This is a genomic window from Klebsiella sp. KE9456 (assembly GCF_043832615.1).
Classification (GTDB): Bacteria; Pseudomonadota; Gammaproteobacteria; order Enterobacterales; family Enterobacteriaceae; genus Klebsiella; species Klebsiella indica.
Map to the genome: position 1 here is coordinate 57,672 of NZ_JBDYQK010000006.1, position 57,671 is coordinate 115,342.

46 protein-coding genes (2 of these 46 cut by a window edge) are annotated in these 57,671 nt (G+C 53.0%); 30 read left to right on the top strand and 16 right to left on the bottom strand.

Going from position 1 to position 57,671, the window contains the following annotated elements; all coding sequences use genetic code 11:
• From serS to ABK821_RS07795, 4 genes are all read left to right on the top strand, one after another.
• Positions 1 to 282, top strand: the end of a protein-coding gene (gene serS / locus ABK821_RS07780; protein ID WP_142501579.1) for a serine--tRNA ligase. Its footprint begins 1,011 nt before the window's first position; 282 of the gene's 1,293 nt are visible here — the last part of the coding sequence; the start codon falls outside the window, past its left edge; the stop codon is at positions 280 to 282.
• 198 nt (positions 283 to 480) lie between these two features.
• Positions 481 to 2,919 carry a dimethylsulfoxide reductase subunit A gene (dmsA, locus tag ABK821_RS07785; RefSeq protein ID WP_343178255.1) on the top strand — a complete coding sequence of 813 codons (2,439 nt, stop codon included), beginning with the start codon at positions 481 to 483 and terminating at the stop codon, positions 2,917 to 2,919.
• Positions 2,920 to 2,929: 10 nt separating this feature from the next.
• Entirely contained in the window at positions 2,930 to 3,547 is a 618-nt protein-coding gene (locus tag ABK821_RS07790) for a DMSO/selenate family reductase complex B subunit (protein WP_138360451.1), read from the top strand.
• Between the two features lies 1 nt (position 3,548).
• Positions 3,549 to 4,412: a dimethyl sulfoxide reductase anchor subunit family protein gene (locus tag ABK821_RS07795; RefSeq protein ID WP_138360452.1), complete on the top strand. Its 864-nt coding sequence runs from the start codon at positions 3,549 to 3,551 to the stop codon at positions 4,410 to 4,412.
• Here the strand turns inward: ABK821_RS07795 and ABK821_RS07800 are convergent.
• Positions 4,370 to 4,675 carry a hypothetical protein gene (locus ABK821_RS07800; protein ID WP_138360453.1) on the bottom strand — a complete coding sequence of 102 codons (306 nt, stop codon included), beginning with the start codon at positions 4,673 to 4,675 and terminating at the stop codon, positions 4,370 to 4,372. The genes ABK821_RS07795 and ABK821_RS07800 overlap by 43 nt on opposite strands.
• 11 nt (positions 4,676 to 4,686) lie before the next feature.
• Between ABK821_RS07800 and ABK821_RS07805 the strand changes: the two genes are divergently transcribed.
• Positions 4,687 to 5,835 (top strand): MFS transporter, encoded by a 1,149-nt coding sequence (locus ABK821_RS07805; RefSeq protein ID WP_343178256.1) that lies wholly within the window; start codon positions 4,687 to 4,689, stop codon positions 5,833 to 5,835.
• A 36-nt stretch (positions 5,836 to 5,871) separates the two neighbouring features.
• Here ABK821_RS07805 and ABK821_RS07810 read toward each other — a convergent pair whose 3' ends face one another.
• From ABK821_RS07810 to ABK821_RS07830, 5 genes are read right to left on the bottom strand one after another with little or no spacing between them, the layout of a single operon-like run.
• A complete protein-coding gene (locus ABK821_RS07810; RefSeq protein WP_138360455.1) occupies positions 5,872 to 6,312 on the bottom strand; it encodes a PTS sugar transporter subunit IIA in 441 nt (146 codons plus the stop codon).
• Between the two features lie 54 nt (positions 6,313 to 6,366).
• The gene (locus ABK821_RS07815; protein ID WP_138360456.1) at positions 6,367 to 7,278 is read right to left on the bottom strand and encodes a transketolase family protein; all 912 of its coding nucleotides are present in this window, start codon (positions 7,276 to 7,278) and stop codon (positions 6,367 to 6,369) included.
• Complete coding sequence (locus tag ABK821_RS07820; RefSeq protein WP_138360457.1) at positions 7,278 to 8,075, bottom strand: transketolase; 798 nt, start codon at positions 8,073 to 8,075, stop codon at positions 7,278 to 7,280. The genes ABK821_RS07815 and ABK821_RS07820 overlap by 1 nt, the downstream gene beginning before the upstream one ends.
• 12 nt (positions 8,076 to 8,087) lie before the next feature.
• Positions 8,088 to 9,353 (bottom strand): PTS ascorbate transporter subunit IIC, encoded by a 1,266-nt coding sequence (locus ABK821_RS07825; protein WP_138360458.1) that lies wholly within the window; start codon positions 9,351 to 9,353, stop codon positions 8,088 to 8,090.
• A gap of 17 nt (positions 9,354 to 9,370) precedes the next feature.
• Positions 9,371 to 9,646 carry a PTS sugar transporter subunit IIB gene (locus ABK821_RS07830; RefSeq protein ID WP_138360459.1) on the bottom strand — a complete coding sequence of 92 codons (276 nt, stop codon included), beginning with the start codon at positions 9,644 to 9,646 and terminating at the stop codon, positions 9,371 to 9,373.
• Positions 9,647 to 9,768: 122 nt separating this feature from the next.
• On the opposite strand from ABK821_RS07830, the gene ABK821_RS07835 reads away from it, so the two are divergent.
• Complete coding sequence (locus ABK821_RS07835; protein ID WP_138360460.1) at positions 9,769 to 10,617, top strand: MurR/RpiR family transcriptional regulator; 849 nt, start codon at positions 9,769 to 9,771, stop codon at positions 10,615 to 10,617.
• 95 nt (positions 10,618 to 10,712) lie between these two features.
• Here ABK821_RS07835 and pflA read toward each other — a convergent pair whose 3' ends face one another.
• The 4 genes from pflA to ycaO all read right to left on the bottom strand — a co-directional run bounded on the left by pflA (position 10,713) and on the right by ycaO (position 17,106).
• Positions 10,713 to 11,453: a pyruvate formate lyase 1-activating protein gene (gene pflA, locus ABK821_RS07840; protein ID WP_138360461.1), complete on the bottom strand. Its 741-nt coding sequence runs from the start codon at positions 11,451 to 11,453 to the stop codon at positions 10,713 to 10,715.
• A 315-nt stretch (positions 11,454 to 11,768) separates the two neighbouring features.
• Positions 11,769 to 14,051 carry a formate C-acetyltransferase gene (gene pflB, locus ABK821_RS07845; protein ID WP_138360462.1) on the bottom strand — a complete coding sequence of 761 codons (2,283 nt, stop codon included), beginning with the start codon at positions 14,049 to 14,051 and terminating at the stop codon, positions 11,769 to 11,771.
• A gap of 51 nt (positions 14,052 to 14,102) precedes the next feature.
• Positions 14,103 to 14,960, bottom strand: coding sequence for a formate transporter FocA (focA, locus tag ABK821_RS07850; protein ID WP_138360463.1), 858 nt, complete (start codon positions 14,958 to 14,960; stop codon positions 14,103 to 14,105).
• Between the two features lie 385 nt (positions 14,961 to 15,345).
• Complete coding sequence (gene ycaO / locus ABK821_RS07855; protein WP_138360464.1) at positions 15,346 to 17,106, bottom strand: 30S ribosomal protein S12 methylthiotransferase accessory factor YcaO; 1,761 nt, start codon at positions 17,104 to 17,106, stop codon at positions 15,346 to 15,348.
• 115 nt (positions 17,107 to 17,221) lie between these two features.
• Here ycaO and ABK821_RS07860 point away from each other — a divergent pair, with 115 nt between their 5' ends.
• From ABK821_RS07860 to ABK821_RS07920, 13 genes are all read left to right on the top strand, one after another.
• The gene (locus ABK821_RS07860; protein ID WP_138360465.1) at positions 17,222 to 17,914 is read left to right on the top strand and encodes a DUF421 domain-containing protein; all 693 of its coding nucleotides are present in this window, start codon (positions 17,222 to 17,224) and stop codon (positions 17,912 to 17,914) included.
• Positions 17,915 to 18,100: 186 nt separating this feature from the next.
• Positions 18,101 to 19,189 (top strand): 3-phosphoserine/phosphohydroxythreonine transaminase, encoded by a 1,089-nt coding sequence (gene serC, locus ABK821_RS07865; protein WP_142501573.1) that lies wholly within the window; start codon positions 18,101 to 18,103, stop codon positions 19,187 to 19,189.
• 73 nt (positions 19,190 to 19,262) lie between these two features.
• Positions 19,263 to 20,546 (top strand): 3-phosphoshikimate 1-carboxyvinyltransferase, encoded by a 1,284-nt coding sequence (gene aroA, locus ABK821_RS07870; protein WP_343178257.1) that lies wholly within the window; start codon positions 19,263 to 19,265, stop codon positions 20,544 to 20,546.
• A gap of 333 nt (positions 20,547 to 20,879) precedes the next feature.
• Positions 20,880 to 21,563 (top strand): (d)CMP kinase, encoded by a 684-nt coding sequence (cmk, locus tag ABK821_RS07875; RefSeq protein WP_343178258.1) that lies wholly within the window; start codon positions 20,880 to 20,882, stop codon positions 21,561 to 21,563.
• Positions 21,564 to 21,674: 111 nt separating this feature from the next.
• A complete protein-coding gene (rpsA, locus tag ABK821_RS07880; protein ID WP_138360469.1) occupies positions 21,675 to 23,348 on the top strand; it encodes a 30S ribosomal protein S1 in 1,674 nt (557 codons plus the stop codon).
• Between the two features lie 150 nt (positions 23,349 to 23,498).
• On the top strand, positions 23,499 to 23,786 hold the full coding sequence (ihfB, locus tag ABK821_RS07885; protein WP_002898165.1) for an integration host factor subunit beta: 288 nt from the start codon (positions 23,499 to 23,501) through the stop codon (positions 23,784 to 23,786).
• A 205-nt stretch (positions 23,787 to 23,991) separates the two neighbouring features.
• Complete coding sequence (locus tag ABK821_RS07890) at positions 23,992 to 26,247, top strand: ComEC family protein (RefSeq protein WP_343178259.1); 2,256 nt, start codon at positions 23,992 to 23,994, stop codon at positions 26,245 to 26,247.
• Between the two features lie 45 nt (positions 26,248 to 26,292).
• Positions 26,293 to 28,041, top strand: coding sequence for a lipid A ABC transporter ATP-binding protein/permease MsbA (gene msbA / locus ABK821_RS07895; RefSeq protein WP_138360471.1), 1,749 nt, complete (start codon positions 26,293 to 26,295; stop codon positions 28,039 to 28,041).
• A complete protein-coding gene (lpxK, locus tag ABK821_RS07900; RefSeq protein ID WP_138360472.1) occupies positions 28,038 to 29,018 on the top strand; it encodes a tetraacyldisaccharide 4'-kinase in 981 nt (326 codons plus the stop codon). The genes msbA and lpxK overlap by 4 nt, the downstream gene beginning before the upstream one ends.
• A 42-nt stretch (positions 29,019 to 29,060) precedes the next feature.
• Positions 29,061 to 30,290, top strand: a complete 1,230-nt coding sequence (locus ABK821_RS07905) for a winged helix-turn-helix domain-containing protein (protein WP_343178260.1) — start codon at positions 29,061 to 29,063, stop codon at positions 30,288 to 30,290.
• 52 nt (positions 30,291 to 30,342) lie between these two features.
• Complete coding sequence (gene ycaR, locus ABK821_RS07910) at positions 30,343 to 30,525, top strand: protein YcaR (protein ID WP_138360474.1); 183 nt, start codon at positions 30,343 to 30,345, stop codon at positions 30,523 to 30,525.
• Entirely contained in the window at positions 30,522 to 31,268 is a 747-nt protein-coding gene (kdsB, locus tag ABK821_RS07915) for a 3-deoxy-manno-octulosonate cytidylyltransferase (protein WP_138360475.1), read from the top strand. The genes ycaR and kdsB overlap by 4 nt, the downstream gene beginning before the upstream one ends.
• 140 nt (positions 31,269 to 31,408) lie before the next feature.
• Positions 31,409 to 32,302: a YcbJ family phosphotransferase gene (locus ABK821_RS07920; RefSeq protein WP_138360476.1), complete on the top strand. Its 894-nt coding sequence runs from the start codon at positions 31,409 to 31,411 to the stop codon at positions 32,300 to 32,302.
• Here the strand turns inward: ABK821_RS07920 and elyC are convergent.
• A complete protein-coding gene (elyC, locus tag ABK821_RS07925; RefSeq protein ID WP_138360477.1) occupies positions 32,279 to 33,058 on the bottom strand; it encodes an envelope biogenesis factor ElyC in 780 nt (259 codons plus the stop codon). The two genes, ABK821_RS07920 and elyC, sit on opposite strands and share 24 nt — an antisense overlap.
• Before the next feature lie 121 nt (positions 33,059 to 33,179).
• On the opposite strand from elyC, the gene cmoM reads away from it, so the two are divergent.
• The 7 genes from cmoM to ABK821_RS07960 all read left to right on the top strand — a co-directional run bounded on the left by cmoM (position 33,180) and on the right by ABK821_RS07960 (position 44,000).
• The gene (cmoM, locus tag ABK821_RS07930) at positions 33,180 to 33,959 is read left to right on the top strand and encodes a tRNA uridine 5-oxyacetic acid(34) methyltransferase CmoM (protein WP_138360478.1); all 780 of its coding nucleotides are present in this window, start codon (positions 33,180 to 33,182) and stop codon (positions 33,957 to 33,959) included.
• A 3-nt stretch (positions 33,960 to 33,962) separates the two neighbouring features.
• Positions 33,963 to 35,285, top strand: coding sequence for a chromosome partition protein MukF (mukF, locus tag ABK821_RS07935; protein WP_138360479.1), 1,323 nt, complete (start codon positions 33,963 to 33,965; stop codon positions 35,283 to 35,285).
• A complete protein-coding gene (gene mukE, locus ABK821_RS07940; RefSeq protein WP_138360480.1) occupies positions 35,266 to 35,970 on the top strand; it encodes a chromosome partition protein MukE in 705 nt (234 codons plus the stop codon). Before mukF ends, mukE begins: the two co-directional genes overlap by 20 nt.
• A complete protein-coding gene (gene mukB / locus ABK821_RS07945; protein WP_308564321.1) occupies positions 35,970 to 40,418 on the top strand; it encodes a chromosome partition protein MukB in 4,449 nt (1,482 codons plus the stop codon). Before mukE ends, mukB begins: the two co-directional genes overlap by 1 nt.
• Before the next feature lie 184 nt (positions 40,419 to 40,602).
• On the top strand, positions 40,603 to 42,393 hold the full coding sequence (gene ldtD / locus ABK821_RS07950; RefSeq protein ID WP_138360482.1) for a L,D-transpeptidase: 1,791 nt from the start codon (positions 40,603 to 40,605) through the stop codon (positions 42,391 to 42,393).
• A gap of 394 nt (positions 42,394 to 42,787) precedes the next feature.
• A complete protein-coding gene (locus ABK821_RS07955) occupies positions 42,788 to 43,339 on the top strand; it encodes a YcbK family protein (protein WP_138360483.1) in 552 nt (183 codons plus the stop codon).
• 13 nt (positions 43,340 to 43,352) lie between these two features.
• Positions 43,353 to 44,000, top strand: coding sequence for an MBL fold metallo-hydrolase (locus tag ABK821_RS07960; protein WP_138360484.1), 648 nt, complete (start codon positions 43,353 to 43,355; stop codon positions 43,998 to 44,000).
• A 71-nt stretch (positions 44,001 to 44,071) separates the two neighbouring features.
• Here the strand turns inward: ABK821_RS07960 and ABK821_RS07965 are convergent, their stop codons facing one another.
• The 4 genes from ABK821_RS07965 to pncB all read right to left on the bottom strand — a co-directional run bounded on the left by ABK821_RS07965 (position 44,072) and on the right by pncB (position 50,130).
• A complete protein-coding gene (locus ABK821_RS07965) occupies positions 44,072 to 45,262 on the bottom strand; it encodes an amino acid aminotransferase (protein WP_138360485.1) in 1,191 nt (396 codons plus the stop codon).
• A 187-nt stretch (positions 45,263 to 45,449) separates the two neighbouring features.
• Positions 45,450 to 46,535 (bottom strand): porin, encoded by a 1,086-nt coding sequence (locus tag ABK821_RS07970; protein WP_138360486.1) that lies wholly within the window; start codon positions 46,533 to 46,535, stop codon positions 45,450 to 45,452.
• Between the two features lie 589 nt (positions 46,536 to 47,124).
• Positions 47,125 to 48,525, bottom strand: coding sequence for an asparagine--tRNA ligase (gene asnS, locus ABK821_RS07975; protein WP_138360487.1), 1,401 nt, complete (start codon positions 48,523 to 48,525; stop codon positions 47,125 to 47,127).
• 402 nt (positions 48,526 to 48,927) lie between these two features.
• Positions 48,928 to 50,130 carry a nicotinate phosphoribosyltransferase gene (gene pncB / locus ABK821_RS07980; RefSeq protein ID WP_343178261.1) on the bottom strand — a complete coding sequence of 401 codons (1,203 nt, stop codon included), beginning with the start codon at positions 50,128 to 50,130 and terminating at the stop codon, positions 48,928 to 48,930.
• Between the two features lie 329 nt (positions 50,131 to 50,459).
• Between pncB and pepN the strand changes: the two genes are divergently transcribed.
• The 3 genes from pepN to zapC all read left to right on the top strand — a co-directional run bounded on the left by pepN (position 50,460) and on the right by zapC (position 55,027).
• Complete coding sequence (gene pepN / locus ABK821_RS07985) at positions 50,460 to 53,075, top strand: aminopeptidase N (protein ID WP_343178262.1); 2,616 nt, start codon at positions 50,460 to 50,462, stop codon at positions 53,073 to 53,075.
• A 231-nt stretch (positions 53,076 to 53,306) separates the two neighbouring features.
• The gene (pyrD, locus tag ABK821_RS07990; RefSeq protein WP_138360490.1) at positions 53,307 to 54,317 is read left to right on the top strand and encodes a quinone-dependent dihydroorotate dehydrogenase; all 1,011 of its coding nucleotides are present in this window, start codon (positions 53,307 to 53,309) and stop codon (positions 54,315 to 54,317) included.
• A gap of 167 nt (positions 54,318 to 54,484) precedes the next feature.
• Entirely contained in the window at positions 54,485 to 55,027 is a 543-nt protein-coding gene (zapC, locus tag ABK821_RS07995; protein WP_343178263.1) for a cell division protein ZapC, read from the top strand.
• On the opposite strand, the gene ABK821_RS08000 is transcribed toward zapC, so the two are convergent.
• Entirely contained in the window at positions 55,024 to 56,133 is a 1,110-nt protein-coding gene (locus ABK821_RS08000) for a YcbX family protein (RefSeq protein ID WP_343178264.1), read from the bottom strand. The genes zapC and ABK821_RS08000 overlap by 4 nt on opposite strands.
• A gap of 98 nt (positions 56,134 to 56,231) precedes the next feature.
• Here ABK821_RS08000 and rlmKL point away from each other — a divergent pair, with 98 nt between their 5' ends.
• Positions 56,232 to 57,671 carry the 5' portion of a bifunctional 23S rRNA (guanine(2069)-N(7))-methyltransferase RlmK/23S rRNA (guanine(2445)-N(2))-methyltransferase RlmL gene (gene rlmKL / locus ABK821_RS08005; RefSeq protein WP_343178265.1) on the top strand. Its footprint extends 666 nt past the window's final position, so 1,440 of the gene's 2,106 nt are visible here — the first part of the coding sequence; its start codon is at positions 56,232 to 56,234; the stop codon falls past the right edge of the window.

Below are 57,671 nucleotides of genomic sequence, written 5' to 3' on the forward strand. Positions count from 1 at the left end.
TGCAAGACCTACGATCTGGAAGTGTGGGTACCGGCGCAGAACACCTATCGCGAGATCTCTTCTTGCTCCAACGTCTGGGATTTCCAGGCGCGTCGGATGCAGGCGCGTTGCCGCAGCAAATCAGACAAGAAAACGCGTCTGGTGCACACGCTCAACGGGTCTGGCCTGGCGGTCGGGCGTACGCTGGTTGCGCTGATGGAGAACTACCAGCAGGCCGATGGCCGCATTGAGATCCCTGAAATCCTGCGTCCGTATATGCGTGGCCTTGAATTTATCGGCTAATTTTTCGACTCTCTTCTCAAAAGCGCCTCCGGGCGCTTTTTTTTATCCCCTTCTTGATATCAGGCAATAATCAACGTAGTGAATACGCAGATACTCCCTTTGGATTAACCAGCATAAATAACCAATAAAGTCTGATTTCGTTATATATAAAACTATATAACGATTTTAAGTTAATTGTGAGCAATAAAGTGAGTATCTATGAAAACCAAAACCCCCGATGCTTTACTGGCTACCGAGGTGAGTCGGCGTGGTTTGATGAAAACCACGGCGATTGGCGGACTGGCGATGGCCAGCAGCGCATTTACCTTACCCTTCACACGTATTGCCCATGCTGCAGAGAACCCAAATTCCGCTAGCGAAAAGATTATCTGGAGTGCCTGTACGGTTAACTGTGGTAGCCGTTGTCCGCTGCGTATGCATGTGGTTGATGGTGAGATTAAATATGTAGAAACCGATAATACCGGTGACGATAACTATGACGGTATGCATCAGGTTCGCGCCTGTCTGCGTGGGCGCTCAATGCGTCGGCGCGTCTATAATCCAGATCGCCTGAAATATCCGATGAAGCGCGTTGGCAAGCGCGGTGAGGGTAAGTTTGAGCGTATTAGCTGGGAAGAGGCATTTGATACTATCACCAGTAATATGCAGCGTCTGATCAAAGACTACGGTAACGAATCCATCTACCTGAATTATGGTACCGGCACTCTCGGCGGTACGCTCACGCGCTCCTGGCCACCAGGAAAAACCCTGATTGCACGCCTGATGAACTGCTGTGGTGGTTATCTCAATCATTACGGCGACTATTCCACCGCGCAAATCGCCGCAGGGCTGAACTATACCTATGGCGGTTGGGCTGATGGTAATAGCCCGTCGGACATCGAAAACAGCAAGCTGGTGGTGCTGTTTGGCAACAACCCCGGGGAAACCCGAATGAGCGGTGGCGGGGTGACCTACTACCTGGAACAGGCGCGGCAAAAATCCAATGCCAGAATGATTATTATCGATCCGCGCTATACGGACACCGGCGCCGGACGGGAAGACGAATGGATCCCGATTCGTCCGGGGACGGATGCGGCGCTGGTCTCCGCGCTGGCGTGGGTAATGATTAATGAGAACCTTGTTGACCAGCCTTTCCTGGATAAATATTGCGTAGGCTATGATGAGAAAACGCTGCCGCAAGGTGCGCCAGCCAACGGCCACTATAAAGCTTATATCCTTGGTCAGGGTAAAGATGGTATCGCAAAGACACCGGAATGGGCATCGGTGATTACCGGAATTCCGCAGGCGCGTATTGTGCAACTGGCGCGTGAGATCGCCAGCGCTAAGCCTGCCTTTATTTCCCAGGGCTGGGGGCCGCAGCGCCATTCCAACGGTGAACTGGTTTCCCGCGCCATTTCAATGCTGGCGATTTTAACCGGCAACGTTGGCGTCAACGGCGGGAACACCGGCGCGCGCGAAGGTTCTTACGATCTACCGTTTGAGCGTATGCCGACGCTGGATAATCCGGTTGCAACCAGTATCTCAATGTTTATGTGGACCGATGCGATTGAGCGCGGGACGGAAATGACCGCGCTGCGCGATGGCGTGCGAGGCAAAGATAAGCTCGACGTACCCATCAAAATGGTCTGGAACTATGCCGGTAACTGCCTGATTAACCAGCACTCAGAAATCAACCGTACCCATGACATCCTGCAGGACGATAAGAAGTGCGAGATGATCGTGGTCATTGATTGTCATATGACCGCGTCGGCGAAATATGCCGATATTCTGCTGCCGGATTGTACGGCCTCCGAGCAGATGGATTTTGCGCTGGATGCCTCCTGCGGCAATATGTCTTACGTGATTTTTGCCGACCAGGCCATTAAGCCCCGTTTTGAGTGCAAAACCATTTATGAGATGACAACGGCGCTGGCGAAACGTATGGGCGTTGAGCAACGGTTCACCGAAGGGCGTACCCAGGAAGAGTGGCTGCGCCACCTTTATGAGCAGTCACGTAAAGCGATTCCCGGACTATTGCCGTTTGATGAATTCCGCAAACAGGGCATGTTCAAACAGCGTGATCCGCAGGGGCATCATGTCGCCTACAAGGCTTTCCGCGAAGATCCAGCAGCCAATCCGTTAACCACGCCATCAGGGAAAATTGAAATTTACTCTGCGCAACTGGCGGAAATCGCGGCAACCTGGGAGCTAAAAGCCGGGGATGTGATCGATCCGCTGCCGATTTACAGTCCTGGATTTGAAAACTACAACGATCCGCAGGCTAAAAAATATCCGCTTCAGCTAACCGGGTTTCACTATAAGGCTCGCACGCACTCGACCTACGGCAACGTTGAGGTGCTGAAGGCTGCCTGCCGCCAGGAGATGTGGATTAACCCGCTTGATGCAAATACGCGTGGCATCGCGAATGGCGATCGGATTCGTATCTTTAACGATCGCGGTGAAGTGCATATCGAAGCCAAAGTGACACCGCGAATGATGCCTGGCGTTGTCGCTCTGGGGGAAGGGGCCTGGTATAACCCGAACGCAGGTCGCGTGGATCAGGCGGGCTGCATTAACGTGCTGACCACTCAACGCCCGTCACCGCTGGCGAAAGGCAATCCATCGCATACTAATCTCGTCCAGGTTGAAAAGCTGTAAGGAGTGACCGATGACAACACAATATGGATTTTTTATTGATTCCGCCCGTTGCACCGGTTGTAAAACCTGCGAACTGGCTTGTAAAGACTACAAAAACCTGACGCCGGAGGTGAGCTTCCGCCGTATCTATGAATACGCTGGCGGCGACTGGCAGGAGGATAATGGCGTCTGGCGGCAAAACGTGTTTGCCTACTACCTCTCTATCGCCTGTAACCATTGTGAAGATCCGGCCTGCGTTAAGGTCTGTCCAAGTGGCGCGATGCATAAACGCGAAGATGGCTTTGTTGTCGTAAATGAAGATGTTTGTATCGGTTGTCGCTATTGCCATATGGCCTGCCCGTACGGCGCCCCGCAATACAATGCGACGAAAGGGCATATGACCAAGTGTGATGGCTGCTATGAACGCGTAGCCGACGGCAAAAAACCGATTTGTGTGGAATCTTGTCCGTTACGCGCGCTTGATTTCGGTCCTGTTGAAGCGTTGCGTAAAAAATACGGTCAGCTGGCAGCCGTTGCGCCGCTGCCATCCGCGCACTTCACGAAACCGAGTATTGTGATTAAACCCAACGCCAACAGTCGCCCGTGTGGAGATACCACCGGCTATCTGGCCAACCCGAAGGAGGTGTGAGATGGGCAGTGGATGGCATGAATGGCCTTTAATGATTTTCACGGTCTTTGGTCAATGCGTGGTGGGCGGATTTATTGTACTGGCCCTGGCGTTAATCAAAGGGGATTTATCGGGCGAACAGCAGCAGCGTGTTGTAGGGAGCATGTTCGGCCTGTGGGTGCTGATGGGCGTGGGCTTTATTGCCTCGACCTTGCATCTGGGGTCGCCGATGCGGGCGTTCAACTCGTTAAACCGCATTGGCGCCTCGTCGCTTAGCAATGAAATCGCTGTCGGGGCGCTGTTCTTTGCGATTGGCGGTATTGGCTGGCTGCTGGCGGTGGTCAATAAGCTGCCGTCAGGCGTGCGTAATCTCTGGCTGCTCCTGACGATGGTGCTGGGGGTTATCTTCGTCTGGATGATGGTGCGCGTTTATAACACCATCGATACGGTGCCTACCTGGTACACGGTATGGACGCCGTTTAGCTTTTTCCTGACGATGTTTATTGGTGGTCCGTTGTTGGGATACCTGCTGCTGCGTTTTGCGGGGGTTGACGGTTGGGCGATGCGTCTGTTGCCCGCCATTTCGCTGCTGGCGTTGGTGGCGAGCGTCATCGTGGTGCTGATGCAGGGCAGCGAGCTGGCGACAATCCATAGTTCCATTCAGCAGGCTTCGGCGCTGGTGCCGGATTACGGCTCGCTGATGGCCTGGCGCGTTGTTGCGCTGGTGCTGGCGCTGGTATGCTGGATCGCCCCGCAGCTTAAGGGCGATCGGCCGGCATTACCGCTGCTGGGCCTGGCATTTGTCCTGGTTCTGGTCGGTGAAATGATTGGCCGCGGCGTCTTCTATGGCCTGCATATGACAGTCGGAATGGCAATCGCCAGCTGATCGCTATTTATCGCGCCAGAAAAGTGTATTCTGGCGCGATAAAAAATGCGGTTGATTGATGAAATATTTCTACTGATATTGCCACCTTCTTTTTTCAATAAATTAATAAAAACAATGGAATAATATAAATAACCATTCAGTTGCTCATTCGCTGGATAAAAAACTTCAATCGTGTGCCCGTAAACCGCATCACACCTGATTTTTGCCGGATTGACAATGTTTGCAGCAGTGGCATGATGCGCACGCAATCTGAACTCCATCACGGTTTATATCCATGTCCATCTACACCCGGCCAGTGCAAATGTTGCTCTGTGGCCTCCTTTTGTTGACCCTGGCGATAGCGGTTTTAAATACGCTCGTCCCGCTTTGGCTTGCCCATGAAAATATGCCGACCTGGCAGGTCGGGATGGTAGGGTCTTCTTATTTTACTGGTAATCTGACGGGAACCTTGCTGGCCGGATGGGTAATTAAGCATCTGGGTTTTAACCGTAGTTATTATCTGGCATCGATTATTTTTGCTGTCGGCTGTGTCGGCCTTGGTATCACTATTGGTTTCTGGAGCTGGTTTAGCTGGCGTTTTGTCGCAGGGGTAGGCTGCGCGATGATTTGGGTAGTGGTTGAGAGCGCGCTGGTCTGTAGCGGCACTTCGCGGAGCCGTGGTCGTCTGCTGGCGGCATATATGATGATTTATTATGTCGGCACCGTGCTGGGCCAGCTAATGGTAAGCAAGTTGCCGACGAATTTGATGAGCGTTCTGCCGTGGGTGACGGCGCTGACCCTGGCGGGTATTCTGCCGTTACTGTTTGCTCGTCTGGTTAATGAGAGCGATGAGCCGCAGAAAGCTGTCCGTATCTGGCCGATGTTAAGGCTACGCCAGGCTCGCCACGGCGTGAATGGCTGTATTATTTCCGGCATTGTCCTCGGCTCTCTGTACGGGCTGATGCCGCTGTGGCTGAACCATCAGGGCGTTAGCGATTCCGGGATTGGTTTCTGGATGGCGGTGATGGTCAGTGCGGGTATTGTTGGGCAGTGGCCGATTGGTCGGCTGGCCGATCGCTACGGGCGTCTGCTGGTTCTTCGGGTCCAGGTGTTTGTGGTGATTTTGGGATGCCTTGCGATGTTGAGCCCGACATCAATGGCACCGGCGCTGTTTGTACTTGGCGCCTCCGGGTTCACGCTTTACCCGGTCGCGATGGCCTGGGCCTGTGAAAAAGTAGAGCGTCACCAGCTGGTGGCGATGAATCAGGCGCTGTTAATGAGCTATACCGTGGGCAGTCTGCTTGGGCCGACGCTGACCGCCATGCTGATGCAGAATTTCTCTGATAATTTGTTGTTTATCATGATCGCCAGCGTGTCATTCATTTATCTGCTGACGCTGCTGCGCAAAGCAGGGCACCATCCTGGGCCGGTGGCTCACGCCTGATTTTGTAATAGAATAGCGGGAGGACTTGTCCTTCCGCTATAGCTGAGAAGCTATAAGCTCGGCAAACTGGGTTTTATTTTTCACCGTCGTGAATCGTTGTAGCCTGTCTCCCTCATCCAGCCAGCAGACTAAGCGCTGGATTGTCTGAATATGTTGTTCACTGTTTGCTGCTGCCAGCACAACGATCAGCCGAATATCCGGATGCCCGGGAAACTCAACGTATTCACGACAGCAAAGTAGTGAAAGCACGCTGTTTTTGCTCAATACCCCATTCTCCGGCCGCGCGTGCGGTAGCGCAAACATCGGGCTCAGTATGTACCAGGGGCCGTCCTGTTCCGTGGCATGGATGATGGCCTGAACATATTCTGTTGTGATTTTCTTTTGCTGTTCCAGAGGGCGGCAGGCGAGCTGAATGGCACTGCGCCAGTTCAGACGGTGACGGGTGAACTGGCAGGCGGAAAATAATGTCTTTTCCATAAAAACTCCCTTTACTCGGGAGCCGGCCGTCAAAGCGACCGGCTCGCGCAGCGGTTAGTGAAGGGCGTTGTATAGCGCGTCGCCCGATATGCCATATTTCGTTTTTAGTTGTCTGCTGTTACCTGATTCAGTAAACGTATCCTGTGTCCCCAGGCGCGTCAGACGGGCAGGATGAGCCGTTTGCGCCAGGGTTTCGGCGATCAATCCGCCAAGGCCGCCGTTAATGGTATGATTTTCCAGCGTAGCGATAAGTGGGCACTCTTCGACCAGCCGATAAAACTCTTGCTGATTAAAGGGTTTGAGCTTAGCAACATGGATAAGTTTGCCTTTTTTACCGCTGGCGATCAGCTTTTCATAGCCATCGGTTGCCTGTTCCAGCACCGTTCCTTCAAACAGAATCGCAAAATCATTGCCGCTGTCTGCGATGGCGGCAATATCGCTGACCTGCGGAATGATACTTTTATCGCGAACCGGCATCGGCTCCCGGGCGACGCGGATGTACACCGGCCCCTTTATTTTCGTAGCCTGCTCGAAGGCACCGGCAATCTCTTCTGCATCTGCTGGCGTCAGGATCGTTAACCCAGGTAGTACGCGGGTCAGGGCTAAATCTTCCAGAGCATGATGGGAGGCGCCGTCCGGGCCATCATCCATACCCGGGTGACTGCCAACAAGCTTAATGTTGGCTTTGGCGTAGCAGGCCTGCCTTAACTGGGTCCAGGCGGTGCCGGTTACGAACATCGCAAAGTTAACATAGAAGGGGATAAAACCCTCCAGCGCCTGACCGACAGCGAAGCTCATGGCGGAACCTTCCGCAATGCCCATTTCGAAAAAGGCTTCCGGATAGATGGCCTGAAACTGGTCAGTGCGGGTTGAGCTGGCCAGGTCGCTGTCAATCACCACGACGGGATAGCCTTTTTCTTTCAGGGCAATCAGGGCATTACCGATCTCATCACGGGGTGCTTTCATCACTGTAACTCCTCCATGGCCTGTTGATATTGTTCTTTACTCGGGGTTTTTGAGTGCCAGTCGCCGTTGTTTTCCATATAGCTGATGCCAGCGCCTTTCGTGGTGTGCGCGACAATGGCAACAGGCTTACCTTTCAGGTGCCGGGACAACATCAGGGTATCGGCGACCTGATGCATATCGTTGCCGTTGTGAAGTTCAAGCACATGCCAGCCAAAGCTGCGAATTTTATCCGCTAGTGGTTCGAGATTAACCACGGCATTAACCGGATCATGGGAAGAGAAGCCGTTGTAATCGATAATGGCGACCAGATTATCCATTTTCATATGTCCGGCTTGCTGTAAGGTTTCCCAGATTTGCCCTTCATGCATTTCACCGTCGCCAATAATGGCAAATACCCGATGGGGATCGTCACGCCGCTTTTTGGCGGCCGCCATGCCGAATGCAATGGATAGTCCCTGGCCCAGCAAACCGGTGGTGGCATCGACTTCCGGCAGGGATTTAATGCTGGGGTGCCCTTGCAGGCGTGAGTTGATTTGGCGGAACGTATTAAATTCGCTGCGATCGATCCTGCCTTTTTGATACAGCATGGCGTACTGCGCGGCGACGGCGTGGCCTTTACTCATTACCACGCGTGAGCGAGGGGAGGTGCTCAGATCAACCTCCTGGTAGTAGAGCCAGGTAAGGATGTCGATTATTGACAACGCTCCGCCCGGATGGCCAATCCCGGATTCATAGATCATAGTGACTATCTCGCGCCGGGCGGCAAGCGCGTGGGACTTCAGTTCATCAATGTTCATGTTCTTTCCTTCTTATGGCAGCATTTTACCGATGTAGTACACGACCAGGCCCAGAGCGACGAAGTCGGTTTCCGGGAAGCTGGTGCCTGACAGACCGACGGACTCCATAATTGGGTAAATCAGCGCGGGGCCGATGCCGATCAGGATCCCGGTGATGAAGCTCCCGGCAATTGCGCCTTTCCAGCCGCCAGAGGCGTTACCAAAAATCGCAGCGGTCGCGCCGATAAAGAAGTAGGGGATCGCCACCGGGATAATGACGGTTTGTCCGAGAATCGCCAGAAAGCCCATAACGACCAGTCCGCCGACAAATGACGAGATAAATCCCAGTACCGTGGCAGTAGGGGCGTAGGGGAAGACTACCGGGCAGTCGAGGGCGGGTTTGGCGTTGGGAATAAATTTTTCCGAAATGCCGAGGAAGGCCGGAACAATTTCGGACAGCAGCAGTCTCACGCCGGTAATAATGATGTACAGCGACGCGGTGAAGGTCAGCGACTGGAAGAGGGGGTAAACCAGCCAGTGCATGCCTCCTGCCGCTGCGGTAACCGCCGCTTTTCCGGCTGCAAACGCGGCAATGTAGTAGAAAATACTGACCGAGATCGATACCGAGACGATGTAATCTTTAAAGATCCCCAGCCAGCCGGGAAGGTTCAGTTTTTCGGTGGATTGCTTAGGATCGCCAACTTTTGACCCAATCCAGCCTGATGCGGCATAGGCCAGCGTGACGTAGTGTCCCATCGCAATCTCGTCGTTGCCGGTAATTTTGCGCATCCATGGTTGCGCAATTGCCGGATAAAGGCAGGCAGCGAGACCCAGCAAAACCGAGCCGACAATGATGGTGGTCATATCGCTATAGCCCAGCGCCTTCAGCGTGACGGTAAGTAGGGCAGAGAGATAAAGGTTATGTTGCCCGGTAAGAAAAATGTATTTAAAGGGGGTGACGCGGGCAAAGAACAGATTCCAGCCAAAGCCGATCACCATAATCAGCGAGACACACATTGCGAATTTGGTTTGTGCCAGTCCGGTTAACGCCTCCGCCAGTGGCATCACGCCCTTCAGGCCAAATCCATCGCTGAATAACGTTTGGAAATTACCCAGAGAGGTCACCGCCAGACCTGCGCCTCCGGCAAAAACCAGGAAGCCGACAATGGTTTTGAAGGTGCCAGAAAGGACTTTTTCAATCGGCTTACGTTGAATTAACAGGCCGATTAATGCAATAAAGCCAACTAAAAGTGGGGTTACACCCAGAATGTCGAATACAATAAATCTGAGGAAATCCATATTGCCTCCGGGAGAGGTTAGTTGCTTTGAACGATGTCAGTGAGCGCAGATTCCATTTCTTCGCTGTTCATCAGATCGGTGATGCCGACCGCCCTGAATCCGGCGGCTTCGACTTCCTCGGTGAGATCGCGCATAGTGATGACGAAATCAATATCTTGCCAGGTGCGCAGACCTGAGAGGACATCGTGTTCCAGTTCGATATCCCAGCCGTGTTTGTCGATAATTTTTTGCGCTTTTATTTTGAGCATTAAGGAACTGCCCATACCGGTACGGCAGACGATGAGACCTTTCATTCGATGTTCTCCTGTTTGTAAAAATAATTATTTTTATTTGTTTATGTGAGATAATAATTATTATCCTTGCGGTGAAATGAAAGATGTGACTGTGTTTGCATTTTGAGCAAATAAGGCAAAATATGAGCCAGATAGACACTAATTTGTTGATAAACATAAGAAACGGAGCTTCTGAACTAAGCCCGATCCTGGAAAAAGTTGGCCGTTTCATTACGGAAAATCCTGACTTTGTGATGCGACACACGATCTCAGAACTTGCCGATTCCATTGATACCAGTGAGGGGAGCATTACCCGTTTTTGTCGGGCCTTTGGTTTTAAAGGTTTCTCGGATTTCCGAACCGCGCTGGCGATGGAGCAGGGCGCCGCGCGTTCGGACGACAGCGGTAATGAAGAGATAGCTCCAGTGCTGGCAAGCATCCGCGACAGTAATGCCATTGTTGATAATCAGGAGTTGAAAGCGGCGGCGGACTGGCTTAATAGCCTGAACAGTATTGCGATTTATGCGGTAGGTACCGCAGTGCCGGTGGCGTTATTCCTGCAGATGAATTTAATCAACATGGGGAAGGCGGCCAGTTTTGTCGATCGCTCCTATCCGGCCGCCATGCCGTTGTTAACAGATAATCAAAAAACCGGCATTATCGTCGTGCATAGCGAGCAGGCATCGGCGGATATGATGCAGGCTTTGTCCATGGCAAAGCAGCAGGGGGTGAAAATATTGTCGCTGACGCGCGGGACGTTTGCGCCATTGGCGCGTTTGTCCGACTGGAACCTTCAGGCGGCGGTTGCGTTGCAAGGGGAAGGGGAATCCGGATTTGCTGAAATTGCGGGGGCGATGATGGTGGCTGATCGGATTCTTAACGCGCTGGAAGAACAGGATGAACGCTATGCTGAATATCGTAAAGCGCATCAGAAGCGGATTTTCTCGATTGAGAGCGTGGCGAATAAGTTGTCGGAATACTTTATGTCCTGATCTCCATCCCCTGGAAAATACGCATTCCTGGCCACACAGGGTATATCGGGAATGCCGTGCAGGGCATTGTCCCGCCCTATTGCGGGACACACAGCCTAGTACATGACTTTATGACCATAAAGTTCGAGAATCCCCTTTACGCGCTCCATGGTCTCTTTTTTCGGCGGATGGACGCCATCCAGCTTGTACTCTTCACCCATCGCCACCCATTTATGTTTGCCCAATTCGTGATAGGGCAGTAGTTCGATCTTTTCAACGTTACCCATATCGCGGGTAAATTCGCCGAGGCGATGAGCAGAGTCGTCATCGTCAGACCAGCCCGGCACCACAACGTAGCGAATCCAGGTTTTAATTCCCTTTGCGGAGATGTATCTGGCAAACTCCAGCGTGCGATGGTTGGATACGCCGACCAGATTCTGATGGATTTCGTCATTCATTTGTTTGAGATCGAGCATCACCAGGTCAGTGACTTCCAGCAGTTCATCGATCACCGGATCGTAACGGCGCACAAAGCCATTGGTGTCGAGACAGGTATGAATACCTTCTTTCTTACAGGCGCGGAACCAGTCGCGAACAAATTCAGCCTGCAGAATGGCCTCACCGCCGGATGCCGTCACGCCGCCGCCGGACGCGTTCATAAAATGGCGATAGGTGACGACCTCTTTCATTAGTTCTTCAACGGTTATCTCTCTGCCTGCGTGGGTATCCCAGGTGTCACGATTATGGCAATAGAGACAACGCATCAGACAGCCTTGAAAGAAAGTAATGAAGCGGATCCCCGGGCCATCGACGGTGCCACAGGATTCAAAGGAGTGAATACGGCCAATTGTTGACATTGCGGTGATATCTCCAGATTCGGCCCGTCCGGGGCCGTGTTAGTGCACAGTTATTAACTGTGTCGAGTCTGTTTTGGCAGTCATCCATTGAGTATAGATAGCTGCCGAAAGAGACTTAGGTGTTAAAAAGGCCCCACTTACGTGGAGCCTTTATTGTACGCTTTTTACCGTGCGATTTCAGTCAATACCCTTCGTCTTTCACGTTGAATCTTTGTTGGCTGCGTTCAGTTACCCGAATCACTTACTGGCGTAAGCTCTTCGGGATTCGTTCACTTGCCGCCGTGATGCAACCCGAAATCCATTGGGTAACACCAATTACATGGTCTGAGTGAAGGTACGGGTGATAACGTCCTGCTGCTGTTCTTTTGTCAGAGAGTTAAAACGTACTGCGTAGCCAGATACGCGGATGGTCAACTGCGGATATTTTTCCGGGTTTTCCATTGCGTCGAGCAGCATTTCACGGTTCATAACGTTGACGTTCAGATGCTGACCGCCTTCGATGGACGCTTCATGGTGGAAGTAACCATCCATCAGGCCCGCGAGGTTGGTTTTACGCACTTCATCGTCTTTACCCAGTGCGTTCGGCACGATAGAGAAGGTGTAAGAGATACCATCTTTCGCGTAAGCAAACGGCAGTTTTGCAACGGAGGTCAGAGAGGCAACGGCACCTTTCTGGTCACGACCGTGCATTGGGTTAGCACCCGGTCCGAACGGCGCGCCAGCGCGACGACCATCCGGGGTGTTACCGGTTTTCTTACCATACACAACGTTAGAGGTGATGGTCAGAACAGACTGAGTCGGGATAGCGCCGCGGTAAGTGGTCAGTTTCTGAATTTTCTTCATGAAACGTTCCACCAGGTCAACCGCCATGTCATCAACGCGAGAGTCGTTGTTACCAAACTGCGGGTATTCGCCTTCGATTTCGAAGTCGACAGCCAGGCCGTCTTCGTCACGAATCGGTTTCACTTTCGCATATTTGATGGCGGACAGGGAGTCAGCAGCAACGGACAGACCTGCGATACCACACGCCATGGTGCGGATAACGTCACGGTCGTGCAGCGCCATCAGAGAGGCTTCGTAGCTGTATTTGTCGTGCATGTAGTGGATAACGTTCAGCGCGGTGACATACTGTTTCGCCAGCCAGTCCATGAAGTGATCCATACGCTCCATCACTTCGTCGAAGTTCAGAACGTCGCCTTTGATGGGGGCAGATTTCGGACCAACCTGCATTTTCAGTTTTTCATCAACGCCGCCGTTGATGGCGTACAGCATGGTTTTCGCCAGGTTAGCACGCGCACCGAAGAACTGCATTTGTTTACCAACGATCATCGGGCTTACGCAGCAAGCGATCGCGTAGTCGTCGTTGTTGAAGTCCGGACGCATCAGGTCATCGTTCTCATACTGCAGAGATGAGGTATCGATGGATACTTTAGCGGCGAATTTCTTGAAGTTCAGCGGCAGTTTTTCGGACCACAGAATGGTGATGTTCGGCTCCGGAGACGGCCCCATGGTGTACAGGGTGTTCAGGAAGCGGAAGCTGTTTTTGGTGACCAGAGTACGGCCGTCAACGCCCATACCGCCGATGGATTCAGTTGCCCAGATCGGGTCGCCGGAGAACAGTTCATCGTATTCCGGAGTACGCAGGAAACGCACCATACGCAGTTTCATGACCAGGTGGTCAATCATTTCCTGTGCTTCTTGCTCGGTAATTTTACCGGCTTTCAGGTCACGTTCGATGAAGATATCCAGGAAGCTGGAGGTACGGCCGAAGGACATGGCCGCGCCGTTCTGAGATTTAACGGCAGCCAGGTAGCCGAAGTAAGTCCACTGAATTGCTTCCTGAGCGTTGGTAGCCGGACCAGAGATATCGCAGCCATATTTAGCCGCCATCTCTTTAATCTGACCCAGAGCGCGGTGCTGTTCAGCGATTTCTTCACGCAGACGGATAGTCGCTTCCAGGTTTACGCCATTCTCCAGATCGGACTGCAGAGAGGTAAACTGCGCGAATTTGTCTTTCGCCAGGTAGTCGATACCGTACAGCGCAACGCGACGGTAGTCGCCGATGATACGGCCGCGGCCATAGGCATCCGGCAGACCGGTGAGAACACCGGATTTACGGCAACGCAGGATGTCCGGCGTATAAACATCGAACACGCCCTGGTTGTGTGTTTTACGGTATTCAGTGAAGATTTTTTTCAGCATCGGGTCCAGTTCGCGATTGTACGCTTTGCAGGAACCTTCAACCATTTTGATACCGCCAAACGGGATAATCGCACGTTTCAGCGGTGCTTCAGTCTGCAGACCAACGATTTTCTCAAGCGCCTTATTAATGTAGCCAGCGTCATGAGCAGTGATGGTGGAAGCAACGGAGGTGTCAAAGTCAACAGGCGCGTGAGTGCGGTTTTCCTGTTTAACGCCTTCCATTACGCTGTCCCATAGCTTGGTGGTCGCGTCAGTTGCGCCAGCCAGGAAGGACTCATCACCTTCGTACGGGGTATAGTTTTTCTGGATGAAGTCGCGGACGTTGACTTCGTTCTGCCAGTCACCTTTCGCAAAACCTTCCCAGGCTGTGGCTAACTTTTCATTAAGCTCGGACATGTAACACCTACCTTCTTAAGTGGATTTTTTATTTACTGCCTGAAACAACCTTTAGTGATGGTTATCGCCACGCAGGTAAATCACCCAGTATGTCAACCCAACCAGTAAACCACCGCCGATGATGTTCCCGATAGTTACCGGAATCAGGTTATCAGTGATGAAATTCATGACGGTCAGGTGAGAGAAATTTTCCGGGGTTGAACCAACAGCGGTCCAGAACTCCGGACTCGCAAAGTCGCGAGTGATGATGCCCATCGGGATCATAAACATGTTCGCGATACTATGCTCAAATCCGCTGGCAACAAACATTGCCACCGGTAAAACCATAATCATGGCTTTATCCATCAGGCTGCGGCCAGAGTAACTCATCCATACTGCAAGGCAGACCATCAGGTTTGCCAGGATACCCAGGCATACGGCTTCAATAAAAGTATGGTGCATTTTGTGGTCGGCGGTTTGCAAGACGTTAAGTCCCCACTGACCGTTGGCAACCATATATTCGCCTGAAAGCCACATTAGCAACACAAAGAGTAAGCAGCCAATCAGGTTACCAACATAGACATTGAGCCAGTTTTTCGCCAGTTGACCCCACGTAATTCTCCCGTTGGCTTTCGCGACAACGATAAGTACGGTTGAGGTGAACAGGTCGGCACCGCAAATAACGCAAAGAATCAAACCCAGTGAGAAGCAGATACCCCCAATCAGTTTGGCAACACCAAAAGGCATCCCGGCAGTGCCGGTTGTTGCTGTAATATAGAAAACAAAAGCGATAGAGATGAAGACACCTGCGGTGATAGCCAGATAAAACGTCTTTATCGGATGTTTTGTCGCTTTATAGACACCTGCTTCTTCGGCGACTTTCGCCATTGCGGCAGGAAGTAAAAGATCAAAAGGGTTGTCAGCTTTCACACTAACTCTCTCTTTATGTAAGTTGGCGGTGAGATACTAACAAAGCATTATAGAAGGGAATTTGATATAGATCATATCCGGCCGGAACTATAGGCCTTTTTAGTGTGTGGAATAGGCTGTAAATGATATTAACTTATTGTTTTTTAATTAAAAAATAAATTTTAAAATTTACAAATAATGTTGATTTTTTTCATTTTGCTCCCGTTTTTCGGTTAATTAAAATGGGGTATTTTTATTAAAATTAACAATATTTGCGTGTTGTTTTATTATTTCTCACCACTAATTAACTTTATTGATACAAATAATGCAAAGCAGGTGGGAAAAGTTAAAAAAAAGGGGCGTCGCCGCCCCCACAAGGCATGTTTTCTGGGCTGCAAATGAATGCTTATTTACTCCAGAAGGTAGTTTTTGCGCGCTGTAGCTTTTCATAGGCCTTCAGCAATGACTGATGAGCCGGGAAAGCCCGCAGATCGCCGTCAATGGCCTGTAAGCCATAGAATGGCGCTTCACCGCTGAGCGCGGCGCTGGCGGCCTCAACCGTTTCGGCGCCGTACATGCGGACAAAAGCGTTCAGGTATTGCAGCGGCTGGCGCTCCTCTTCCAGGCTCAGCAGCAGTAAGGTTTGCAGGCAGCGGTAGTAGTTGGAGCGTTCGGCGCTAAAGATTGAGGCGTTGAATTCCATGGTCCACTCGGTCCAGATCAATGCCTGTTCAATATCGCCGCCCGCCAGCGCCAGCATCGCTTTCAGTTCACCGATGCGCAGCGTATACCAGCCGTTGTCTTTACCGGTCGCCAGGCCCAGCAGTTCACGTACGCGGGTGAAATCATCAAGGCCTTCGTCATCTATCTGTTCAATAAGCGCCAGATAATCTTCTTTTTCCCACTCGCTTCCCGGCAGGGAAAGAAGGGTTTCTCGCAGATGCGCGCCCATATTGTTATTTGCCAGCCAGAGATCTTCCGCCGGGTAGATATCGGACATACCCGGGACGATGATCCGGCAGGCGTAGACGCCCAGATGTTCGTAATCGGCGATATAAACGTCTTTATCTTCTTCCTTAAAGATAGCCATCAGGGTGGCGAACTCTTCATCCGTGGTGCCGGAGAAGCTCCAGTCCACAAACGGGTAGTCGGCATCCTGCTTAAACATATCCCACGAGATCAGGCCGCTGGAATCGATAAAGTGGGTTTCAAGGTTCGCATGTTCAGCCACTTCTTCATCATCGAAGGTGGGAGGCGTGAAGACATCGAGATCTTTCAGGCTGCGGCCCTGCAGCAATTCGGTGACGGTACGTTCAAGCGCCACGCCGAAATCAGGATGCGCGCCGAAGGAGGCGAAGCAGGTGCCGTTAGTTGGGTTAAACAGCACTACGCAGATCACCGGATATTTACCGCCCAGCGAACCGTCGTAGGCGAAAATCGGGAAGCCTTCCGCCTCCAGCTTATTGATCGATTCTACAACGCCCGGATAGCGCGCCATCACTTCTGCCGGAATCTCCGGCAGGCTGATGCTTTCGGCGATAATACGGTTTTTAATATGGCGCTCAAATACTTCTGACAGGCCCTGAACGCGGGCTTCGTTGCGGGTATTGCCCGCGGACATCCCGTTAGAGACGTACAGGTTGCCAACGATATTCATCGGAATGTAGACCGTCTCGCCATCGGACTGACGGGTGAACGGCAGACCGCAGACGCCGCGATCGTCATTACCTGACTGCAAATCGACCAGCATGCTGGCGGTTAACTGATCGTCAGGATCGTAGAACGCGCGCAGGCGGGCATCCAGCAGCCCTTCCGGCACGGCGTCATCATTGGTTAACGGGAACCATTTTTCATTCGGGTAGTGAACAAAAGGGCCGTTGGCGATAGTGTCGCCCAGCCAGAAATCGGCAAAGAAGTAGTTAGTGGAGAGACGCTCAAAGTATTCTCCGAGCGCTGAAGCCAGCGCGGCTTTTTTGGTCGCGCCTTTGCCGTTAGTGAAACACAGGGCGCACTCTTTATCGCGGATATGCACTGACCAGACGTGCGGCACCGGGTTGAGCCATGAGGCCTCTTCAATATCAAATCCGAGGTCGAGCAACTTCTGCTGGAAGCGAGCGATGGAATCTTCCAGGGCGGCATCTTTGCCGGGAATAAATGTTTGAGTCATGGCAGTCACTTTTATCGTACGGAAAGCGCGCAATGATACGGGTTTTAGATGGCAGGTGCCATCTCCATCGTCTGGCTATGCTTAAGATGACTTAACAACTGCTCAGGCGGTAACCATGAAGACATTTGACTGGCATCGTATGGCGCTTGATAAAGTGCCTGTAGACTTTCTGGCCGAGGTGGCGTTACGCAGCCTTTATACCTTCGTACTGGTATTTATTTTCCTGAAAATAACCGGGCGGCGCGGCGTTCGCCAGATGTCGCTGTTTGAAGTATTGATCATTCTGACTCTTGGATCAGCGGCGGGTGACGTCGCGTTCTACGACGATGTCCCCATGCTACCGGTGTTGGTGGTTTTTATTACCCTCGCAATATTGTACCGATTGATTATGTGGCTGATGGGCCATAGCGAAACGCTGGAAGATTTACTCGAAGGTAAGCCAATTGTGATCGTCGAAAACGGCGAGCTGGCATGGGAAAAACTGCGGGCAGAAAACATGACCGAGTTTGAGTTTTTTATGGAACTGCGGATTAGCGGGGTTGAACAACTGGGACAGGTCAGATTGGCCATTCTGGAAACCAACGGCCAAATTAGCCTTTATTATTATGCCGATGAGGATGTTAAGGCCGGGCTTTCCATTCTACCTTCACGTTTTAACGAACGTTTTACCACCATTCCCCGAAATGACGAGTATGCCTGTGTTCGCTGTAGCGCGATTCTTAGTCTGCGGGCCGGTGATAAACAATTATGTCCACGCTGCGCAAATGCAGAATGGTCAAAGGTCAGTCGCGCAAAAAGAGTTACCTGACAGCAATTATGTCGGTTTTATGACGTCGGGCTGGCAGATTCTTTTGTCCGGAGGCGGCTGCATTTCTCTGCGTCTCAGTTTTAGCCATTGCGGTGTGTGTCACTGAATGATAAAACCGATAGCCACAGGAATAACTTATGCCCGCGACGGTTCGCGGGTAAATAACATAGCAAGTGGTGAGGGGAAATGGCTCAGGTCTATAACTTCAGTTCAGGCCCGGCAATGCTGCCGGCGGAAGTACTCAAACAGGCTCAGCAAGAACTGTGTGACTGGAACGGTTTGGGAACTTCGGTGATGGAAATTAGCCACCGTAGTAAAGAGTTCATTAAGGTGGCGGAAGAAGCGGAACAGGATTTTCGCTCCCTGCTTAATATCCCTTCCAACTACAAAGTATTATTCTGCCACGGGGGAGGGCGCGGGCAGTTTGCTGGCGTTCCGCTGAACCTGTTGGGCGATAAAACCGCTGCAGATTATGTTGATGCCGGTTACTGGGCGGCCAGCGCGGTAAAAGAAGCGCGTAAATACTGCAATCCGAACGTGATTGACGCTAAAACTACGGTTGACGGTCTGCGCGCGGTTAAGCCGATGAGTGAATGGCAACTGACGCCGGGAGCCGCGTATCTGCATTACTGCCCGAATGAAACCATCGACGGTATTGCTATTGATGAAACCCCGAATTTTGGCAACGATGTGATTGTCACGGCGGATTTCTCGTCGACTATTTTGTCGCGGCAAATTGACGTTAGCCGCTATGGCGTGATCTACGCGGGCGCGCAGAAAAACATTGGTCCCGCAGGTTTGACGCTGGTTATCGTGCGCGACGATCTGCTGGGTAAAGCTAACGTAGCCTGTCCGTCGATTCTCGACTATTCCATTCTGGCTGAGAATGATTCGATGTTTAACACGCCGCCGACATTTGCCTGGTATCTGTCTGGTCTGGTGTTTAAATGGCTGAAAGAGCAGGGCGGTGTTGCCGCAATGGATAAAATCAACCAACAGAAAGCCGACTTACTGTATGGCGTGATTGATAACAGTGATTTCTATCGCAATGAGGTCGCCGCCGGAAACCGCTCGCGCATGAACATACCGTTCCAGTTGGCGGACGGCGCTCTTGACAAATTGTTCCTCGAAGAGTCTTTCGCCGCTGGTTTGCATGCGCTGAAAGGCCACCGCGTCGTGGGCGGCATGCGCGCCTCCATCTACAACGCAATGCCGCTGGCGGGCGTGAAGGCACTGACTGACTTTATGCTGGACTTCGAACGCCGTCACGGTTGATCGCTGCCCCGTTTTTCATCCCCCGCAGCCGGTCTGCGGGGTTTTTATTCTGTTTGTTTGAGAGTTGAGTTTAATGGAATCCCTGACGTTACAACCCATTGCACGCGTAGATGGCACGATTAACCTGCCCGGGTCCAAAAGTGTTTCTAACCGTGCCCTGTTGCTGGCGGCATTAGCGGGAGGCACGACGGTGCTGACTAATTTGCTGGACAGCGACGACGTCCGCCACATGCTGAATGCCCTTAGCGCTCTGGGAGTTCATTACAATTTGTCATCCGATCGCACTCGCTGCGAAGTCACCGGTAACGGCGGCCCCTTGCAGGCGGGGAAAGCATTAGAACTGTTTCTCGGCAATGCCGGAACCGCGATGCGTCCGCTGGCGGCGGCACTATGTCTTGGGAACAATGATATTGTGTTAACCGGCGAGCCGCGGATGAAAGAGCGACCGATTGGTCACCTGGTTGATGCGCTGCGTCAGGGGGGGGCGAAAATTGATTATCTGGAACAGGAAAATTATCCGCCTTTGCGCCTGCGCGGCGGTTTCAACGGCGGCCAGGTTGAAGTCGACGGTAGCGTTTCCAGCCAGTTTCTCACCGCGCTGTTGATGACCGCGCCGCTGGCGCCGCAGGATACGACAATCGCAATTAAAGGCGACCTGGTGTCAAAACCGTATATCGACATCACGCTGAACCTGATGAAAACATTCGGCGTTGAGGTTGAGAACCAGAATTATCAGCGTTTTGTGGTGCAAGGCGCACAGCAGTATCGTTCACCGGGTCAATATCTGGTGGAAGGCGACGCGTCATCTGCTTCTTATTTCCTTGCCGCAGGCGCCATTAAAGGCGGAACGGTGAAAGTGACGGGGATTGGCCGTAACAGTATGCAGGGCGATATTCGCTTTGCCGATGTGCTGGAGAAAATGGGCGCAACCGTTATCTGGGGCGATGATTTTATTGCCTGCACGCGTGGCGAACTGAACGCTGTCGATATGGATATGAACCATATTCCGGATGCGGCGATGACGATTGCGACCGCCGCGCTGTTTGCCAAAGGCACTACCACGCTGCGCAATATCTACAACTGGCGCGTCAAAGAAACCGATCGTTTGTTTGCGATGGCGACGGAACTGCGTAAAGTGGGCGCGGAAGTGGAAGAAGGGGAGGATTACATCCGTATCACTCCGCCGACGAAATTGCAGTTTGCTGAAATCGGCACCTATAACGACCACCGTATGGCGATGTGCTTCTCGCTGGTGGCGCTTTCCGACACGCCGGTAACTATCCTCGACCCGAAGTGTACGGCGAAAACTTTCCCTGATTACTTCGAGCAACTGGCGCGAATCAGTACGCTGGCCTGATTGCGCTGAATTATTTTTTATGAACTTCAGCGACCAGATAAGTCTGGAGTAAAGCGGTACCGCTCACCAGCCCGTCAGCGCAATAGCGGGGCAATGGGGGACAAGCACGAAAGGTCCCCCATGCCATCTTTGCGGGCGCATAATTGCTGAGAAAAGTAAAACTTCGTCGCCTTTCCGGCTGATGTTCTGTCAGCCGCTATAATTGAGTCATTATTCCGCGCTGGATTTCCTGTTGTCCGTAATTTGCAAGCAATGCTCACTTTCCGTCGTATAGATGCGTATAATGCGCTGCGTTTATTTATAGAGTTACGCGCCTTGCTGAAGGAGAAAAAGATGACGGCAACTGTTCCGGTAATCACCATTGATGGGCCTGGCGGTGCGGGCAAAGGCACGTTGTGTAAGGCAATGGCGGAAACGCTGGGCTGGCATTTGCTGGATTCAGGGGCGATTTATCGCGTCCTTGCCCTCGCTGCGCTGCATCATCATGTTGATATCGAATCTGAAGACGCGCTGGTGCCGCTGGCTGCGCACCTGGATGTTCGCTTTATTTCCACTGACGGCAGCCTGGAAGTCATCCTTGAAGGTGAAGACGTTAGCGCTGAGATTCGCACGCAGGAAGTGGCGAATACCGCCTCAAAAGTGGCGGCTTTCCCTCGGGTGCGAGAGGCATTGTTGCGTCGGCAACGTGCTTTCCGTGACTTGCCCGGCCTGATTGCCGATGGACGCGATATGGGAACCGTCGTATTTCCGGATGCGCCGGTGAAAATTTTCCTTGATGCTTCCGCGCAAGAACGTGCGCGCCGCCGTATGCTTCAGTTGCAGGAAAAGGGCATTAGTGTTAACTTTGATCGCCTTTTATCCGAGATAAAAGAGCGTGATGACCGCGATCGTAATCGCGCAGTCGCCCCGCTTGTCCCGGCTGCTGATGCGTTAGTTCTTGATTCGACGGAACTAAACATCGAGCAAGTGATTGAAAAAGCGCTACAATATGCGCGCGAAAAACTGGCGCTCGCTTAAGTGCGACCGATTTAGCAGTACCCCCGCTGCAATGGATTGACGGCGGGTATGTGAAACAACCCCATCCGGCACGGAGCCAGGTGGACGTTAATATTAACCTGAAGATTAAACATGACTGAATCTTTTGCTCAACTGTTTGAAGAATCCTTAAAAGAAATCGAAACCCGTCCGGGTTCCATCGTTCGTGGTGTTGTTGTTGCTATCGACAAAGACGTAGTGCTGGTTGACGCCGGTCTGAAATCTGAGTCCGCCATTCCGGCAGAGCAGTTCAAAAACGCCCAGGGCGAGCTGGAAATCCAGGTGGGTGACGAAGTTGACGTTGCTCTCGATGCAGTAGAAGACGGCTTCGGTGAAACCCTGCTGTCCCGTGAAAAAGCTAAACGTCACGAAGCCTGGATCACGCTGGAAAAAGCTTACGAAGATGCTGAAACTGTGGTCGGTGTTATCAACGGCAAAGTTAAAGGTGGCTTCACTGTTGAGCTGAATGGTATTCGTGCGTTCCTGCCAGGTTCTCTGGTAGACGTTCGTCCGGTGCGCGATACGCTGCACCTGGAAGGCAAAGAGCTTGAATTCAAAGTCATCAAGCTGGACCAGAAACGTAACAACGTTGTTGTTTCCCGTCGTGCCGTTATCGAATCGGAAAACAGCGCAGAGCGCGATCAGCTGCTGGAAAACCTGCAGGAAGGCATGGAAGTTAAAGGTATCGTTAAGAACCTCACTGACTACGGTGCATTCGTTGATCTGGGCGGCGTTGATGGCCTGTTGCACATCACTGATATGGCGTGGAAACGCGTTAAGCATCCGAGCGAAATCGTAAACGTTGGCGACGAAATCACTGTTAAAGTGCTGAAGTTCGATCGCGAACGTACTCGTGTATCTCTGGGCCTGAAACAGCTGGGCGAAGATCCGTGGGTCGCTATCGCTAAACGTTATCCGGAAGGGACCAAACTGACCGGTCGCGTGACCAACCTGACCGACTACGGCTGCTTCGTTGAAATCGAAGAAGGCGTTGAAGGCCTGGTTCACGTTTCCGAAATGGACTGGACCAACAAAAACATCCACCCGTCCAAAGTTGTTAACGTTGGCGATGTAGTGGAAGTTATGGTTCTGGATATCGACGAAGAACGTCGTCGTATCTCCCTCGGCCTGAAACAGTGCAAAAACAACCCGTGGCAGCAGTTCGCGGAAACCCACAACAAGGGCGACCGTGTTGAAGGTAAAATCAAGTCTATCACTGACTTCGGTATCTTCATCGGCCTGGACGGCGGCATCGATGGCCTGGTTCACCTGTCTGACATCTCCTGGAACGTTGCAGGCGAAGAAGCCGTTCGTGAATACAAAAAAGGCGACGAAATCGCAGCAGTTGTTCTGCAGGTTGACGCAGAGCGTGAGCGTATCTCTCTGGGCGTTAAACAGCTCGCAGAAGATCCGTTCAACAACTGGGTTGCGCTGAACAAGAAAGGTGCAATCGTTAACGGTAAAGTGACTGCAGTTGACGCTAAAGGCGCAACCGTAGAACTGGCTGATGGCGTTGAAGGCTACCTGCGCGCTTCTGAAGCTTCCCGTGACCGTGTTGAAGATGCCACTCTGGTTCTGAGCGTAGGCGACAACGTTGAAGCTAAATTCACTGGCGTTGATCGTAAAAACCGTGCAATCAGCCTGTCTGTTCGTGCTAAAGATGAAGCTGATGAGAAAGATGCAATCGCAACTGTTAACAAACAGGAAGATGCAAACTTCTCCAACAACGCAATGGCTGAAGCTTTCAAAGCAGCTAAAGGCGAGTAATCTGAGTCTTTCGGGTTACAACAACCTGAATTATGACGAGTTTACTTGACAGATTACGGGATTCGTCCTGTAATCAATGACAAAGGGCGGCTACGGCCGCCCTTGTTTAAGCTGTTAGCTAATTTTGCCTGAAAGGAAACCGGAGGAATAATGACCAAGTCAGAATTGATAGAAAGACTTGCCAGCCAGCAATCCCATATTCCTGCGAAAGCAGTGGAAGATGCTGTTAAAGAAATGCTGGAGCATATGGCCTCAACGCTGGCTCAGGGTGAGCGCATTGAAATCCGCGGTTTCGGCAGCTTCTCTTTGCACTATCGAGCACCCCGCACCGGGCGTAACCCAAAAACTGGCGACAAAGTTGAACTGGAAGGTAAATACGTTCCACATTTTAAGCCAGGCAAAGAATTACGCGACCGCGCCAATATTTATGAAGGGTAAGTTTCGCTGAGCAGCGACAACATACTTAGACGTTAAAAAAGCACCTGCGGGTGCTTTTTTTGTGCCTTTATGATTCACCTCGCAAAATGTCGTTCGCTTTTCGGTAACGGCGTCAATTCTCCGGATAACGCGATACAGATTATCTTCCTCCTGAGAGACGCGCGCCTCTATTTACAGTAACACTTCCGCTAACGGGGAGGTGTTAATGCGTTTACCACAACTTGCTGGCTGTGTGATTATCGGCATCCTGCCGCTACTCTGGATGCCTGCCTTACCGGAAAAATCTCTCATCTGGGGGATCTTTGTTCTTGCTTTACTTATTGCACAATATCGCTGTAAAGCGACGAAATATGCGGTGCTAATAACGCTATTTTGGCTCTGGGGAATTCTTAGCGCCCGACAGATCCTGTGGTCCACGGAGGCGTTAACCGGCGGAAACAGGCAGGTTGAAATTGAGCTGACTGCAACAGACGGGCAGACAACTCATCAGGGCAAGATTATACGGCTGGATGGACGGCGATTGTTTCCCGCGCCAGGAGTAAGCCTTTATGGCAACGCTTTACCGGAACCGCCCTGCGCAGGTCAGGTATGGGCAATGCGGCTACGCATGCGTCCGGTTCATGGGCAGCTTAACGACGGCGGGTTCGATAGCCAACGCTATGCACTGGCACAGCATCGGCCGTTAACCGGACGATTTCTCTCCGCTGAAGTACGCGACAAGCGCTGTAGTTTGCGGGCACGCTATCTTGCATCGTTAAAACGGCGGCTAACTGCGCTACCGTGGCAATCGGTAATGTTGGGCCTGGGTATGGGGGAACGTCTGGCCGTGCCCCGCGAGATTAACGCCCTGATGCAGGAAACCGGTACATCGCACCTGATGGCGATTTCCGGCTTACATATCGCATTAGGGGCTTCTCTGGGCTGGCTGCTGCTCAGAGGTGCACAATTCTTTTTTCCGTGCCGCTGGCTTGGCTGGCGAGCACCGTTACTGACCGGTCTGGCATGCGCTTTATTTTACGCCTGGTTAACCGGCATGCAGCCTCCCGCCCTGCGCACCAGCATCGCATTAGCCGTTGGCTGCGCGCTACGCCTGTCAGGAAAACGCTGGTCGCCATGGCAAATATGGGGCTGCTGTCTTGGCGCAATTCTGTTTGCCGATCCGCTGGCGGTTTTATCCGAGAGCCTTTGGCTATCGGCATTTGCTGTTGCCGCGCTTATCTTCTGGTATCAACTGGCGCCGATGCCGCATTGCGCAAGGCACTGGCTATTGCGCCAAAGTCTCGGATTAGGCCATTTGCAGGTCGGATTAATGTTTCTGCTTGCCCCTGTACAGATTATGCTCTTTCACGGCATCAGTTTGACTTCCGTGATTGCCAACCTTATTGCTGTACCCCTTGTGACCTTTGTCGTCGTGCCGTTGATTCTGGCGGCAATGCTATTACATCTTTGCGGGCCGTTGATCATTGAGATGGCGATATGGCATTTAGCCGACCATATTCTTGCCGCGCTATTCTGGTCATTACGCCAATTACCACCCGGCTGGCTGAGTCTGGATGCGCGTTGGCTGGGGATAAGCATACTGCCGTGGCTGGCGTTGATCGCATGGCGTTTTCAGGTCTGGCGTACATTGCCGGCACTCTGTTTGAGTTGTCTGGTCCTGTTAAGCCGGCCTTTCTGGCGCAGTATTCCGGCGGATGAATGGCGCGTTACAATGCTGGATGTGGGACAGGGGCTGGCTATGGTTATTGAACGGCAGGGTGCGGCGCTGCTCTATGATACCGGGCTTGCCTGGCCGGGCGGCGACAGCGGCCAACAGATTATTCTTCCCTGGCTGCGCTGGCATCATTTGCAACTGGAGGGGATCGTTCTCAGCCACGAGCACCTCGATCACCGCGGTGGACTCAATTCTGTACTAAAAGCATGGCCCAATATCTGGGTGCGCAGCCCGTTAGGTTGGGAAGGCCATTTAGCGTGTCAGCGCGGTGAGAGCTGGCAGTGGCGAGGATTAACTATCCGCGTTATCTGGCCGCTGCCTGGTACGACAACCCAGGGAAATGATCGCTCCTGCGTGGTACGAATTGATGACGGTAAGCACAGTATTCTGCTGACCGGAGATATTGAAGCGCCTGCGGAGCAGGCAATGATGAGCCGCTACTGGCAACATCTTGCGTCTACACTCATTCAGGTTCCGCATCATGGCAGTAATACGTCGTCGGGAGCGGGCTTGTTGCGTCGCGTTGGCGGGAAGGCGGCGCTTGCTTCCGTTTCGCGCTATAACGCATGGCGTATGCCATCAGCGAAAGTGATTCAGCGTTACCAGAATCAAGGTTATCAATGGTTTGACACTGCGCATCAAGGGCAAATCACGGTCGTTTTTTCTTTAACCGACTGGCATATCTATAGCTTACGGGATCAAGTTTTACCGCGTTGGTATCATCAGTGGTTTGGCGGGAAGACGTAGAACGGGTAGAATATGCGGCTATTTCAACACAAGCTGGTTTATTGAATGCAGAACGATCAAGATCTTTCCACGTGGCAGACCTTCCGCCGACTCTGGCCGATTATAGCGCCGTTTAAGCTCGGGCTAATCGTTGCGGCGGTAGCGTTAGTGCTTAACGCGGCTAGTGATACCTTCATGCTATCGCTTCTTAAACCGTTATTGGATGATGGTTTTGGTAAAACAGAGCGCTCAGTGCTGATATGGATGCCGCTGGTGGTCATCGGGTTAATGGTTCTGCGCGGCATTACCAGCTACGTTTCGAGTTACTGTATCTCGTGGGTTTCCGGTAAAGTCGTGATGACGATGCGCCGCCGCTTATTTAGTCATATGATGGGAATGCCGGTCGCCTTCTTTGACAAACAGTCCACAGGTACGCTGTTATCACGTATTACCTATGACTCTGAGCAGGTTGCATCCTCCTCATCCAGCGCGCTGATCACCGTCGTGCGTGAAGGCGCATCGATTATTGGCCTGTTCGCGATGATGTTCTATTACAGTTGGCAACTGTCGGTGATTCTGATCGTCCTGGCGCCGATTGTCTCGATCGCTATTCGTGTGGTATCGAAGCGTTTTCGTAATATTAGCAAGAATATGCAGAATACTATGGGGCAGGTGACCACCAGCGCGGAGCAAATGCTGAAAGGGCATAAAGAAGTGCTGATGTTTGGCGGGCAGGCGGTCGAAACTAAACGTTTTGATAAGGTCAGCAACAAAATGCGCCTGCAGGGAATGAAAATGGTGTCAGCATCTTCAATCTCCGATCCGATTATTCAGCTGATCGCCTCTTTGGCCCTGGCTTTTGTTCTCTATGCGGCGAGCTTCCCGAGCGTAATGGAGACGTTGACCGCCGGGACGATCACCGTTGTCTTCTCCTCGATGATTGCGCTGATGCGTCCGTTGAAATCGTTGACCAACGTTAACGCTCAGTTCCAGCGCGGGATGGCTGCTTGTCAGACGCTGTTCGCTATACTTGACTCTGAACAAGAGAAAGACGAAGGCACGCTGGTGATTGATCGTGCGAAGGGCAACCTCGAATTTAAAAACGTCACCTTCAAATACCCGGGGCGCGAAGTCGCTGCGCTGCGCAACATCGATCTGACTATCCCGGAAGGGAAAACCGTGGCGCTGGTTGGCCGTTCGGGCTCAGGTAAGTCGACTATCGCCAGCCTTATTACGCGTTTCTATGATGTTAATGACGGCCAGATTACGCTGGATGGCCACGATCTGCGGGAATACACGCTGAGCTCCCTGCGCGATCAGGTTGCGCTGGTGTCGCAAAACGTCCATCTTTTCAACGATACCGTGGCTAACAACATTGCTTATGCGCGCACTGAAGAGTACAGCCGTGAGCAGATTGAAGAAGCGGCGCGTATGGCTTATGCCATGGATTTTATCAATAAAATGGACCATGGACTTGATACCATCATCGGCGAAAACGGCGTGATGCTCTCCGGCGGTCAGCGCCAGCGTATTGCTATTGCGCGTGCGCTGCTGCGCAACAGCCCGATTCTGATTCTCGATGAAGCCACCTCGGCGCTGGATACCGAATCCGAGCGCGCCATTCAGGCTGCGCTGGACGAGCTGCAGAAAAACCGCACTTCGCTGGTGATTGCTCACCGCTTGTCGACGATTGAGCAGGCTGATGAAATCGTGGTTGTGGAGGACGGTCAGATCGTCGAACGCGGCAGCCATACCGATCTGCTTGAGCACAAGGGTGTTTATGCCCAACTGCATAAGATGCAATTTGGCGCATGATTGCTCGCATCTGGTCCGGTGAGTCGCCCTTATGGCGGTTGTTACTGCCGCTCTCCTGGCTATATGGCCTGGTGAGCGGGTTAATACGGCTTAGCTATAAACGAGGATGGCGAAAAGCCTGGCGAGCGCCGATACCGGTCGTGGTGGTGGGAAACCTCACCGCTGGCGGTAATGGCAAAACGCCGGTTGTTATCTGGTTAGTGGAACAACTCCGGCAGCGCGGTATTCGTGTCGGCGTGGTTTCACGCGGTTATGGCGGTAAAGCGGCGAGCTATCCACTATTGCTGAATGCGGATACCGATACTGCTGAAGCGGGTGATGAGCCGGTGCTGATTTATCAGCGTACCGGCGCGCCGGTGGCCGTCTCACCGTCTCGCAGCGATGCGGTCCAGGCCTTGCTTGCAGGCAACGATCTGCAGATCATCATTACTGATGATGGTCTGCAGCACTACAGGCTGGCGCGCGACAAAGAAATCGTAGTGATTGATGGCGTGCGCCGTTTTGGCAACGGCTGGTGGCTGCCTGCCGGGCCGATGCGTGAACGTGCCTCGCGTTTGCACAGCGTCGATGCGGTTATCGTTAATGGCGGTCTCCCGCGTTCTGGCGAAATTCCAATGCAGCTTCGTCCCGGACAGGCTGTGAATTTGCTGACTGCTGAACAACGGGATGTCGCCAGGTTGGAAAATGTGGTGGCAATGGCGGGGATCGGCCATCCCCCGCGTTTTTTCGCCACGCTCGAAAGCTGTGGCGTACAGCCGGTGAAAGCAGTGGCTTTAGCCGACCATCAGGCATTGCAGCCGCGCGACGTCGCCGCGCTGGCAACGTCGCAGCAAACGCTGCTGATGACCGAAAAAGATGCGGTAAAATGCCGGAAATTTGCTCAGGCAAACTGGTGGTATTTGCCTGTTGACGCCATAATGGCTGACGAACGCGCGCAGCGGTTGCTCACGGACTTAGTTACGCTGGCGCAACGCTAATTTTGTTATACCGCTGCACTGGCCCCTTAACGGAGAACCTGCATGTCGGTATTGTCCCTCTCGCTACAAGAAGCCCGCCATCTCCACCTTGCCGCTCAGGGGCTACTGAAAAAGCCCCGTCGCCGTGCGCGGCCCGAAGATATTCTGCGGATTATTCAGCAAATGTCTTTGCTGCAAATCGATACCATCAACGTTGTCGCCCGTAGTCCATACCTTGTACTTTTTAGCCGTCTGGGTCATTACCCGCAAGTCTGGCTGGATGAGTCATTACGCGCAGGTGAGTTAATGGAATACTGGGCCCATGAAGCCTGCTTTTTACCGCGAAGCGACTTTTCCCTTGTTCGCCACCGGATGCTGATGCCGGATAACATGGGATGGAAGTATCCCAAAGAGTGGATGATCGAGCATGCTGCAGGTATTCAGGAACTCCTGAACCATATTGCTGAAAATGGCCCGGTCCGCTCGGCAGATTTCGGGCACCCGCGTAAAGGCGCCAGCGGGTGGTGGGCGTGGAAACCGCACAAACGCCATCTTGAAGGCTTGTTTACCGCCGGTAAAGTGATGGTTATCGAACGTCGCAATTTTCAACGGGTTTACGATTTAACGCAGCGGGTAATGCCCCACTGGGATGATAAACGGGACGGACTTTCGCAGACGCAGGCTGAAGCGATAATGCTGCGCAACAGCGCCCGTAGTCTGGGGATTTTTCGTCCGCAATGGCTGGCGGATTATTATCGTTTGCGCCAGCCTTCCCTAATGACGCAACTGGCGAGCTGGCGGGAAGAGGGATTGGTGGTGCCGGTGGATGTGGAAGCGTTGGGTGAAATGTGGCTTCATCGCGATGTGCTGTCACAGCTGGAGTCAGCGGCAGGCGGCAGGCTAACAGCCACTCATAGCGCCGTGCTGTCGCCGTTCGATCCGGTGGTATGGGATCGTAAACGGGCAGAACAGCTGTTCAATTTTAACTATCGCCTGGAGTGCTACACGCCGGCGTCAAAGCGTCAGTATGGCTATTTTGTTTTACCGTTGCTGCACCAGGGAAAACTGGTGGGTAAGATGGATAGCAAAGTGCATCGCAAAACGGGTGTGCTGGAGATTATCGCTTTGTGGCTGGAGAATGGCGTGAAGGTCACGTCGGGGCTGGAGAGGGGGCTAAAGCGGGCGATTGATGATTTTGCCCGCTGGCAGGACATGACACAGGTGGTCTGCAGACAGCGACCGGCGGATCTCTTTACCGGGCTACGACAGGGGTGGGAAATTGACGCCGCCTGAGCCAGGCTGTGATATGCTGCTGCGGAATCTATTCGGTCCATCTGGAGGAATCATGGATCATCGTTTACTTGAAATTATCGCCTGTCCGGTTTGTAACGGTAAGCTGTATTACAGCCAGGATAAGCAAGAGCTGATCTGCAAACTGGATAATCTGGCCTTCCCGCTGCGCGACGGCATTCCCGTGTTGCTGGAAACCGAAGCCCGTTCGCTTGCTGCAGAAGAGAGCCAGTCATGAGTTTTGTGGTTATCATTCCGGCGCGTTTTGCTTCTACCCGTCTGCCTGGCAAACCGCTGCAGGATATTAACGGCAAACCGATGATTGTCCATGTCCTGGAGCGGGCGCGTGAATCTGGCGCTGAGCGTATCATTGTGGCGACCGATCACCAGGATGTGGCCCGCGCGGTTAAAGCAGCCGGTGGTGAAGTCTGTATGACGCGTGAAGATCATCATTCCGGTACTGAACGCCTTGCTGAGGTTGTTGAGAAATTCGCCTTTAGCGACGATACCATTATCGTAAATATTCAGGGCGATGAGCCCATGATCCCGCCAGCGATAGTGCGTCAGGTTGCAGACAATCTGGCGAACAGCGACAGCGGTATGGCGACGTTAGCGGTGCCAATTCACGATGCTGAAGAAGCATTTAATCCGAATGCGGTAAAGGTGGTGATGGATGCCGCGGGTTACGCGCTCTATTTCTCCCGCGCGACGATTCCCTGGGATCGCGATCGTTTTGCCGGGTCCCGCGCAACCATCGGGGATTCGCTGTTGCGGCATATCGGTATCTACGGCTATCGCGCCGGTTTTATCCGCCGTTATGTCAGTTGGGCACCGAGCCCGCTAGAACAGATTGAAATGCTGGAGCAACTGCGCGTACTGTGGTACGGCGAAAAAATCCATGTCGCGGTGGCGGAAGTCGTTCCCGGCACCGGTGTCGATACGCCGGAAGATCTGCAGCGCGTACGCGCAGAGCTGCGTTAATTCTATTCTCCCCTCTATCAGGAGGGGATATCACTCAGCCCAATTTTCCCTATTTCCGTTGCAATTTTGATCTTACCCGATGACAACCTTGCGGTCGGCGCTCATTATGAAGCCGATAGTTTTCATAGGGGCAATCAAGAATGGAACAACTGCGTACCGAATTGAGCCACCTGTTGGGGGAAAAATTAAGTCGCGTGGAGTGCATTAGCGAGAAAAACTCCACGGCGCTATGGTCGCTGTATGATGCTCAGGGAAATCCTCTGCCGTTATTGGCGAAGAGTTTTACGACGCCTGGCGTCGCCCGTCAGCTGGCATGGAAAATATCGACCCTTGCGCGCAGTGGGACCGTACGTATGCCGGTGGTCTATGGAGTGATGACGCACGAAGAGCATCCGGGGCCTGATGTTTTGCTGATTGAACGACTACGCGGCGTTTCAGTTGAAGCGCCTGCCCGCACACCAGAACGCTGGGAACAACTGCAGGAACAGATTGTGGAGGCGCTGTTGGCATGGCATCGACAGGATAGCGGCGGCTGCGTAGGAAGGGTTGACAGCACTCAGGAAAATCTCTGGCCGCACTGGTATCGCCAGCGGGTAGAGATGCTCTGGAGCACGCTGAACCTGTACCAGGATACCGGCCTGACAATGCAGGATAAACGTATACTGTTCCGTACTCGTGAATGCCTGCCGCAGCTGTTTAAAGAGTTCAATGATAACTGTGTGCTGGTGCACGGCAGCTTCACGTTGCGCAGTATGCTGAAAGATCCGCGCAGCGATCAACTGCTGGCGATGGTTGGGCCGGGCATGATGCTTTGGGCGCCGCGGGAATATGAACTATTCCGTCTGGCCGATAGTGGCCAGGAGGAACAACTGCTGTGGCACTACCTGCGTCGGGCGCCGGTGGCGGAAGCGTTTCTCTGGCGGCGCTGGCTGTATCTGTTGTGGGATGAAGTGGAAAATCTGGTGAATACCGGGCGCTTTGACCGCACCCGGTTTGATCTGGCGGCAAAATCAATTTTGCCCTGGCTCGCCTGATGCGCCTTTTAACCATTGCCAGATGCGCCCTAACGTTTCATATCCCACCCGATCGCTATGCATCAGCCAAACGGGCGAAGGGATCGCCCGCTCCCATGGGTTAAGCGGAGACGTAATCGCCAGTTGGTTGGCAGGGGCGGGTAAAGGATTCAGCCCGACGTGATGAAAGAAAATCATTGCACGCGGCAGGTGCGAGGCGGAGGTTACCAGCAGAAAAGGTGCGCTGCCTATCGCCGCTTTTACCGCCGCGGCTTCCTCTTCGGTATCTTTGGGTTTATCCAGCGTGATGATTTCGCTGCGCGGTATTCCCAGACTCTCCGCCACTCTGGCCCCGGCTTCAGCGGTGCTGACCGGGTTCGTTTTTGCTGCTGCACCGGTAAAAATGAGTTTCGCACCCGGATTCTCGTACCACAGACGGATCCCTTCCGTCAGTCGCGCCAGACTGTTGTTGATAAGATTTGAACTGGGGGCCCAGTCTGGATTCCAGGTGTAGCCGCCGCCGAGCACCACGACGTACTGCACGCGCTCGGTTCCGCGCCAGGTCGGGTATTTATCTTCGATTGGTTTTAACAAACTGTCGGCGACCGGTTGCAGGCTCAGCAGCAGCAACAATAGCCAGCCGAGGCTGACGCAGAGCTTGCCGGTGCGCTGGAAACGACTAAACCACAGGAGCGCGATGCCGAATGCGATGAGCAGCAGCAGCAAGGGAAGCGGCAGCATCATACCGCCTAAAACCTTTTTCAGCGTAAAAAGCATGCCAGATGGTTCCTTTTTTAACCATATAACCAAAGATATGCCCCGATCTTACAACAGATCGCTTCATTCTCCGCGTGGGTATGACAAAATAGCGACTTTGTGTTGGCTTGCGGAGTCACCTGTGCAGGATCGTAATTTCGATGATATTGCTGAAAAATTTTCGCGCAATATATACGGCACCACCAAAGGCCAGCTGCGGCAGGCAATCCTCTGGCAGGATTTGCAACCATTGCTGAATCAGATGGGGCCGGGGCCTTTGCAGATTCTTGATGCGGGCGGCGGCCAGGGGCAGACGGCGATCAAAGTGGCGGAAATGGGCCATCATGTCACGTTATGCGATCTCTCTGGTGAAATGGTCACTCGCGCCCGGCAGGCGGCCGCTGATAAAGGTGTGATCGCTAACATGCATTTTGTACAATGCGCGGCTCAGGATATTGCGCGGCATTTGGAAAATCCGGTCGATCTGATACTGTTTCATGCGGTACTTGAGTGGGTGGCTGAGCCGCAGGCGGTGTTGCGTGCGCTGTGGTCGCGACTCCGCCCAGGCGGCGCGTTGTCGCTAATGTTCTACAATGCTAATGGCCTGTTGATGCACAATATGGTGGCCGGAAATTTCGACTATGTGCAAATTGGCATGCCGAAAAAGAAAAAACGCACGCTGTCGCCGGACTATCCGCGCGATCCGCAGCAGGTCTACCGCTGGCTGGAGGAGATTGGCTGGCATATTACCGGTAAGACCGGCGTGCGGGTGTTTCATGATTATCTGCGTGAAAAACACCAACAGCACGACAAGTATGCGGCGCTACTGGAGCTGGAAACGCGCTACTGTCGTCAGGAGCCGTATGTTAGCTTAGGCCGCTATATTCATGTCACCGCGCTTAAGCCGCAGATGCAAGGATAAACTATGAGTGAATTTTCCCAGACAGTCCCCGAACTGGTTGCCTGGGCCAGGAAAAATGATTTTTCTATTGCGCTGCCGGTCGACAGACTCTCTTTCCTGCTGGCAATTGCCACCCTGAACGGTGAGCGGATGGAAGGGGAAATGACCGAGGGAGAACTGGTGGATGCGTTCCGCCACGTCAGTGATGCGTTTGAGCAGACCAGCGAAACCATCAGCCAGCGCGCCAATAATGCGATTAACGATATGGTGCGCCAGCGTCTGCTGAACCGCTTTACCAGCGAAATCACCGAAGGGAATGCCATTTATCGCCTGACGCCGTTAGGGATCGGGATCACCGATTACTATATTCGCCAGCGCGAATTCTCCACGCTGCGCCTGTCGATGCAGCTATCAATCGTTGCCGGTGAGCTTAAACGCGCCGCCGACTCGGCGGAAGAGGGCGGCGATGAATTCCACTGGCATCGCAACGTTTTCGCTCCGCTGAAATACTCGGTGGCGGAAATCTTTGACAGTATCGACCTGACTCAACGGATCATGGATGAGCAGCAGCAACTGGTGAAAGATGATATTGCCCAGTTGTTGAACAAAGACTGGCGGGCGGCGATTTCCAGCTGTGAGCTGCTGTTGTCTGAAACGTCTGGTACCCTGCGTGAACTGCAGGATACGCTGGATGCCGCGGGCGATAAATTACAGGCGAACCTGCTGCGCATTCAGGACTCAACCATGGCGCGTGACGATCTGAATTTTATCGATCGTCTGGTGTTCGATCTGCAAAGTAAGCTGGACCGTATCGTTAGCTGGGGCCAGCAGGCGATTGACCTGTGGATCGGCTACGATCGCCATGTGCATAAATTTATCCGTACCGCCATTGATATGGATAAAAATCGCGTCTTCGCCCAGCGCCTGCGTCAGTCGGTGCAAACCTACTTTGACGCGCCATGGGCGCTAATCCATGCCAATGCCGATCGTCTGCTTGATATGCGCGATGAAGAGATGGCGCTGCACGATGAAGAGGTGACCGGGGAACTTCCTGCGGATCTGGAGTACGAAGAGTTTAACGAAATTCGCGAACAGCTTGCGGCGCTTATTGAAGGGCAACTGGCGGTTTACAAAGAGAAAGGAGTGCCGCTGGATCTCGGCCTGGTGGTTCGCGAATATCTGGCGCAGTATCCGCGTGCGCGCCACTTTGATGTTGCGCGAATTGTTGTCGACCAGGCGGTACGTCTGGGCGTAGCGCAAGCAGATTTCACCGGACTGCCGGCAAAATGGCAGCCGATTAATGATTACGGAGCCAAGGTACAGGCGCATGTCATCGACAAATATTGAACAAGTGATGCCGGTTAAACTGGCGCAAGCGTTGGCTAATCCGTTATTTCCGGCGCTGGATAGCGCCCTGCGCTCGGGCCGTCATATCGGCCTTGACGAGCTGGATAATCACGCATTTTTAATGGATTTTCAGGATTACCTGGAAGAGTTTTATGCTCGCTACAACGTTGAGCTGATTCGCGCGCCGGAGGGCTTTTTCTATCTGCGCCCGCGTTCGACCACGCTGATCCCACGCTCAGTGCTTTCAGAGCTGGATATGATGGTCGGCAAAATTCTTTGCTACCTCTACCTCAGCCCGGAGCGTCTGGCTAACGAAGGTATCTTCACTCAGCAGGAGCTTTACGACGAGCTGCTGACCCTGGCGGATGAAGCCAAATTGCTGAAGCTGGTTAACAACCGCTCCACCGGTTCCGATCTCGATCGGCAGAAGCTACAGGAGAAGATGCGCGCCTCGCTCAATCGCTTACGTCGTCTCGGCATGGTGTGGTTTATGGGCCACGACAGCAGCAAATTCCGCATAACTGAATCGGTCTTCCGCTTCGGCGCTGACGTTCGCGTCGGCGACGATCCGCGCGAAGCGCAGCTGCGGATGATCCGCGATGGTGAAGCCATGGCGCTGGAAAATCGCCTGCAGCTCAATGACGAGAATGAAGAGAATCAGCCGGATAGCGGGGAGGAAGAGTAATGATTGAACGCGGAAAATTTCGCTCGCTGACGCTGGTTAACTGGAACGGTTTTTTTGCCCGTACCTTTGATCTTGATGAATTAGTGACCACGCTTTCCGGCGGTAACGGTGCCGGTAAATCCACCACGATGGCGGCTTTCGTCACCGCGCTGATCCCGGATCTGACGCTGCTGCACTTCCGCAATACCACGGAAGCCGGTGCGACCAGCGGTTCGCGCGATAAAGGCCTGCACGGTAAGCTGCGTGCCGGGGTCTGTTATTCGGTGCTGGACGTTATTAATTCTCGCCACCAGCGCGTGGTGGTTGGGGTGCGTCTGCAGCAGGTCGCCGGTCGCGATCGCAAGGTCGATATCAAGCCTTTTGCTATTCAGGGTCTGCCCACCGCCATTCAGCCAACTCAGTTGCTGACCGAAACCCTTAACGAACGTCAGGCGCGGGTGGTGACGCTCAACGAGCTGAAAGAGAAGCTCGAAGCGATGGAAGGGGTGCAGTTCAAACAGTTTAACTCCATTACCGAGTATCACTCGCTGATGTTCGATCTTGGCGTGGTGGCCCGCCGTCTGCGCTCAGCCTCGGACCGTAGCAAATACTATCGCCTGATTGAAGCTTCTCTGTACGGCGGGATTTCGAGCACCATTACCCGCTCGTTGCGCGACTACCTGCTGCCGGAAAACAGCGGCGTGCGCAAAGCGTTCCAGGATATGGAAGCGGCGCTGCGTGAAAACCGCATGACGCTGGAAGCCATCCGCGTCACGCAGTCTGACCGCGATCTGTTCAAACATCTGATCAGCGAAGCCACCAACTATGTCGCGGCTGATTATATGCGTCACGCCAATGAGCGACGCATTCATCTCGACAAAGCGCTGGAATATCGTCGCGAGCTGTTTACCTCCCGGTCACAGCTTGCCGCTGAACAGTACAAGCACGTTGATATGGCGCGCGAGTTACAGGAGCATAACGGTGCGGAAGGCGATCTGGAAGCCGATTATCAGGCGGCCAGTGACCATCTGAACCTGGTGCAGACCGCGCTGCGTCAGCAGGAAAAAATCGAGCGCTATGAGGCGGATCTTGACGAACTGCAAATTCGTCTCGAAGAGCAAAATGAAGTCGTTGCCGAAGCGGCGGATCGTCAGGAAGAGAACGAAGCCCGCGCCGAGGCCGCCGAGCTGGAAGTGGATGAGCTGAAAAACCAGCTTGCCGACTATCAGCAGGCGCTGGATGTGCAGCAGACCCGTGCGATTCAGTACAATCAGGCGCTACAGGCGCTGGAACGGGCAAAAGCCCTGTGTCACCTGCCGGATTTAACTCCGGAGAGCGCCGACCAGTGGCTGGAAACCTTCCAGGCGAAAGAGCAGGAAGCGACGGAGAAAATGCTGTCGCTGGAACAGAAAATAAGCGTGGCGCAGACCGCGCACAGTCAGTTTGAACAGGCGTACCAACTGGTGGCGGAGATCAACGGTCCGTTGGCGCGTAATGAAGCCTGGGACGTGGCGCGCGAACTGCTGCGCGAGGGCGTCAATCAACGGCATCAGGCAGAACAAGCTTCCGGGCTGCGCAGCCGTCTGACGGAACTGGAACAGCGCCTGCGTGAACAGCAGGATGCCGAGCGCCAGCTGAATGAGTTTTGTAAGCGCCAGGGCAAACGCTACGATATTGACGAACTGGAAGCCCTGCACCAGGAGCTGGAAGCCCGTATAGCCTCGCTCTCCGACAGCGTTTCCACCGCCAGCGAACGGCGGATGGCCCTGCGTCAGGAACTGGAACAACTGCAATCGCGCACGCAAACCCTGATGCGTCGCGCGCCCATTTGGCTGGCGGCGCAGAACAGCCTCAATCAGCTGTGCGAGCAGAGCGGCGAGCAGTTTGAATCAAGCCAGGACGTCACCGAATATCTTCAGCAACTGCTGGAGCGCGAACGGGAGGCCATCGTCGAGCGTGACGACGTGGGCGCCCGCAAGCGTGCTATCGATGAAGAAATTGAGCGCCTCAGCCAGCCGGGCGGTTCGGAAGATCCGCGTCTGAATGCCCTTGCGGAACGTTTCGGCGGCGTGCTGCTGTCAGAAATCTATGACGACGTTAGCCTCGATGATGCTCCGTACTTCTCCGCGTTATATGGCCCGTCGCGCCACGCGATAGTCGTGCCGGATCTGTCACTCATCGCTGAACAACTGGAAGGGCTGGAAGATTGTCCTGAAGATCTCTATTTGATCGAAGGGGATCCGCAGTCATTTGATGACAGCGTATTCAGTGTCGATGAGCTGGAAAAAGCGGTTGTCGTTAAAATTGCCGATCGTCAGTGGCGCTATTCACGTTTTCCGACGCTGCCGCTGTTTGGCCGCGCCGCTCGCGAAAGCCGCGTTGAAATGCTGCACGCCGAGCGCGAAAGCCTCTCTGAGCGTTTTGCGACGCTGTCGTTTGATGTGCAAAAAACGCAGCGCCTGCATCAGGCTTTCAGCCGTTTTATCGGCAATCATCTGGCGGTAGCCTTTGAGGACGACCCGGAAGAAGAAATTCGCAAACTCAATACCCGTCGCGGCGAGCTGGAGCGGGCGCTGAGCGCGCACGAGAGCGATAATCAGCAGAACCGCGTGCAGTACGAGCAGGCAAAAGAGGGCGTTTCCGCTTTGAACCGCCTGCTGCCGCGTCTGAATCTGCTGGCTGATGACTCGCTGGCCGATCGCGTTGATGAAATTCAGGCGCGCCTTGATGAAGCGCAGGAAGCCGCGCGTTTCGTGCAGCAGCATGGCAATCAACTGGCGAAGCTGGAGCCGATGGTTTCTGTTCTCCAGAGCGATCCGGAACAGTTTGAACAACTGAAAGAAGATTATGCGTATTCGCAGCAGACCCAGCGCGATGCGCGCCAACAGGCGTTTGCGCTGAGTGAAGTGGTGCAGCGCCGGGCTCATTTTAGCTATTCTGACTCTGCAGAGATGCTAAGCGGTAATAGCGATCTCAACGAGAAACTGCGCCAGCGTCTGGAGCAGGCGGAAGCGGAACGCGCCCGCGCCCGTGAAGCGCTGCGTACTCACGCTACGCAGCTCAACCAGTACAATCAGGTGCTGGCGTCGCTGAAAAGCTCGTATGACACCAAAAAAGAACTGCTCAATGATCTGCATAAGGAGCTTCAGGATATCGGCGTACGCGCTGACGCCGGTGCCGAAGAGCGCGCCCGTCTGCGCCGCGATGAGCTCCACGCGCAGCTCAGCAACAACCGTGCGCGGCGTAATCAGTTAGAAAAAGCGCTAACCTTCTGCGAAGCGGAAATGGACAACCTGACCCGCAAGCTGCGTAAGCTGGATCGCGATTATTGTGAGATGCGCGAACAGGTGGTTAGCGCCAAAGCGGGCTGGTGCGCGGTGATGCGGCTGGTGAAAGACAACGGTGTGGAGCGTCGTCTGCACCGTCGCGAGCTGGCTTACCTCTCCGCTGATGAACTGCGTTCAATGTCGGATAAGGCGCTCGGCGCGCTGCGTCTGGCGGTGGCCGATAACGAACATTTGCGCGATGTGCTGCGTATTTCTGAAGATCCGAAGCGCCCGGAACGCAAAATTCAGTTCTTTGTCGCTGTTTATCAGCATCTGCGCGAACGTATTCGTCAGGATATCATCCGTACCGACGATCCGGTGGAAGCGATTGAGCAGATGGAGATCGAACTCAGCCGCCTGACGGAAGAGCTGACCAACCGCGAGCAGAAGCTGGCCATCAGCTCCCGTAGCGTGGCCAACATCATTCGTAAGACCATCCAGCGCGAGCAGAACCGTATTCGTATGCTCAACCAGGGGCTACAGAGCGTTTCCTTCGGTCAGGTCAACAGCGTGCGTCTGAACGTCAACGTGCGGGAAACTCACGCGATGCTGCTGGACGTGCTGTCAGAACAACATGAACAGCATCAGGATCTGTTCAACAGCAACCGTCTGACCTTCTCGGAAGCGCTGGCGAAACTTTATCAGCGCCTGAATCCGCAGATTGATATGGGGCAGCGTACGCCGCAAACCATTGGCGAAGAGCTGCTGGATTACCGCAACTATCTGGAAATGGAAGTGGAAGTTAACCGTGGCTCAGACGGCTGGCTGCGCGCGGAATCCGGAGCGCTTTCTACCGGCGAGGCTATCGGTACCGGGATGTCGATTCTGGTGATGGTGGTGCAGAGCTGGGAAGATGAATCCCTGCGCCTGCGCGGTAAGGATATCTCTCCTTGCCGTCTGCTGTTTCTTGATGAGGCGGCGCGTCTGGATGCCCGCTCTATCGCCACGCTGTTTGAGTTGTGCGATCGTCTGGAGATGCAGTTAATTATCGCGGCGCCGGAAAACATCAGCCCGGAAAAAGGCACCACCTATAAACTGGTGCGTAAGGTGGTGAATAATCACGAGCATGTGCATGTGGTGGGGCTGCGCGGCTTTGCACCACAGCTGCCCGAAACGCTGCCGGGAACGGCAAACGCTTCATAAGGTTATTCAATGACCAGACACAAGGGCGGCGCGATGTCGCCCTTTTTGTTAGCGGTAACGCGATTTTAGGATTGTATAATCTTTTAACTTCTTTACATTTGGGAAGGCAAACGCGTTTTCATCTTCATATACTGAATTTAAGCTCCATTTTTGTGGGCAGCAATGTGTTAACAGGGGGCAAGGGATGTTGCTAAAGAAACGGTATGGTCGTCAATTATCAGTGCTCAGCCTGAGCCTGGTTTTTGCATTTGCTCCACTGTTTAAGGTCCAGGCCGAAGAGCCTGAAGTTGTACCAGCAGATAGCTCCGCGGCGATTGGCGAGATATCGTCCGCGCTGAGTCAGAGCGCCAGTCAGTCGGCGGCGGTCGAGAAGATGGCTGGCGAGCAGACGCTTCCTGCTGATGCGGCGGCAAAAAGCCGCGCCGAGATTCAGGTGCTGCTGCCATCCGGGTATCAACCCGTATTTATCAATCCGCTGGTCTCGCTGTATGCAGCGAGAGGCATGAAGCCGATGTGGGATAATCGTGAGGCGGTACAGGCGTTTCAACAGCAGCTGGCTGAAGTCGCTATCGCCGGATTTCAGCCGCAGTTTACCACCTGGGTCGAGTTATTGACCGATCCTTCGGTGAACGGCATGGCGCGTGATATTGTGCTATCAGACGCCATGATGGGCTATCTGTATTTTATTAGCGGCATTCCAACTCAGGGCAACCGTTGGCTGTATGGTACAAAACCCTACGTGATGTCGACGCCGCCGCTGTCGGTCATTAACCAGTGGCAACTGGCGCTGGATAACGGTTCGTTGCCGCAGTTTATTGCCGGTCTGGCGCCGCAGCATCCGCAATACGCCGCTATGCACCAGGCGCTACTGGCGCTGGTTGCTGATTCCCGCCCATGGCCGCAGCTGATCAGCAAGAGAGCGTTACGTCCCGGTGAATGGAGCAATGATGTCGGTGCGCTGCGTGAAATTTTACAGCGCACCGGTATGCTGGATGATGCCGCCAAAATTGTTTTGCCCGGCGAGGCGGTCAGTTCATCTGCCGGGAAAAAGAGGCAGAATAACGATCGTGGCGTGTACGATCGTCAGTTAGTTGCAGGCGTTAAGCGTTTTCAGGCGTGGCAGGGATTGGGTGTCGATGGCGTGATTGGCCAGTCTACTCGCGACTGGCTTAACGTTTCGCCCGCGCAGCGCGCCGGGGTGCTGGCGCTGAACATTCAGCGTTTGCGCCTGCTGCCGGGTAATCTTTCAACCGTCATTATGGTGAACATTCCTGCTTTCTCGCTGGTTTATTACCAGAATGGCAGTCAGGTGCTGGCATCGCGGGTTATTGTTGGCCGTCCGGATCGCAAAACGCCGATGATGAGTAGTGCGCTGAATAATGTGGTGGTTAACCCACCGTGGAATGTACCTCCAACGCTGGCGCGCAAAGATATCCTGCCAAAGGTACGCAATAACCCTGGCTATCTTGAACAGCACGGTTATACGGTGTTGCGTGGCTGGAATAGTAAAGAGGCGATCGACCCCTGGCAGGTTGACTGGGAGACGATAACGGCGTCGAATTTGCCGTTCCGCTTCCAGCAGGCGCCTGGCGCGCACAACTCTCTGGGGCGATATAAATTCAATATGCCAAGTTCGGACGCGATTTATCTACATGATACGCCGAACCATAACCTGTTCCAGAAAGATGTACGGGCGTTAAGCTCAGGATGTGTGCGTGTAAATAAAGCCTCAGAGCTGGCGAATATGCTTTTGCAGGATGCGGGCTGGAACGATGCACGAATTTCAGATGCGCTCAAACAGGGGAATACGCGCTACGTTAATATTCGTCAGAACATTCCGGTTAATCTCTATTATTTGACCGCATTTGTCGGCGCGGACGGGCGTACACAATATCGAACAGATATTTACAATTACGATCTCACCGCGCGATCCAGCGCACAAATCCTGGCAAAAGCCGAACAATTAATCAGATAAATGAAGTAGTTCAACGAATTCGGTTGTCTTATTCCTGTGTGAAAACGGGCCTTATTGTCTGTAAGGCCCGTGTTTACTGGGGAGAGGCTGCCTTGACGTTGGCAATAATGCCCGGTAAGGTGCTTTTCGTGCGCCAGAAGTGCATATATAGCCAAAATAATTCGCGTTGCAGGTGTTCCGGTAAGATATTCGGGTGAATGCGTGTAGTTAACGTATCAGCAACGTGATCTATGACGGCTATATATATCATTCCGCAAACTGCTGCGGCGGTATGCAGAACATGTTCTGTGGTTGAGATTTATTAGCCACCAACGGAACCATTGTCTGCCTGCGGCTAACGGGGGAGTTAGCGGAAAAATATATTACGATTCATTTACCTGTAGACCTGATTATCATGGACAAATTTGACGCTAATCGCCGCAAACTGCTGGCGTTAGGTGGTGCTGCCCTCGGTGCTGCTGCCATTCTGCCTGCGCCGGCATTTGCCACCCTCTCGACCTCCCGACCGCGTATTTTGACGCTGAATAACCTGCATACTGGTGAATCACTCAAGGCAGAGTTTTTCGATGGCAGAGGCTATATTCAGGATGAATTAGCAAGACTTAACCACTTTTTCCGCGATTATCGCGCGAATAAGATTAAATCTATCGATCCTGGTTTGTTCGATCAGCTCTATCGCTTGCAGGGATTACTTGGCACCAATAAACCTGTCCAGCTTATTTCTGGTTATCGTTCTGTTGATACCAATAATGAGCTTCGCGCACGGAGTCGCGGTGTGGCAAAACATAGCTACCACACTAAGGGCCAGGCCATGGATTTCCATATTGAAGGTATTTCGTTAAGCAATGTTCGCAAAGCGGCGTTATCTATGCGCGCTGGTGGTGTAGGATACTATCCACGTAGCAACTTTGTGCATATTGATACCGGTCCAGTACGGCACTGGTAACGAAAGGAGCATCATGAACTATCGTATTATTCCGGTTACCGCGTTCGCGCAGAATTGTTCCTTAATCTGGTGTGAACAAACCCGGCTGGCGGCGCTGGTCGATCCCGGTGGTGACGCTGAACGGATCAAACAAGCGGTTACCGCAGCGGGCGTTTGCCTGACGCAGATCCTGCTTACGCACGGTCATCTTGATCATGTTGGCGCTGCGGCTGAGCTGGCGCAACACTATGCTGTGCCGATTATCGGTCCGGAAAAAGAAGATGAGTTCTGGCTGGAAGGATTGCCCGCGCAAAGCCGGATGTTTGGTCTGGAAGATTGTCCACCGTTGCAGCCGGATCGCTGGCTGAATGAAGGCGATGTGGTTAGCGTGGGCAATGTGTCTCTACAGGTGCTGCACTGTCCCGGCCATACGCCTGGACATGTCGTCTTCTTTGATGAGACTTCCCGTCTGCTGATTTCTGGCGATGTGATTTTTAAAGGCGGAGTAGGGCGCAGCGACTTCCCGCGCGGCAATCATGGCCAACTGATAGAGGCTATAAAGCGTAAATTATTGCCGCTGGGCGATGATGTGTCGTTTATCCCCGGTCATGGCCCCGAGTCAACTCTCGGTTATGAGCGTCTGCACAACCCTTTCCTGCAGGATGAAATGCCGGTCTGGTAATAATTGATATGGGCCACAGAATGCCAAAGGGCCGCAGATGCGGCCCTTTGTTTTTTCCCGCTACAGGAGGGTTACAGCACCGCGACAATTGCTTCGCACAGCGGAGCCATGTTGTCTGGGGTCATACCGGCGACATTAATTCGTCCGGACGCGACGGCATAAACCGCGAACTCTTCACGCAGACGCAGTACCTGCTCTTTGCTCAGACCGCTGAACGAGAACATTCCGTTTTGCTGTGAGATGAAAGAGAAATCACGGCTGGCGCCTTTTTCCTGCAGAGTATTAACGAACAGCAGACGCATGCGTTGAATACGCTGGCGCATATCGGTCAGTTCCTGCTCCCAGATCGCGCGTAGTGCATCATTGCTGAGAACCGTCGCCACCACCGATGCGCCGTGGGCCGGTGGGTTAGAATAGTTAGCGCGGATCACGGACTTCATCTGGCTGAAGGCGCGGTCAACGGTTTGCTGATCGCCAGCCACTAACGTACAGGCGCCGACGCGCTCGTTGTACAGGCCGAAGTTTTTCGAATAGGAGCTGGCGACCAGCAGTTCTTTATGCAGTGCCGCGAACGCACGCAGACCTTCAGCATCTTCTTCCAGACCGCGGGCAAATCCCTGATAGGCAAAGTCGAACAGCGGTAGCCAGCCTTTCCCGGCGGAAAGCTGAGCCAACTGCTGCCACTGTTCCAGCGTCGGATCGATACCGGTTGGGTTATGGCAGCAGCCGTGGAACAGAACGACATCGCCCGCCTGCGCTTCATTCAGGCTCGCCAGCAGCCCGTCGAAGTCGAGTTGATGGTGGGTTGCATCGTAGTAGCTGTATTCGCGAACTTCCAGCCCAGCTGATTCGAACACGCTTTTATGGTTCGGCCAGCTCGGGTTACTGACCCAAATGCGTTTGGCGTCGGTTTTTTTCGCCAGGAAGTCTGCCGCAACGCGCAAACCACCGGTACCGCCCGGAGTTTGGGCAGTACGAGCGCGTTTATCATTAATAATCGCGCTTCCTTTGCCAAACAGCAGTTCCTGCGTGCAGCGACCAAATTCAGGAATACCATCAATACCCAAATAATTTTTGGTAGTTTCATTTTCCAGCAGATATTGTTCTGCTTTTTTCACGCATGTCAGGATCGGTGTCTTACCTGTTTCATCTTTATAAACACCAATTCCAAGGTTAATTTTTGCCGGGCGGTCATCGGCACGAAATAGATCGGCCAGGCCCAGAATAGGGTCAGCAGGGGCGGCAGTAATGTTCTCAAACATGACGAGGTTCCATTGTGATAACTGAAGGGAAATCCGCTATCAGGGTAACGGGAGAACTACAAATTGCCAACCGTTTGCGACAAAAAGCGAGAAGGTTTTCGAAAGTTACGATTTTTATCTCAGGAATGCAGAAAAGCAGGACCGAAGTCCTGCTTTTTAGGCATATCACGAAGGGGTGTACTGCAGATTAGAACTGGTAAACGATACCCACAGCAGCCTGGTCGTCGGTTGCAACGCCGGCAGCACGGGTGTAATCGTTGTCGTCCAGCAGGTTAAATTTGTACGCTGCATAGACGTTCATGTTCTTGTTGAAGTAGTACCAGCTACCCACTTCGATGTATTTAACCAGGTCAGCATCGCCGCCGGAGAAACCAGTGCGAGAGCGCAGGTCTTTACCTTTAGTCTGTACGTAACCGATGGACGGACGCAGACCGAAGTCGAACTGATACTGAACTACAGCTTCTACGTTCTGGGTTTTGTTCGCGAAGTAGGTGTCCTGGTTTTCCGGCGTCATGTTGTAAGTCTGGGAGTACATGACCGCAGCGTACAGGTTGTTGGCGTCATATTTAGCAGAGGTTGCCCATGCTTCCGCTTTTTTACCCTGGCCGTCAGCTTTCTGATCGCCGCTACGATTGGAGTTTGCATAGCCAGCGGACAGCGCAACGCCGTTTTCGAATGCGTAGGTTGCCGCGGTGCTGAAGCCGTCGCCGTTCTGTTTCTGTACATCACGAGTGCTGGCATCATTTTTCCCCTGATACTGCAGGGCGAAGCTCAGACCATCAACCAGACCGAAGAAATCAGAGTTACGGTAGGTTGCCACGCCGTTGGTACGGCCAGTCATGAAGTTGTCGGTGTAGTTCCAGCCATCGCCACCCCATTCAACCAGCATATCGGTTGCGGATTCAACATCGTAGATCGCGCCATAGTTACGGCCGTAGTCGAATGAACCGTATTCACCCGCTTTTAAGCCTGCGAAAGCCAGACGAGTTTTGGTGGTCTGAGAACCTTCAACGTTGGACGCATCCATGTTGTATTCCCACTGACCGTAACCGACCAACTGATCGTTGATCTGGGTTTCGCCTTTCAGACCGATACGTGCGTAGGTGGTGTCTTCGCTGCTGGTGTCGCCGTTGGTAGTCCAAACGTGCTCGCCAACCATTTTTCCGTAAAAGTCCAGTTTGTTACCGTTTTTGTTATAGATTTCTGCAGCGTTAGCTGCACCGGCAACCAACAAGGCAGGGATTACCGCTGCCAGAATTTTGCGCTTCATCATTATTTATTACCCTCATTTATATTTTTTTATCAACACTTGCCACTGCCGCCAATAAATTCTGTCAATAAAAATTTACAGAACTATTGATGATAGTTTGGTGTCTGGAGGCATCTTTCCATCCAGAACAACGTTTCGCTACCCTGAAAATGCTACCAATGTCTAAAATAAGTAACAAGAGGAAATATCATGTAACTAAATGTGTATTTTAGGGAACTTTGTGAACTCAATCAACTTTCCGTTCCTGTTTGAAGTGAAAATTACTGCGCTTTATATATCTATATGAATTAATTATGATTAATTTGCCTAAAAGAGCATTTGCGCATTTTGCGTCAATATTTTGCTCTTTTTTTATTCAATGTCTGTTTTAGCAATGCGTGCGCTGAGTGGTTAATAAATGAACAAGTTATTCAGTGAGTTTGCTAATTAATGAGCATAAAGTGCGGTTTTTATCTTCGGTCAGGAACGAAATAGTGCGTAACATTAATGTTAATCCTGATAGTTGATGTTTAGAATTCTTGAGAATTGTTAACGAGAATTGACATAAAAAAGGCCAGCTCACGCTGGCCTGGTGCTTATTGCGGGAAAAGGATCAGAATGTCGCGTTACGTGGGGTTCGCGGGAATGGAATCACATCACGTACGTTTTGCACGCCGGTTACATAAGCGATCAAACGCTCGAAGCCGAGGCCGAATCCTGCGTGCGGTACGGTGCCGTAGCGGCGCAGGTCGCGGTACCACCAGTAGTCTTCTTTATTCAGCCCCATTTCCGCCATACGGGCATCCAGTACATCCAGACGCTCTTCGCGCTGGGAGCCGCCGATGATTTCGCCAATACCCGGCGCCAGCACGTCCATTGCGGCGACGGTTTTGCCGTCTTCATTAAGGCGCATATAGAACGCCTTAATCTCTTTAGGGTAGTTTTTCACCACTACCGGCGCTTTAAAATGTTCTTCCGCAAGATAACGTTCATGCTCAGAAGAGAGATCGACGCCCCAGTACACCGGGTTTTCAAACGGCTTACCGCAGTTCTCCAGAATACTAACCGCATCAGTGTAATCCACCTGCGCGAAATCAGCGGAAACGAAACGCTGCAGACGGTCGATAGCGTCTTTATCGACACGCTCGGCAAAGAACTGCATGTCATCCGCACGCTCTTCCAGTACCGCCTTAAAGACATACTTCAGCATCGCTTCCGCCAGGCGGGCGTTGTCTTCCAGATCGGCGAAGGCCACTTCCGGCTCCAGCATCCAGAATTCTGCAAGATGGCGGCTGGTATTGGAGTTTTCGGCACGGAAAGTCGGGCCGAAAGTGTAGATTTTCGACAGCGCACAGGCGTAGGTTTCGCCGTTTAACTGGCCTGAAACGGTGAGGAATGACTCTTTACCAAAGAAATCTTTATCGAAATCGACTTTGCCCTGGTCATTGCGCGGCAGGTTTTCCAGATCCAGCGTCGAAACGCGGAACATTTCCCCTGCGCCTTCGGTGTCGGAGGCCGTAATCAACGGGGTGGAGACCCAGAAAAAACCTTGCTCATCAAAGAAACGATGCAGCGCCTGCGCCAGCGTATGGCGAACGCGCGCCACTGCGCCAATCAGGTTGGTGCGCGGGCGCAGGTGGGCGACCTCACGCAGGTACTCAATGCTGTGGCGTTTCGCCGCCATCGGATAGGTATCCGGGTCTTCCACCCAGCCAGCGACGTCAACATGGCTGGCCTGAATTTCAAAGCGCTGGCCCTGACCCTGAGATGCCACCACTTTACCCGTCACAATCACCGAGCAACCGGTGGTCAGGCGCAGTACTTCTTCTTTGTAATTGGGAAGAGAATTACTAATAACGGCCTGTACAGGATCAAAGCAGGAACCGTCATAGACGGCGAGGAATGAAAAGCCAGCTTTAGAATCTCGGCGGGTACGCACCCATCCGCGCACGGTGACTTCGCTGTCAACGGCAACGCGGCCCTGGAGTACGTCGGCTACAGGCACAACGCTCATAATAGTCTCTCTTTTTAGTCCAATAGAAAAATCTGTAACCCCTTTTAGCGGGGGATATCTATGTTACCTGCCATCTTCCATCAGACAAGCAGAATTCGTATGAAGAGGGGTGTTTCAGCAATAAAAGTGGCGAGAGTGCCCGTTTTCCCCTGAGGGTATCGAAGAAAGCGATGTCGGGCCTGTCCCATTAGAATGGTTTCACGAGCCATTTTGCCCTGGACTCTACCCGAAAAAACGCGTTGCGTGTTGAACGCACTTCCATGTGGCCTGAAGCACATAATCCTTACGTACTGCGTGTCCGCTTTGCTTTCCGCGCACAGGCGGTGCACAAACTGGCGATGCCAGCTACGGCTGTTGGGACAGAGGCTTAATCATCACCGTCATCTCTTTCCTGACGCTGCCCTAGCTGGCTTTTTTTACTGGCGGCAGATCAAAGGCTTTTCGCAGGGCGCGAACGAACGCTTTATCGTGGCAGATGGTTTTCCCCGGACTGTCAGACAGCTTCGCCACAGGTTTTCCATTGCACTCCACCAGCTTGATGACGATATTGAGCGGCTTAACCTGCGGGATATCGCAGGTTAAACGGGTCCCGATACCGAAGCTCAGATTCACCCGCGAAGAAAAGTGGCGATACAGATCGACCGCCTTCGTCAGATCGAGATTATCGGAAAACACCAGAACCTTGCTTAACGGGTCGATACCCAGTTTTTTGTAGTGGGCGATAGCCTTCTCGCCCCATTCCACCGGGTCGCCGGAATCGTGGCGCAGCCCCTGATAACGGGTGGCAAATTCCGGGCCAAAATCACGCAGGAAGGCATCCATTGTAATGCAGTCGGTCAGCGCGATGCCTAACTGATCAGGATACTCTTCCAGCCAGGCGGCGAGAGCCGCGCGCTGACTGCCTGCCAGGCTCGGACTGATCTGCTGATGCGCCTGGAACCATTCGTGCGCCTGGGTTCCCATTGGCGTCAGATTCAGGCGACGCGCAAGGTCGTAGTTGCTGGTGCCGGTGAACCACGGCTCCTGCTGGAGGCGTTTTACAATGGTCTGCTGCACGTCACGCGAGAAGCGGCGACGGGTGCCGAAATCCATCAAACGGAAGCGAGACATATTTATATCAGCCGTAAGACGGTTGAAATCGGCCAGCTTATGCTCAAGGGTCTCCAGCGCTAGATCAACGCGGATTTCTGGCGAACGATAGTGATGCACCAGCTCGCTAATCATGGCCAGCAGCGGGACTTCCCACATGATGACTTCGCGCCAGGGGCCGGAAAGGCGAATGTTAAGCATGCCGTTGTCATTACTGACGGATACCTGGCGCGGGTTGTAGCGGAAGTCGCGCAGCCAGTCGAGATAGTCACGCGAAAAGAAGGGCAGGCACGATAGCCAGTGATATTCATCGTCCTGTAGCTTCAGGTCGTGCATCGTCTCAACCTGGTTGCGAATCGCATCGGCATAGATGCCGAGTAAATCATCCCCACGGCAACGGAACTCCGCCGCAACCTGTACATTATGGTAGCGGTGGAAGACAGCCTGTTGCATATGCAGCTTGTAGGCATCCGTATCAAGCAGCGAGTGCAATACAGGAGAAGTGAATTGGGTCATGGTGCGCAGTAGCATCCTCTCACTGGAGCGTTTCCATCAAAACCAAAGCGGTAAAAAAGGAGGCGGAGTATACCTGTATTACCCGACTCTGTCCCGCGGCGACGGTCGATAGCGACGCTGACGGTCATTTGCGAGGTCTAGTTTAATATATTGAACACGGATAACACCACAAGCTTTGCGTCGGGTCGAGTGCATTTCGTGCCACTAATGTTATCAGAATGTGGCGATTTTCATGTTTAGCATTGAAAAGATGAAGATTCTGCATAGCGAGAATTGCGCAACAGGAATAGACTGGGTCGACACTTTACAGGAGATGCGAAAGGTTTTTTATGACACAACAGCCCCAAGCCAAATACCGCCACGACTATCGTGCGCCGGAGTATCTGATTAGCGATATCGATTTGACCTTTGACCTGGATGCCGCAAAAACCATTGTTACGGCTGAGAGCAAGGTCTCACGCCATGCGGCTACGTCTGATGTGCCATTGCGTCTTGATGGCGAAGACCTGACGTTAATTTCTCTGCGGATTGATGGTCAAGCGTGGAGTGACTATAAAGAAGAAAATAACCATCTGGTCATTAGCGGATTGCCGGAACATTTCACTCTGACTATTGTTAATGAGATTAGCCCGGCGGCCAATACCGCGTTGGAAGGGCTGTATCAGTCAGGCGAAGCGCTGTGTACGCAGTGTGAAGCGGAAGGTTTCCGCCATATTACCTGGTATCTGGACCGCCCGGATGTTCTGGCGCGCTTCACCACTAAAATCATTGCCGATAAAGCCAAATATCCGTTCCTGCTCTCTAATGGCAACCGTGTGGCGCAGGGGGAACTGGAGGGGGGCCGCCACTGGATCCAGTGGCAGGATCCGTTCCCTAAACCGTGCTATCTGTTTGCGCTGGTGGTCGGTGATTTCGACGTCCTGCGCGACACATTCATCACTCGCTCAGGGCGTGAAGTGGCGCTGGAGCTGTACGTTGACCGCGGCAACCTTGACCGTGCGCCGTGGGCAATGACCTCGCTGCAAAATTCGATGAAGTGGGACGAAACGCGCTTTGGTCTCGAATATGATCTCGACATCTATATGATCGTCGCCGTTGACTTCTTCAACATGGGGGCGATGGAGAATAAAGGCCTTAACGTCTTTAACTCTAAATATGTACTGGCGCGTACCGATACCGCAACCGATAAAGACTACCTTGATATCGAGCGCGTTATTGGACACGAATATTTTCATAACTGGACAGGTAACCGCGTCACCTGCCGCGACTGGTTCCAGCTCAGTCTGAAAGAAGGTCTGACCGTTTTCCGCGATCAGGAATTTAGTTCCGATCTCGGCTCACGGGCGGTCAACCGCATCAACAATGTGCGTACTATGCGCGGCCTGCAGTTCGCCGAAGACGCCAGCCCGATGGCGCATCCGATTCGCCCGGAGAAGGTCATCGAAATGAACAACTTCTACACCCTGACGGTGTATGAGAAGGGGGCGGAAGTGATCCGTATGTTGCATACCCTGCTGGGAGAAGAGAATTTCCAGAAAGGGATGCAGCTCTATTTTGAACGCCACGACGGTAGCGCCGCCACCTGCGACGATTTTGTCCAGGCGATGGAGGATGCCTCTAACGTCGACCTGTCCCACTTCCGTCGCTGGTACAGCCAGTCCGGTACGCCGATTGTCACCGTGCATGACGACTACAACCCGGAAACGGAACAGTACACGCTGACCATCAGCCAGCGTACTTTGCCGACTGCGGAACAGCCGGAGAAGTTGCCGCTGCACATCCCGTTCGATATTGAGCTGTACGATAACGAAGGCAACGTGATTCCGTTGCAGAAGGGCGGTCATCCGGTGCATCAGGTGCTGAATGTGACCCAGGTGGAGCAGACCTTTGTTTTTGACAATGTCTACTTCCAGCCGGTACCGGCGTTGCTTTGCGAATTCTCCGCGCCGGTGAAACTGGAATATAAGTGGAGCGATCAGCAACTCACCTTCCTGATGCGTCACGCCCGTAACGATTTTTCTCGCTGGGATGCGGCGCAGAGCCTGCTGGCGACCTACATCAAGCTCAACGTCAACCGTCACCAGCAGGGACAACCGCTGTCGCTGCCGATCCATGTTGCCGATGCGTTCCGCGCAATACTGCTGGATGAGACGATTGATCCGGCACTGGCAGCCGAGATCCTGACTCTGCCTTCAGCCAATGAAATCGCGGAACTGTTCGAGATTATCGATCCGATCGCTATCGCCGCAGTACGTGACGCGCTCACTCGTACACTGGCGAACGAACTGGCCGACGAGTTCCTGGTGGTGTACAACGCCAACAAACTTGCCAGCTATCGCGTGGAACATGCCGACATCGGTAAGCGTTCTCTACGTAACACCTGCCTGCGCTATCTGGCATTTGGTGATGCGGAACTGGCGGATAAACTGGTGCGCGCACAATATCATCATGCTGATAATATGACAGATGCGCTGGCGGCGTTGGGGGCTGCCGTGGCGGCACAACTGCCGTGTCGTGATGCACTGATGCAGGAATATGACGATAAATGGCATCAGGACGGTCTGGTCATGGATAAATGGTTTATCCTGCAGTCCACCAGCCCGGCAGAGAATGTGCTGGAGGTGGTACGCGGTTTGCTGAATCATCGATCGTTCAGCATGAGTAACCCGAACCGTGTCCGTTCCCTGATTGGCGCTTTTGCCAGCAGTAACCCGTCGGCATTCCATGCTGAAGACGGTAGCGGTTATCAGTTCCTGGTGGAGATGCTGACCGAACTGAACAGCCGTAACCCGCAGGTCGCTTCGCGTCTGATTGAGCCGCTGATTCGTCTGAAACGCTATGATGAGAAGCGGCAGGCGCTGATGCGTGCGGCGCTGGAGCAACTGAAGGGGCTGGAGAATCTCTCCGGCGATCTGTTCGAGAAAATCAGTAAAGCGCTGGCGTAAGGCTGGGGTAATTCCCGGATAAGGCGTCACTGGCCTTATCCGGGCGGTTAAACGGTAATTCCGTCAGTGTCGCGCCAGCAGCGCCTGAGTGCGTTTTGCTGGTGTCACACGAGTGGTAAAAGTAAACGTTTGCGTCAGACCGGTGATTTTTTGTCACAGGTCAATTCCCTTTCCGCGATGGATAGCACATAATACGCCCCCGGTTTGCACACCGGGAATCCAGGAGAGTTCATGTACTACCCCTTCGTTCGTAAAGCCCTTTTTCAGCTCGATCCTGAGCGCGCTCATGAAGTGACCTTTCAACAATTACGCCGTATTACGGGAACCCCACTGGAAATGTTAGTGCGGCAAAAAGTGCCTGCAAAGCCGGTGACCTGTATGGGACTCAAATTTAAGAACCCGCTGGGTCTGGCTGCCGGGCTGGATAAAAATGGCGAGTGTATTGATGCGCTCGGAGCAATGGGTTTTGGTTCAATCGAAATTGGTACCGTGACGCCGCGCCCGCAGCCGGGTAACGATAAGCCAAGGATCTTCCGTCTGGTCGATGCCGAAGGTTTGATCAACCGCATGGGCTTTAATAACCACGGGGTTGATAACCTGGTTGAGAACGTAAAAAAGGCGCATTTTGATGGCGTTCTGGGAATTAATATCGGTAAAAATAAAGATACCCCGGTTGAGCAAGGCAAAGATGATTATCTGATATGTATGGAAAAAATCTATGCTTACGCCGGATATATTGCCATTAATATCTCCTCGCCGAATACGCCAGGCCTGCGCACTTTACAATACGGCGATGCGCTGGATGATTTGCTTTCGGCGATTAAAAATAAGCAATGTGAGCTGCAGGAGAAGCATCAGAAATATGTCCCGGTGGCGGTAAAGATCGCGCCGGATCTTTCCACCGAAGAATTGATCCAGGTTGCCGACAGTTTAGTCCGGCATAATATTGATGGTGTGATTGCCACCAATACCACATTGGATCGATCGCTGGTTCAGGGTATGAAACATTGCGATGAAACCGGTGGACTTAGTGGACGTCCTTTGCAATTGAAGAGTACCGAAATTATTCGCCTGCTGTCTGCGGAATTAAATGGCCGCCTGCCAATTATTGGCGTTGGTGGTATTGATTCAGTGATTGCGGCACGGGAAAAGATAGCTGCTGGCGCGACGCTGCTGCAGATTTATTCCGGATTCATTTTTAAAGGCCCGCCGCTGATTAAAGAAATTGTTACTCATATCTAATCTTTTCTTCTACTGATACTTCACCAGGGCTTTATTTATAGCCCTGGTTGTTTTATATTCTTTCATTGTTGCTTATTTAAACATTTTAGTCTTTTCTTAATTTTGGGAATATTCTGTAGCAATTTACATGTTATTCGCGATGGAAGTGAAAGAGGACGGGGGGATAAATGCGGATTAAACCTGACGATAACTGGCGTTGGTATTACGACGAAGAACATGACCGCATGATGCTTGACCTGGCTAATGGTATGTTATTCAGGTCGCGCTTCCCGCGCCGAATGTTGACGCCTGACGCTTTTGTCCCTTGCGGATTTTGCGTGGATGATGCCGCACTCTATTTTTCATTTGAAGAGAAATGTCGCGACTTTGAATTATCCAAAGAACAGCGCGCTGAATTAGTCCTTAATGCGCTGGTCGCCATTCGCTTTCTTAAACCGCAAATGCCGAAAAGCTGGCATTTCACAACTCACGCAGAGAGCTGGCAGCCCGCTACCGGTGATGCGGCCAGCGCCTGGCTGAGCGATACCGGTCAGCAGGTCAATCTGCTGGTCGTTGAGCCCGGCGAGAACGCGGCGCTGTGCCTGTTAGCACAGCCGGGTCTGACGCTTGCCGGGCGAGTCATGCAGCTCGGCGATGTAATTAAAATTATGAACGACCGTCTGCTACCGGCGCCCGGAGGCGTGAGCTACAGCCTGGGACAAGCGGTTTAAGGCGCCAGCCGCAGGGCAGTTTTCGGCACGCAACTGCAGCACAGAATCGTACCATCAGCGGCCACTGCGTTTTTCTTCAGCGCGCTGACTTCGCCTTCTTCCAGCCGAATACGACAGCTACCGCAAATTCCCGCGCGGCAGGAGTAAGGAATGCGAATACCCTGTTGTTCCAGTTGCTCAAGCAAGATTTGCTGATTGTTACCGGTGAAACTCAGCCCCTGCCATGCAATCGCCACCGTTGCGCTCTGTTGGGCTTTGGGCGTCAATAGGTTATCGCTATCGCCCGCACCGTAAGCTTTAGCCGGGCCGTGAACCAGCACCTCTAACTCATCACCAACCCGCACCACACCACTATTACGCGCGATCAGGTTCTGACCAAAATCGACATCACCGCTATCCAGCGCCGTGCGAAACCCTTGTAGCGTAGTTAACGGTTCGCCTGAAGGATGCTTTTGCCCACGCTCCGGGCTGATGGTCGTAAACACGCAGCGGCTGCACGGTTTGGCGACATCAAAAACAACCTCGCCGATACGGACCACTTTCCAGCTATCTTCTTCCCAGGCTGTTGCACCGGTGACCAGCAGATTCGGGCGAAATTGTTCTATGCTTACGCTGGCCGGACAACGGTTTTGCAGGTCGCGCAGCGAGGCTTCATTGGCCAGAAGGTAGGGAAAACCGTCTGCGAAGGAGAGGGGGACGGCGTCATGGTGCTTCACCCGACGGCTTAGCTGCGGCCCCAGCCAGCGAAGCTGGACGCTGCGGTTAAAGAAACCGCTTAGCCATTGATTAATCGGGGATGGCGCAATCAGGGCGGTAAAGTGGTTGCCCCAGACTTCAGTTGCTTCCTGTTGCGGAGCAAAGTCACTGAAGCGAACCAGTGCGCTGCTGCCGTCTGGCGCGGTCAGGTGAAGACCATCATGGCGCAGCGCGGGGGTAAACCTGACCATTTGCGGGAACTGACGGGCAGTAATGAAGGTGCCATCGGTTTCCGTCACCATAAATATGCGATCAAAAGCCAGCCCACTGATATCAGCATAAGCGTGGCTGAGGCCAAGTCCTCGCATTGATTTAACAGGATGAATAAAAAGTCGCGAAAGCGTTACCATACTCTGCCCCAGGCTGTAAAAATAAGCCTTTAACTTTATGACATAGGGCACATATTGGCTATAATGCGCACCAATTTTCTTTTAGTAAAAGTGACGATATGAATTCTCTGTTTGCCAGTACGGCTCGTGGGCTGGAAGAGCTGTTAAAATCTGAACTGGAAGGCCTTGGTGCGGTGGCGTGTCAGGTGGTCCAGGGCGGGGTCCATTTTCAGGGGGATACACGCTTGCTGTATCAAAGCCTGATGTGGAGTCGGCTGGCTTCACGGATTATGTTGCCGCTGAGCCAGTGTAATGTATACAGCGATCTGGATCTTTACCTTGGCGTCCAGGCGATACCCTGGACGGAGATGTTCAACCCCGGGGCAACGTTTGCCGTGCATTTTAGTGGGCTGAACGACGAAATTCGCAACAGCCAGTATGGCGCGCTAAAGGTAAAAGATGCGATCGTCGATAGTTTCACGCGTAAAAATCTTCCGCGGCCCAATGTCGATCGCGATAATCCCGACCTCCGCATTAACGTCTGGCTGAATAAAGAAACGGCCCATATTTCACTGGATCTTAGCGGTGAGGGCCTGCACCTGCGTGGTTACCGGGATGGTACCGGAATGGCGCCGATCAAAGAAAACCTTGCCGCGGCGATTGTAATGCGTTCCGGCTGGGCTGCGGGTACGCCGCTGCTCGATCCGATGTGCGGCTCCGGTACTTTACTGATCGAAGCTGCGATGCTGGCGACCGATCGGGCGCCAGGTTTGCATCGTCGTCATTGGGGCTTCGGCGGCTGGGCGCAGCACGATGAGGTTATCTGGAAAGAGGTGAAAGCCGACGCGCAAACTCGCGCCCGTCAGGGTCTTGCGGGGTATGCGTCGCGCTTTTACGGGTCTGATGTCGACGCGCGGGTTATCGAACGTGCGCAGCGTAACGCCCGCCGTGCTGGTATTGGTGAACTGATTACCTTTGACGTTAAAGATGTCGCTCAACTGAGCAATCCTTTGCCGAAAGGTCCATACGGTACTGTGATCAGCAACCCGCCGTATGGCGAGCGTCTGGAGAGTGAACCGGCGCTGATTGCTCTGCATAGCCTGCTGGGCCGGACGATGAAAAATCAGTTTGGCGGCTGGAATCTGTCGCTGTTCAGCGCCTCGCCGGATCTGCTGAGTTGTCTGCAATTACGGGCGGATAAACAGTTTAAAGCGAAGAACGGCCCGCTGGACTGCGTGCAGAAAAACTATCACCTTGCAGAAAGCGAAGGTGGAAAAGCGACGATGCTGGCGGAAGATTTCGCTAACCGTCTGCGTAAGAATCTGAAAAAATTTGAAAAATGGGCGCGTCAGGAAGGGATTGAATGCTATCGCCTGTATGATGCCGATCTGCCGGAATATAACGTGGCTATCGACCGTTATGGTGACTGGGTGGTGGTGCAAGAGTATGCGCCGCCGAAAACCGTAGATGCGCATAAAGCGCGTCAGCGCCTGTTTGATATCATCGCCGCCACTATTGCTGTGCTGGGTATTGCGCCGAATAAGCTGGTGCTGAAAACC

Bases quoted from the DNA above. Each gene is read 5' to 3' on its own strand.
- dmsA (WP_343178255.1), top strand. From the start codon at position 481: ATGAAAACCAAAACCCCCGATGCTTTACTGGCTACCGAGGTGAGTCGG.
- ABK821_RS07790 (WP_138360451.1), top strand. From the start codon at position 2,930: ATGACAACACAATATGGATTTTTTATTGATTCCGCCCGTTGCACCGGT.
- ABK821_RS07795 (WP_138360452.1), top strand. From the start codon at position 3,549: ATGGGCAGTGGATGGCATGAATGGCCTTTAATGATTTTCACGGTCTTT.
- ABK821_RS07805 (WP_343178256.1), top strand. From the start codon at position 4,687: ATGTCCATCTACACCCGGCCAGTGCAAATGTTGCTCTGTGGCCTCCTT.
- ABK821_RS07810 (WP_138360455.1), bottom strand. From the start codon at position 6,312: ATGGAAAAGACATTATTTTCCGCCTGCCAGTTCACCCGTCACCGTCTG.
- ABK821_RS07815 (WP_138360456.1), bottom strand. From the start codon at position 7,278: ATGAAAGCACCCCGTGATGAGATCGGTAATGCCCTGATTGCCCTGAAA.
- ABK821_RS07820 (WP_138360457.1), bottom strand. From the start codon at position 8,075: ATGAACATTGATGAACTGAAGTCCCACGCGCTTGCCGCCCGGCGCGAG.
- ABK821_RS07825 (WP_138360458.1), bottom strand. From the start codon at position 9,353: ATGGATTTCCTCAGATTTATTGTATTCGACATTCTGGGTGTAACCCCA.
- ABK821_RS07830 (WP_138360459.1), bottom strand. From the start codon at position 9,646: ATGAAAGGTCTCATCGTCTGCCGTACCGGTATGGGCAGTTCCTTAATG.
- ABK821_RS07835 (WP_138360460.1), top strand. From the start codon at position 9,769: ATGAGCCAGATAGACACTAATTTGTTGATAAACATAAGAAACGGAGCT.
- pflA (WP_138360461.1), bottom strand. From the start codon at position 11,453: ATGTCAACAATTGGCCGTATTCACTCCTTTGAATCCTGTGGCACCGTC.
- pflB (WP_138360462.1), bottom strand. From the start codon at position 14,051: ATGTCCGAGCTTAATGAAAAGTTAGCCACAGCCTGGGAAGGTTTTGCG.
- ycaO (WP_138360464.1), bottom strand. From the start codon at position 17,106: ATGACTCAAACATTTATTCCCGGCAAAGATGCCGCCCTGGAAGATTCC.
- ABK821_RS07860 (WP_138360465.1), top strand. From the start codon at position 17,222: ATGAAGACATTTGACTGGCATCGTATGGCGCTTGATAAAGTGCCTGTA.
- serC (WP_142501573.1), top strand. From the start codon at position 18,101: ATGGCTCAGGTCTATAACTTCAGTTCAGGCCCGGCAATGCTGCCGGCG.
- aroA (WP_343178257.1), top strand. From the start codon at position 19,263: ATGGAATCCCTGACGTTACAACCCATTGCACGCGTAGATGGCACGATT.
- cmk (WP_343178258.1), top strand. From the start codon at position 20,880: ATGACGGCAACTGTTCCGGTAATCACCATTGATGGGCCTGGCGGTGCG.
- rpsA (WP_138360469.1), top strand. From the start codon at position 21,675: ATGACTGAATCTTTTGCTCAACTGTTTGAAGAATCCTTAAAAGAAATC.
- ihfB (WP_002898165.1), top strand. From the start codon at position 23,499: ATGACCAAGTCAGAATTGATAGAAAGACTTGCCAGCCAGCAATCCCAT.
- ABK821_RS07890 (WP_343178259.1), top strand. From the start codon at position 23,992: ATGCGTTTACCACAACTTGCTGGCTGTGTGATTATCGGCATCCTGCCG.
- msbA (WP_138360471.1), top strand. From the start codon at position 26,293: ATGCAGAACGATCAAGATCTTTCCACGTGGCAGACCTTCCGCCGACTC.
- lpxK (WP_138360472.1), top strand. From the start codon at position 28,038: ATGATTGCTCGCATCTGGTCCGGTGAGTCGCCCTTATGGCGGTTGTTA.
- ABK821_RS07905 (WP_343178260.1), top strand. From the start codon at position 29,061: ATGTCGGTATTGTCCCTCTCGCTACAAGAAGCCCGCCATCTCCACCTT.
- ycaR (WP_138360474.1), top strand. From the start codon at position 30,343: ATGGATCATCGTTTACTTGAAATTATCGCCTGTCCGGTTTGTAACGGT.
- kdsB (WP_138360475.1), top strand. From the start codon at position 30,522: ATGAGTTTTGTGGTTATCATTCCGGCGCGTTTTGCTTCTACCCGTCTG.
- ABK821_RS07920 (WP_138360476.1), top strand. From the start codon at position 31,409: ATGGAACAACTGCGTACCGAATTGAGCCACCTGTTGGGGGAAAAATTA.
- elyC (WP_138360477.1), bottom strand. From the start codon at position 33,058: ATGCTTTTTACGCTGAAAAAGGTTTTAGGCGGTATGATGCTGCCGCTT.
- mukF (WP_138360479.1), top strand. From the start codon at position 33,963: ATGAGTGAATTTTCCCAGACAGTCCCCGAACTGGTTGCCTGGGCCAGG.
- mukE (WP_138360480.1), top strand. From the start codon at position 35,266: ATGTCATCGACAAATATTGAACAAGTGATGCCGGTTAAACTGGCGCAA.
- mukB (WP_308564321.1), top strand. From the start codon at position 35,970: ATGATTGAACGCGGAAAATTTCGCTCGCTGACGCTGGTTAACTGGAAC.
- ldtD (WP_138360482.1), top strand. From the start codon at position 40,603: ATGTTGCTAAAGAAACGGTATGGTCGTCAATTATCAGTGCTCAGCCTG.
- ABK821_RS07955 (WP_138360483.1), top strand. From the start codon at position 42,788: ATGGACAAATTTGACGCTAATCGCCGCAAACTGCTGGCGTTAGGTGGT.
- ABK821_RS07960 (WP_138360484.1), top strand. From the start codon at position 43,353: ATGAACTATCGTATTATTCCGGTTACCGCGTTCGCGCAGAATTGTTCC.
- ABK821_RS07965 (WP_138360485.1), bottom strand. From the start codon at position 45,262: ATGTTTGAGAACATTACTGCCGCCCCTGCTGACCCTATTCTGGGCCTG.
- ABK821_RS07970 (WP_138360486.1), bottom strand. From the start codon at position 46,535: ATGATGAAGCGCAAAATTCTGGCAGCGGTAATCCCTGCCTTGTTGGTT.
- asnS (WP_138360487.1), bottom strand. From the start codon at position 48,525: ATGAGCGTTGTGCCTGTAGCCGACGTACTCCAGGGCCGCGTTGCCGTT.
- pncB (WP_343178261.1), bottom strand. From the start codon at position 50,130: ATGACCCAATTCACTTCTCCTGTATTGCACTCGCTGCTTGATACGGAT.
- pepN (WP_343178262.1), top strand. From the start codon at position 50,460: ATGACACAACAGCCCCAAGCCAAATACCGCCACGACTATCGTGCGCCG.
- pyrD (WP_138360490.1), top strand. From the start codon at position 53,307: ATGTACTACCCCTTCGTTCGTAAAGCCCTTTTTCAGCTCGATCCTGAG.
- zapC (WP_343178263.1), top strand. From the start codon at position 54,485: ATGCGGATTAAACCTGACGATAACTGGCGTTGGTATTACGACGAAGAA.
- ABK821_RS08000 (WP_343178264.1), bottom strand. From the start codon at position 56,133: ATGGTAACGCTTTCGCGACTTTTTATTCATCCTGTTAAATCAATGCGA.